At 65.2% G+C, this 55,640-nt stretch carries 51 protein-coding genes and 5 pseudogenes (1 of these 56 running past the window's edge); 26 read left to right on the forward strand and 30 right to left on the reverse strand.

Annotated elements, in window-relative coordinates; translation table 11 throughout:
- Both A3M7_RS51180 and A3M7_RS43630 read left to right on the forward strand, forming a co-directional pair.
- Positions 1–92: pseudogene (locus tag A3M7_RS51180) on the forward strand (integrase core domain-containing protein); the annotation flags it as partial.
- A pseudogene (locus tag A3M7_RS43630) lies at positions 74–262 on the forward strand (IS3 family transposase); the annotation flags it as partial. The pseudogenes A3M7_RS51180 and A3M7_RS43630, both read left to right, overlap by 19 nt.
- Positions 263–508: 246 nt before the next feature.
- Here A3M7_RS43630 and A3M7_RS0100010 read toward each other — a convergent pair.
- On the reverse strand, positions 509–1,702 hold the full coding sequence (locus A3M7_RS0100010; protein WP_027542057.1) for a serine hydrolase: 1,194 nt from the start codon (positions 1,700–1,702) through the stop codon (positions 509–511).
- 348 nt (positions 1,703–2,050) lie between these two features.
- On the opposite strand from A3M7_RS0100010, the gene A3M7_RS0100015 reads away from it, so the two are divergent.
- Entirely contained in the window at positions 2,051–2,371 is a 321-nt protein-coding gene (locus A3M7_RS0100015; RefSeq protein ID WP_027542058.1) for a hypothetical protein, read from the forward strand.
- 185 nt (positions 2,372–2,556) lie between these two features.
- Positions 2,557–4,050 (forward strand): NAD-dependent succinate-semialdehyde dehydrogenase, encoded by a 1,494-nt coding sequence (locus A3M7_RS0100020; RefSeq protein ID WP_027542059.1) that lies wholly within the window; start codon positions 2,557–2,559, stop codon positions 4,048–4,050.
- Between the two features lie 51 nt (positions 4,051–4,101).
- Here the strand turns inward: A3M7_RS0100020 and A3M7_RS0100025 are convergent, their stop codons facing one another.
- From A3M7_RS0100025 to A3M7_RS43640, 3 genes are all read right to left on the reverse strand, one after another.
- Positions 4,102–4,377: a hypothetical protein gene (locus A3M7_RS0100025; protein ID WP_027542060.1), complete on the reverse strand. Its 276-nt coding sequence runs from the start codon at positions 4,375–4,377 to the stop codon at positions 4,102–4,104.
- A 191-nt stretch (positions 4,378–4,568) separates the two neighbouring features.
- Positions 4,569–4,991 (reverse strand): hypothetical protein, encoded by a 423-nt coding sequence (locus tag A3M7_RS50350; protein WP_245284179.1) that lies wholly within the window; start codon positions 4,989–4,991, stop codon positions 4,569–4,571.
- 271 nt (positions 4,992–5,262) lie between these two features.
- The gene (locus A3M7_RS43640) at positions 5,263–6,210 is read right to left on the reverse strand and encodes an AraC family transcriptional regulator (protein WP_084301432.1); all 948 of its coding nucleotides are present in this window, start codon (positions 6,208–6,210) and stop codon (positions 5,263–5,265) included.
- On the opposite strand from A3M7_RS43640, the gene A3M7_RS0100045 reads away from it, so the two are divergent.
- Both A3M7_RS0100045 and A3M7_RS0100050 read left to right on the forward strand, forming a co-directional pair.
- Complete coding sequence (locus A3M7_RS0100045) at positions 6,202–7,083, forward strand: NAD(P)H-binding protein (protein WP_027542061.1); 882 nt, start codon at positions 6,202–6,204, stop codon at positions 7,081–7,083. The genes A3M7_RS43640 and A3M7_RS0100045 overlap by 9 nt on opposite strands.
- Positions 7,084–7,117: 34 nt before the next feature.
- Entirely contained in the window at positions 7,118–7,483 is a 366-nt protein-coding gene (locus tag A3M7_RS0100050) for a nuclear transport factor 2 family protein (protein ID WP_027542062.1), read from the forward strand.
- 94 nt (positions 7,484–7,577) lie between these two features.
- On the opposite strand, the gene A3M7_RS0100055 is transcribed toward A3M7_RS0100050, so the two are convergent.
- The 3 genes from A3M7_RS0100055 to A3M7_RS0100065 all read right to left on the reverse strand — a co-directional run bounded on the left by A3M7_RS0100055 (position 7,578) and on the right by A3M7_RS0100065 (position 12,096).
- The gene (locus A3M7_RS0100055; protein WP_027542063.1) at positions 7,578–9,794 is read right to left on the reverse strand and encodes a SulP family inorganic anion transporter; all 2,217 of its coding nucleotides are present in this window, start codon (positions 9,792–9,794) and stop codon (positions 7,578–7,580) included.
- 391 nt (positions 9,795–10,185) lie between these two features.
- Positions 10,186–11,100, reverse strand: a complete 915-nt coding sequence (locus A3M7_RS0100060) for a phosphoribosylaminoimidazolesuccinocarboxamide synthase (protein WP_027542064.1) — start codon at positions 11,098–11,100, stop codon at positions 10,186–10,188.
- Between the two features lie 78 nt (positions 11,101–11,178).
- Entirely contained in the window at positions 11,179–12,096 is a 918-nt protein-coding gene (locus A3M7_RS0100065) for a pirin family protein (protein ID WP_027542065.1), read from the reverse strand.
- 312 nt (positions 12,097–12,408) lie between these two features.
- Here A3M7_RS0100065 and A3M7_RS0100075 point away from each other — a divergent pair, with 312 nt between their 5' ends.
- Both A3M7_RS0100075 and A3M7_RS0100080 read left to right on the forward strand, forming a co-directional pair.
- On the forward strand, positions 12,409–13,470 hold the full coding sequence (locus A3M7_RS0100075; RefSeq protein ID WP_027542067.1) for a helix-turn-helix domain-containing protein: 1,062 nt from the start codon (positions 12,409–12,411) through the stop codon (positions 13,468–13,470).
- Between the two features lie 145 nt (positions 13,471–13,615).
- A complete protein-coding gene (locus tag A3M7_RS0100080) occupies positions 13,616–15,043 on the forward strand; it encodes a serine hydrolase (protein WP_027542068.1) in 1,428 nt (475 codons plus the stop codon).
- 180 nt (positions 15,044–15,223) lie between these two features.
- Here A3M7_RS0100080 and A3M7_RS0100085 read toward each other — a convergent pair whose 3' ends face one another.
- Positions 15,224–16,591 (reverse strand): MmgE/PrpD family protein, encoded by a 1,368-nt coding sequence (locus A3M7_RS0100085; protein WP_027542069.1) that lies wholly within the window; start codon positions 16,589–16,591, stop codon positions 15,224–15,226.
- Between the two features lie 124 nt (positions 16,592–16,715).
- On the opposite strand from A3M7_RS0100085, the gene A3M7_RS0100090 reads away from it, so the two are divergent.
- Positions 16,716–17,831, forward strand: coding sequence for an aromatic acid exporter family protein (locus A3M7_RS0100090; RefSeq protein WP_027542070.1), 1,116 nt, complete (start codon positions 16,716–16,718; stop codon positions 17,829–17,831).
- Positions 17,832–17,918: 87 nt separating this feature from the next.
- Entirely contained in the window at positions 17,919–18,236 is a 318-nt protein-coding gene (locus A3M7_RS0100095; RefSeq protein ID WP_245284180.1) for a VOC family protein, read from the forward strand.
- 131 nt (positions 18,237–18,367) lie between these two features.
- On the opposite strand, the gene A3M7_RS0100100 is transcribed toward A3M7_RS0100095, so the two are convergent.
- From A3M7_RS0100100 to rpsT, 15 genes and pseudogenes are all read right to left on the reverse strand, one after another.
- Positions 18,368–19,684 carry an SMI1/KNR4 family protein gene (locus A3M7_RS0100100; protein WP_027542071.1) on the reverse strand — a complete coding sequence of 439 codons (1,317 nt, stop codon included), beginning with the start codon at positions 19,682–19,684 and terminating at the stop codon, positions 18,368–18,370.
- 80 nt (positions 19,685–19,764) lie between these two features.
- Positions 19,765–20,415, reverse strand: a complete 651-nt coding sequence (locus tag A3M7_RS0100105; protein ID WP_027542072.1) for a 2-hydroxychromene-2-carboxylate isomerase — start codon at positions 20,413–20,415, stop codon at positions 19,765–19,767.
- Positions 20,412–20,894 carry a DUF2867 domain-containing protein gene (locus tag A3M7_RS0100110; RefSeq protein WP_027542073.1) on the reverse strand — a complete coding sequence of 161 codons (483 nt, stop codon included), beginning with the start codon at positions 20,892–20,894 and terminating at the stop codon, positions 20,412–20,414. Before A3M7_RS0100110 ends, A3M7_RS0100105 begins: the two co-directional genes overlap by 4 nt.
- Positions 20,894–22,288, reverse strand: a complete 1,395-nt coding sequence (locus A3M7_RS0100115; protein WP_027542074.1) for an MATE family efflux transporter — start codon at positions 22,286–22,288, stop codon at positions 20,894–20,896. The genes A3M7_RS0100110 and A3M7_RS0100115 overlap by 1 nt, the downstream gene beginning before the upstream one ends.
- A 273-nt stretch (positions 22,289–22,561) precedes the next feature.
- Complete coding sequence (gene murA / locus A3M7_RS0100120; protein ID WP_027542075.1) at positions 22,562–23,857, reverse strand: UDP-N-acetylglucosamine 1-carboxyvinyltransferase; 1,296 nt, start codon at positions 23,855–23,857, stop codon at positions 22,562–22,564.
- A 240-nt stretch (positions 23,858–24,097) separates the two neighbouring features.
- Positions 24,098–24,565 carry a hypothetical protein gene (locus A3M7_RS0100125; RefSeq protein WP_027542076.1) on the reverse strand — a complete coding sequence of 156 codons (468 nt, stop codon included), beginning with the start codon at positions 24,563–24,565 and terminating at the stop codon, positions 24,098–24,100.
- Between the two features lie 273 nt (positions 24,566–24,838).
- The gene (gyrB, locus tag A3M7_RS0100130; protein WP_027542077.1) at positions 24,839–27,274 is read right to left on the reverse strand and encodes a DNA topoisomerase (ATP-hydrolyzing) subunit B; all 2,436 of its coding nucleotides are present in this window, start codon (positions 27,272–27,274) and stop codon (positions 24,839–24,841) included.
- Positions 27,275–27,557: 283 nt separating this feature from the next.
- Positions 27,558–28,130 (reverse strand): hypothetical protein, encoded by a 573-nt coding sequence (locus A3M7_RS0100135; protein WP_371089806.1) that lies wholly within the window; start codon positions 28,128–28,130, stop codon positions 27,558–27,560.
- A gap of 198 nt (positions 28,131–28,328) precedes the next feature.
- Positions 28,329–30,507: pseudogene (locus A3M7_RS0100140) on the reverse strand (hypothetical protein).
- Positions 30,508–30,625: 118 nt separating this feature from the next.
- A complete protein-coding gene (locus A3M7_RS0100145) occupies positions 30,626–31,369 on the reverse strand; it encodes a hypothetical protein (protein WP_027542079.1) in 744 nt (247 codons plus the stop codon).
- A 112-nt stretch (positions 31,370–31,481) separates the two neighbouring features.
- Positions 31,482–32,618, reverse strand: coding sequence for a DNA replication/repair protein RecF (gene recF / locus A3M7_RS0100150; protein ID WP_027542080.1), 1,137 nt, complete (start codon positions 32,616–32,618; stop codon positions 31,482–31,484).
- An 87-nt stretch (positions 32,619–32,705) separates the two neighbouring features.
- A complete protein-coding gene (locus tag A3M7_RS0100155) occupies positions 32,706–33,071 on the reverse strand; it encodes an endonuclease domain-containing protein (protein ID WP_027542081.1) in 366 nt (121 codons plus the stop codon).
- A 251-nt stretch (positions 33,072–33,322) separates the two neighbouring features.
- The gene (gene dnaN, locus A3M7_RS0100160) at positions 33,323–34,441 is read right to left on the reverse strand and encodes a DNA polymerase III subunit beta (protein WP_011083651.1); all 1,119 of its coding nucleotides are present in this window, start codon (positions 34,439–34,441) and stop codon (positions 33,323–33,325) included.
- 385 nt (positions 34,442–34,826) lie between these two features.
- Positions 34,827–36,239: a chromosomal replication initiator protein DnaA gene (dnaA, locus tag A3M7_RS0100165; protein ID WP_027542082.1), complete on the reverse strand. Its 1,413-nt coding sequence runs from the start codon at positions 36,237–36,239 to the stop codon at positions 34,827–34,829.
- A gap of 1,282 nt (positions 36,240–37,521) precedes the next feature.
- On the reverse strand, positions 37,522–37,788 hold the full coding sequence (gene rpsT / locus A3M7_RS0100170; protein ID WP_011083654.1) for a 30S ribosomal protein S20: 267 nt from the start codon (positions 37,786–37,788) through the stop codon (positions 37,522–37,524).
- A gap of 362 nt (positions 37,789–38,150) precedes the next feature.
- Between rpsT and A3M7_RS0100175 the strand changes: the two genes are divergently transcribed.
- The 3 genes from A3M7_RS0100175 (at position 38,151) to A3M7_RS0100185 (ending at position 40,159) form a co-directional block, all read left to right on the forward strand.
- On the forward strand, positions 38,151–38,468 hold the full coding sequence (locus A3M7_RS0100175) for a hypothetical protein (RefSeq protein WP_027542083.1): 318 nt from the start codon (positions 38,151–38,153) through the stop codon (positions 38,466–38,468).
- A gap of 145 nt (positions 38,469–38,613) precedes the next feature.
- Positions 38,614–39,270, forward strand: a complete 657-nt coding sequence (gene msrA, locus A3M7_RS0100180; protein ID WP_027542084.1) for a peptide-methionine (S)-S-oxide reductase MsrA — start codon at positions 38,614–38,616, stop codon at positions 39,268–39,270.
- A gap of 154 nt (positions 39,271–39,424) precedes the next feature.
- Complete coding sequence (locus A3M7_RS0100185) at positions 39,425–40,159, forward strand: polysaccharide biosynthesis/export family protein (RefSeq protein ID WP_027542085.1); 735 nt, start codon at positions 39,425–39,427, stop codon at positions 40,157–40,159.
- A gap of 145 nt (positions 40,160–40,304) precedes the next feature.
- Here the strand turns inward: A3M7_RS0100185 and A3M7_RS0100190 are convergent, their stop codons facing one another.
- From A3M7_RS0100190 to A3M7_RS0100205, 4 genes are all read right to left on the reverse strand, one after another.
- Complete coding sequence (locus A3M7_RS0100190; RefSeq protein WP_027542086.1) at positions 40,305–40,787, reverse strand: hypothetical protein; 483 nt, start codon at positions 40,785–40,787, stop codon at positions 40,305–40,307.
- Between the two features lie 208 nt (positions 40,788–40,995).
- Positions 40,996–41,667: a dienelactone hydrolase family protein gene (locus tag A3M7_RS0100195; RefSeq protein ID WP_027542087.1), complete on the reverse strand. Its 672-nt coding sequence runs from the start codon at positions 41,665–41,667 to the stop codon at positions 40,996–40,998.
- A 202-nt stretch (positions 41,668–41,869) separates the two neighbouring features.
- Complete coding sequence (locus tag A3M7_RS0100200; protein ID WP_027542088.1) at positions 41,870–42,211, reverse strand: hypothetical protein; 342 nt, start codon at positions 42,209–42,211, stop codon at positions 41,870–41,872.
- Positions 42,212–42,236: 25 nt separating this feature from the next.
- On the reverse strand, positions 42,237–43,001 hold the full coding sequence (locus tag A3M7_RS0100205; protein WP_027542089.1) for an alpha/beta fold hydrolase: 765 nt from the start codon (positions 42,999–43,001) through the stop codon (positions 42,237–42,239).
- A 91-nt stretch (positions 43,002–43,092) separates the two neighbouring features.
- On the opposite strand from A3M7_RS0100205, the gene A3M7_RS49415 reads away from it, so the two are divergent.
- The 4 genes from A3M7_RS49415 to A3M7_RS0100225 all read left to right on the forward strand — a co-directional run bounded on the left by A3M7_RS49415 (position 43,093) and on the right by A3M7_RS0100225 (position 47,660).
- Positions 43,093–43,269 (forward strand): hypothetical protein, encoded by a 177-nt coding sequence (locus A3M7_RS49415; RefSeq protein WP_198033675.1) that lies wholly within the window; start codon positions 43,093–43,095, stop codon positions 43,267–43,269.
- 32 nt (positions 43,270–43,301) lie between these two features.
- Complete coding sequence (locus A3M7_RS0100215) at positions 43,302–43,793, forward strand: (2Fe-2S)-binding protein (RefSeq protein ID WP_027542091.1); 492 nt, start codon at positions 43,302–43,304, stop codon at positions 43,791–43,793.
- Complete coding sequence (locus A3M7_RS0100220; RefSeq protein ID WP_027542092.1) at positions 43,790–46,075, forward strand: molybdopterin cofactor-binding domain-containing protein; 2,286 nt, start codon at positions 43,790–43,792, stop codon at positions 46,073–46,075. Before A3M7_RS0100215 ends, A3M7_RS0100220 begins: the two co-directional genes overlap by 4 nt.
- Before the next feature lie 490 nt (positions 46,076–46,565).
- The gene (locus A3M7_RS0100225; protein ID WP_027542093.1) at positions 46,566–47,660 is read left to right on the forward strand and encodes an HD-GYP domain-containing protein; all 1,095 of its coding nucleotides are present in this window, start codon (positions 46,566–46,568) and stop codon (positions 47,658–47,660) included.
- Positions 47,661–47,849: 189 nt separating this feature from the next.
- On the opposite strand, the pseudogene A3M7_RS50355 reads toward A3M7_RS0100225, so the two are convergent.
- Together A3M7_RS50355 and A3M7_RS0100235 are read right to left on the reverse strand one after the other, a co-directional pair.
- Positions 47,850–48,025 (reverse strand): annotated as a pseudogene (locus A3M7_RS50355) (ATP-dependent acyl-CoA ligase); the annotation flags it as partial.
- 26 nt (positions 48,026–48,051) lie between these two features.
- Positions 48,052–48,462, reverse strand: coding sequence for a VOC family protein (locus A3M7_RS0100235; RefSeq protein WP_027542094.1), 411 nt, complete (start codon positions 48,460–48,462; stop codon positions 48,052–48,054).
- A 126-nt stretch (positions 48,463–48,588) separates the two neighbouring features.
- Here A3M7_RS0100235 and A3M7_RS0100240 point away from each other — a divergent pair, with 126 nt between their 5' ends.
- The 4 genes and pseudogenes from A3M7_RS0100240 to A3M7_RS0100255 all read left to right on the forward strand — a co-directional run bounded on the left by A3M7_RS0100240 (position 48,589) and on the right by A3M7_RS0100255 (position 51,388).
- Positions 48,589–49,563 (forward strand): tripartite tricarboxylate transporter substrate binding protein, encoded by a 975-nt coding sequence (locus A3M7_RS0100240; protein WP_027542095.1) that lies wholly within the window; start codon positions 48,589–48,591, stop codon positions 49,561–49,563.
- Positions 49,564–49,712: 149 nt separating this feature from the next.
- Positions 49,713–50,285 (forward strand): helix-turn-helix transcriptional regulator, encoded by a 573-nt coding sequence (locus A3M7_RS0100245; protein ID WP_245284181.1) that lies wholly within the window; start codon positions 49,713–49,715, stop codon positions 50,283–50,285.
- Positions 50,286–50,296: 11 nt separating this feature from the next.
- Positions 50,297–50,629: pseudogene (locus A3M7_RS0100250) on the forward strand (SRPBCC domain-containing protein); the annotation flags it as partial.
- 21 nt (positions 50,630–50,650) lie between these two features.
- Positions 50,651–51,388 carry a DUF899 domain-containing protein gene (locus A3M7_RS0100255; RefSeq protein ID WP_027542098.1) on the forward strand — a complete coding sequence of 246 codons (738 nt, stop codon included), beginning with the start codon at positions 50,651–50,653 and terminating at the stop codon, positions 51,386–51,388.
- Between the two features lie 221 nt (positions 51,389–51,609).
- Here A3M7_RS0100255 and A3M7_RS0100260 read toward each other — a convergent pair whose 3' ends face one another.
- A complete protein-coding gene (locus tag A3M7_RS0100260; RefSeq protein WP_049823154.1) occupies positions 51,610–52,854 on the reverse strand; it encodes a S1C family serine protease in 1,245 nt (414 codons plus the stop codon).
- A gap of 193 nt (positions 52,855–53,047) precedes the next feature.
- Between A3M7_RS0100260 and A3M7_RS0100265 the strand changes: the two genes are divergently transcribed.
- The 5 genes from A3M7_RS0100265 to A3M7_RS0100285 all read left to right on the forward strand — a co-directional run.
- Positions 53,048–53,665: a hypothetical protein gene (locus A3M7_RS0100265; RefSeq protein WP_027542100.1), complete on the forward strand. Its 618-nt coding sequence runs from the start codon at positions 53,048–53,050 to the stop codon at positions 53,663–53,665.
- Positions 53,652–54,026: a transcriptional regulator gene (locus A3M7_RS0100270; protein ID WP_027542101.1), complete on the forward strand. Its 375-nt coding sequence runs from the start codon at positions 53,652–53,654 to the stop codon at positions 54,024–54,026. Before A3M7_RS0100265 ends, A3M7_RS0100270 begins: the two co-directional genes overlap by 14 nt.
- A gap of 28 nt (positions 54,027–54,054) precedes the next feature.
- Positions 54,055–54,795: a di-trans,poly-cis-decaprenylcistransferase gene (locus A3M7_RS0100275; protein WP_027542102.1), complete on the forward strand. Its 741-nt coding sequence runs from the start codon at positions 54,055–54,057 to the stop codon at positions 54,793–54,795.
- 121 nt (positions 54,796–54,916) lie between these two features.
- Positions 54,917–55,453: a GNAT family N-acetyltransferase gene (locus tag A3M7_RS0100280; protein WP_027542103.1), complete on the forward strand. Its 537-nt coding sequence runs from the start codon at positions 54,917–54,919 to the stop codon at positions 55,451–55,453.
- 82 nt (positions 55,454–55,535) lie between these two features.
- Positions 55,536–55,640 carry the start of a Crp/Fnr family transcriptional regulator gene (locus tag A3M7_RS0100285; protein WP_027542104.1) on the forward strand. 384 nt of this gene lie beyond the right edge of the window, so the window shows 105 of its 489 coding nt (coding positions 1–105); its start codon is at positions 55,536–55,538; its stop codon lies beyond the right edge, outside the window.

Below are 55,640 nucleotides of genomic sequence, written 5' to 3' on the forward strand. Positions count from 1 at the left end.
GCTGCTCGAGCTCGGCATCAAACACCGCTACACCAGGCCATATCGGCCGCAGACCAATGGCAAAGTCGAACGCTTCTGGCGCACCCTCGATGAGGACGTCATCGAAGGCGCGACCTTCGACCATCTCGACCACTTCGCCAAAGAACTGTTCGAGTACCTCGTCTACTACAACAACCACAGACCCCATCAGGCCTTGGCAGGACAAACTCCCAAGGCCTTCGCCGCTACCAAGGCCACCCCGATCCAATCAGCGAATTATTGAACATCGACAATTGCGAGCGCAGCGAAGCAATCCAGTCTGCCTCCGCGGAGGGACTCTGGATTGCTTCGCTACGCACGCAATGACGATGGGGAGGCACGCTCGTGCCTCATCCTCCGCTGTCATCGCCCGGCTTGACCGGGCGATCCAGTACTCCGAGACGTCAGTGGTTTATCGAAAGGCCGCGGCGTACTGGATTCCCCGCTTTCGCGGGGAATGACAGTTGTCGTGTGGTGAGAGCAGCGTCCCTCACGCCGCCTTCTGCCCGCTGCCCGCATCGAGCCCGGCATAAACTCCGCGCTCGAATCCCGTGAAGGCCTCGATGCATTTGGCGTCGACGAACGGCAACACCTGCATCAGGATCACGCCGGAAACATCGCGCGCCGGATCGATCCAGAAATAGGTGTTGGCGAGACCAGCCCAGGCGAGGCTGCCGGCACTGCGGCCCTCCGGCGTTTTGGCGGTATTGATCAGGAAGGACAGCCCCCACTTCTTCACGATGTCAGGGAAGAGATCGACATCGTTGGTGTACATGGGCGCAACCGTCGTCATCTTGCCAATGGTGAGATCGCCGATGTGGTTCTGGCCCATCGTCGCGACCGTCTCGGGCTTCAGCACCTGGCTGCCGTTGCCGCGGCCCTTGTTGAGGATCATCTGGGTGAACTTGATGTAGTCGCCGGCAGTGCCGTAAAGGCCGCCACCACCCATGCAAAATTCCGGATTCTGCTCGATCTCGAACGGGATCGGCGCGAGCGATCCATCCTCGCCGCGAGCATGGGTGGCGACCAGCCGCTGGCGCATGTTGTCGGTGATCTTGAAGCCGGTGTCGCTCATGCCGAGCGGGGTGAAGAGATTGTCGCGCAAATACGCGTCCAACCGCTTGCCGCTGACGGCTTCCACTGCCTTGCCGACGAAGTCGATGTTGATGCCATACTCCCAGCGCGTACCGGGATCAGACATGATCGGCGTCTTCAGCGCGATGTCCTGGCAGGAGAAGATGTTCGGAGTTCCGGTCTTCTCCAAGTAGACCGCGAGATCACCGTTCCACACATTGTAGGCAAAGCCGGCGGTATGGGTCATGAGCTGGCGCAGCGTGATCGCGCCCTTGGCCGGCCGCAATTTCGGCTCGCCCTTGGCGTCAAAGCCTTCGAGCACCTGCGGCTTGGCGAGGTCGGGCAGCACGTCACCGATCGGCGCGTCCAGCGACAGCTTGCCTTGCTCGACCAGTTGCATCGCGCCCGCCGATGTCACCGCCTTCGTCATCGAGGCGATCCAGAACACGCTGTCCGTTGTCATCGCGTCGGGCTTGGACAGATCGCGCTTGCCGAACGCGCCTTGATACAGCACGTCGTTACCGCTGGCGGCGATGGCGACGACACCGGGAATTTCCTTGGCGTCGCTTGTCTTACGCAGAATCTCGTCGATCTGAGCTTGGCTTCGCATACGCATTTCCTCCGGTTTGATTATTGTTGGAAGTGATCGATTGTCCTCCTGCGTGCCCCGCGCGGCAAGCGCGTCCCGATGCCTCCGCCGGTCGCGATGTCGTGACTTGACGGCCCGCGCCCCGCGCAGGACGACAAGGCGGCTCAACTGCAACACTCCGTCACAATCTGCGGTGGATGGCCGCAACGAACCGTGACCGTGGATGGGCTCTGGCGATATGTTTCGCGTGTTTGAAGCACCCGAAACATTTTGTGCGTTGCGGCGTTTGGCAACGGGCCCAATCAGCCGTGGACGTTAGGACTTGATACAAATTTTGGCGGCCGGCACCGGCCGCGAGGGGGACCTCTGATGATTTCAACCTGGAGCGAATGGAAGCGCTATCCCCGTCCCGGACGGGGCGACAATCTCGAGGCGCCGATCTCGCCCGGCATTTACGAGGTCCGCATCGCCGGCAGCGGCGCGCTCTACTCCTTCGGTGCGGTCGACAATCTGGCGCAGGCGCTGGCGCTGCTGCCGGTCGGCTCGAAGTCGTGGTTTGGCCGCCGCGACACCTCGGGCGTTCCCGATCTCGAATACCGGACCTGCGCGACCTCCTCGAAGTCCGACGCCAAGGCCGCCGCCGAGCGCATGATCGGCCGGCGCGAGACCTATATGAGCGGCGCGGCCTAAACGACGACGAGACTGGGTTGACCTGCTGCAGCGGTCGCGATGGCCCACCTCTCCTCGCCGGGGAGAGGTAAGGGGTCGCCGCTGCGAGTTTAGCTCCCATCTGATGTGCGTTGCGGGGCGGTGCATTGTGCGCCGTCTGTCCCTATATTCCGGGCCGATCAGAACGCGCCCTGAGGAGTAACGCCATGACCCCGACCGCCGCCGCACGCGCCCAGCACGCCACCGCCTCTCTGCGCGACCGGTTGAAGGACCCTTCGCTGCTGAAGGAAGCTTGCTACATCGACGGCGCCTGGGTCGGCACACCGGTCTTTGCCGTCCACAATCCTGCGACCGGCGTCGAGCTCGCCAAAGTCCCGCAGCTTGGCGCGGACGAGACCACCAAGGCGGTTGAAGCCGCCGAGCGTGCCTTCCCGGCCTGGGCCAAGCACACCGCCAAGCAGCGCTCCAACATTTTGCGCAAATGGTTCGATCTGATCGTCGCCAACCGCGAGGACCTCGCGCTGATCCTCACCTCCGAGGAGGGCAAGCCGCTCTCCGAGGCATTGGGCGAGGTCGACATCGGCGCGGCCTATATCGAGTTCTTCGCCGAGGAAGCCCGCCGCGTCTATGGCGAAACCATTCCGACCCAGCGTCCTGATGCGCGCCTGCTCGCGATCAAGCAGCCGATCGGCGTCTGCGGCGCGATCACGCCGTGGAATTTCCCGAACTCGATGATCACGCGCAAGGTCTCGCCGGCGCTGGCGGCCGGCTGCACCGTGGTGCTGAAGCCCGCCAACGAGACGCCGCTGTCGGCGCTGGCGCTGGCCGTGCTTGCCGAGAAGGCTGGCATTCCCAAGGGCGTGCTCAACATCATCACCGGCGATGCGCCGCCGATCGGCAAGGTGCTGTGCGAGCATCCTGCGGTCCGCTTCGTCGGCTTCACCGGCTCGACCGCCGTCGGCAAGATTCTCTACCAGCAGGCCTCCGTCGGCGTGAAGCGGCTCGGCCTCGAGCTCGGCGGCAACGCGCCCTTCGTGGTGTTCGACGACGCCGATATCGATGCAGCGGTCGAAGGCGCCATCGTCTCGAAATACCGCAACATGGGCCAGACCTGCGTCTGCGCCAACCGCCTCTACGCCCAGGACAAGATCTACGACGAGTTCGTGCAGAAGCTGTCGAAGAAGGTCGCGGCGATGAAGATCGGCGACGGCACCGAGAGCGGCGTGACGCAGGGCCCGCTGATCAACCTGAAGGCGGTCGACAAGGTCGAGCGCCACATTGCCGACGCCGTGAAGCGCGGCGCCAAGGTCGTCACCGGCGGCAAGCGTAGCGAGCTCGGACGCTCCTTCTTCGAGCCCACGGTGCTCGCCGACGTCAAGCCGGACTCGCTGGTGGCGCAGGAGGAAACCTTCGGCCCGCTCGCGCCGGTGATCCGCTTCAAGGACGAAGCCGACGTCATCGCGATGTGCAACGCCTCGCCGTTTGGTCTGGCCTCCTACTTCTACTCTCGCGATCTCGGCCGCGTCTGGCGAGTCGCCGAAGCGCTGGAGTCCGGCATGGTCGGAGTCAACACCGGTCTCATCACCACGGAAGTCGCGCCCTTCGGCGGCGTCAAGGAAAGCGGCCTTGGGCGCGAAGGTTCGCGTCACGGCATGGAAGAATATGTCGAGATCAAATACGTGATGATGGCGGGGGTCTAACCGGCAACCGATGCTGCGCGCCGGCGATTTGAACTCGCCGGCGCGAATGCATCAGCGGCACACGTAGGCGCCGTTCACATAGACGCGGACGCATGCCGTGCTGGCCGCTGCCGCACCCACGGCCGCTCCCCCTACGACGGCGCGCCGCGTGGTGCGACGCGCGACGCCGGCGACGCTCGCCGGGGTCGCCGGTCGTCCGACCCTGGCTTCAGCGGCTTGAACGACGACCGTGATGCCGTCGTCGTGTGACCAATTGATCGAGCCGAAGATTCCACAGCCGAGAACGGCTGCAACAAGTAGCATTCGCTTGGTGTCGACCAGCTTCATGGCAACCTCCCTCGGGATAAAGCCGAGTGATCAGCATTCTTCTGTAGGTTGCTCCCGGCTTGATCTGGATCAAGGCAGCAGAGGAATTGCAGCAGCGGCTTGACCGCTGTTGCGAGGCGCGCGTCTTCTGGCAAAGGTGCAAGATGCAGGAGCCGGCTCGAAAGCCGCCTCCCGCTCATGCGTTTGTGCCATTACTGACAGCGATACATGCGGCCGTCGTCCATCTTGGTCAGCGTACCGGGTGCGCAGACCATGCCGTTTCGCTTCCGCCAGTCCTCCGTGGAGTAGCCGTAAGCCGCGTAAGGACCGCCACCCGCATAATAGCCCGTACCGGCCCCCCATCCAGGTGAGGTTGCGGCAATCGCGGCGGCTGTGCCAACCGCTGCGGCACCCGCCCCGACACCGTAGGCGCCGGCACCGTATACGGCGCGCCGCGTCTGTCGACGTGCCACGCCCGCAACGCTCACGGGAGTCAGCGGGCGACCGACCCGCGCCTGCGCACTGTCGACCGACATCGAGGCACCGTGCTCCTCAGTCCAGGTGAAGGAGAACAACGCCGCGCAGGCGAAGGTCGAGACTGCTAGTGCAATTCTTCTCGCACACGTACGTGTCATGTTTCTTCTCCATTGCTGTCTTCCAAATGCGCTTTCGCAGTCCAGGGGCCGTTGCGCGGTCCCTGGAGGTCTTCCTCGCGCTGGTCTGGAGCGGCGTGCAGTCGAAGTCGCGATTGAAAGGAGAAGCTTCATCGGGGGCACGCCGTGTCGTGCTCGGAGAGCCAATGGCAGGCAGGATCATACTGGAAATCGGCGCCGGCCGCTATTGAGCCAACGCACGGCAATGGGTCACGCCAACTGCCTTATCACAAGCGGCGCTGGCAGCGGCGGATCAGCTCGTCGGCATCGTGCCGCGGCGCACCTGACTGGGACTGCGTCCGAGCTCGCGACGCATCCATTTGGCGAGGTGAGATTGATGGGAAAAGCCCGCTGCAAGGGCAATTTCGCTGAGCTTGCGATTGCCCTGAAGCATTAGCTGCTGCGCGTGCTCCACCCGCCGCCTCAGAACGTAGCGATGGACCGTGACGCCCATCGCCGCCTTGAACCAGGCCCGTAGATGCGAGCTGCTGACACCGGCCTCGCGGCTGAGAATGTCGATGGTGAGCGGCTGGTCGAGATTTGCATCGATGTAGGCCAGGACTCTCTGGAGCTGCGCGTTGGACAGGCGGATGGCCTGGGCCGGCGGATCATTCGCCAGGTTCAGCAATTCGACCGCCAGGGCCATTCCCACGTTCTCGGCAAACAACGGGCCGCTCGGCGAGCCCGCTTTCACGTCGCTTTCGAGAGCCTGTCCGAGCAGGACGATGCGGTCATTCCGCAGCATATGATGGTGCGTCAGTCGGGCGGATGCCAATTGTCGAGCCCTGGACGCTGCATGGTCCAGCATGCTCGGCGCGAGTCGGATCTGAAGCGACTGGTAGGGCGTCTCCGCCACAAAGCCGCCCAAGGCGCCGCACGGAATCACGTCGATATCGCCGGCCTGACGCAGAAACTGATCCCCGGTCTCAAGACAGAATGAGCGCGTCGCAGGGCTGAGGTGGATGACGATCCGGTGATCGCGGATCGGCTCGAGCGCAACGGAGTCAGGCTCGGTTCGCATGGCCGCGGCGGCGGTGCCGGCCGATGTTGGCGCCGAACGCGGTCTCGCATGCATGGGCCAGGCTCCAGATCTTGGCGGAACGTGCTCGATATTTGGCGCATCGTGCGCGATTTTCAACGGCTCCGGCGCCAAAGAACTCATCTGTCGTTTCGTGACAAATGAGGATGCAAAGTGAGTCATTACGTGATTGTCGGAGCCGGTCCCGTTGGACGCGAGACGGCTCGCCTCCTGGCAGAGCAGGGACACAGCGTCATCCTGACGAGCAGGAATGCCGGGTCGCTCGATGCCGGCGATGTGCGTACGGTTTCGTCGGATGCTGCCGACGCTGCGCAGCTCGCCGGATTGGCCAAGGGCGCCGATGCGATCTTCATGTGCGCCATGGCCGCCTATCACAGATGGCCGACCGACTTCTTTCCGATCATGGACGGAACGGTCAAGGCGGCCGAGCAGGTTGGTGCCAGGCTACTCGTGGTCGGGAATGTCTATGGCTATGGCGCGGCGGCCGTGAGCCCTCTCACTGCGGACCTGGAGCCGGACCCGACCACCCGGAAGGGCACGACCCGGCACATCATGTGGCAGCGTGCGCTGCGATCGAACGTTCCCGCGCTCGAGGTCCGCGCAAGCGACTATCTCGGCAAAGGCGCGGTCGCCTATTTCTCGCTGTTGGCACTGCCGTCGCTGCTCAAAAAAGAGCCGGTCGCGTTCCTCGGCGATCCCGATGTGGCGCATGCCTGGTCTTTCACCAAGGACACGGCGAGGACGCTGGTCGCCGCGTCGCGCTTTACCGGAAAATGGGGCCGCGCCTTTCACGTGCCGTCGCAGTCCGCGTCCGTGCGCGAACTGGTGCGCAGATTTGCGGTCGCGCTGAAGATCGACGTTCCGGACCTGCTTCGCCTCACCTCGGCGGATCTGGAAGGCATCGGCTTCAGCGAAGGGATCGAGATGTCTTATCTGTTCGAGAAGCCGCTTCTGCTCGATGCCGGCGATACCGAGGCACTGTTGGGCGTCGCCGCGAGCAGCCTGGACACGATGGTTAGCGATACCCTGTCGTAAACGGCAGGCATGGTCATGAGGAGGAGAAAATCCAATGAGCGAACGAGTGACAAATCTCGTCCAGAACTACATTGCCGTCTGGAACGAGCGAGATGCCGGCAAACGCCGACGGCTGATCGACGATGTCTTCAGCGACGAATGCGTCTATATCGACCCGAATGACTCGGTCGCCGGACGGGATGCAATCGAGCGCCTGGTGGAGGCCTTGCAGGCAAGGCTTCCGGACCTGCGCTTCACGCTCGCAGGCGACGTGAACGCGCATCACGATCAGGCTCTATTCGGCTGGACCCTGGCTGCGCCGGGAGCTGCAACGCCGGCTGCAACAGGCATCGACATGGCGGTCCTGGATGGAGACCGCATTCGGCAGCTTCACGGATTTGTAAATCCGCGGCAGCCATAGCTGAAGCTTCGTAGCCCGGATGAGCGCAGCGACATCCGGGGCCGCGGGTCCCGCATATCGCTTCGCTCATGCGGGCTACGCAGCTACGGGCCAATTACCGCCGCAGCACCGCGATCGTCCTGTTCGCAAATGTCAGCCGCTCGGCCATCACCGACACGAAATAGGTCAGCAGCTTGTGGCTGAGCGCGGGGTCTTCCGCCTTGAGGGCGTCGAACTGGTGTGCGGTGAGCACGTAGAGCACGCTGTCGACCTCGGCCTGGATCGTCGCGTTGCGCGGGGTCTGCGCGACCAGGCCCATCTCGCCGATCGTGGTGTAGCGGCCGAGGCTGCGCACCCGCGTGGTGCGATCGTCGTCGGCGGGGATCATGATTCCGACGCGGCCGTCGAGAATGAAATGCATGGAATCGGCCGCTTCGCCTGCCCGCACGATGACCTCGCCGGCCCCGACCTCGAGGCGCTGGCAGCGGCGGATCAGCTCGTCGGCATCGTCCTCGCTGTCGAGAATCCCCGTGAACCAGTCGCGCAAGCTCGCCTCTTCCTGCGCCAGTTCCTGATGCTGCGCGATGAGCTCGTTCTCGCACCACTCCAGCGCATGATCGAGCTCGGGAATGACGGTGACGCCGTCGCCGATGAAGTCGCTGGAGCGTAGTACCTTCTCGGCCGCGGCCGACACATGCACCAGGATCAGCTCGACGCCGAGGTCGCCGGCGCTGCGCTTGATCTGCGCGAAACTGTAGGCGGCCGAGGAGTCGACGCCGGTGACGAGCTTGAAGTCGAACAGCAGATAGCGGCACTCCGGGCGTTCGTGCAGCAATAGCTTGACGTGCTGATAGAGCCGGTTGGCGGACCCGAAGAAAAGATAGCTCTGGAGATTCAGGCCCTGGATCTTGCCGCCATGAGCCAGCAGCACCTCCTGGTCGTCGCGCGAGCGGTCGAGCGAGGAGCGATATTCGGCGCCGTCAAAGCTGTACTTGATCGATTCGACCCGCGCCGCGCTGAACGCGAAGGTCGCGCAGCCGATGACCACGCCGATCAGGATGCCCGGCACGAAACCCCAGATGACGATGATCGCGATGATGGCGACCAGCGACAAATATTCGAGCTTGGAGAGCCGCTTGCGCGACTCGATGAGCCATTTGTGGAGCTGGTCGGCGCCGAGATAAAGCAGCAGGCCGCCGAGCACGAATTTCGGCATGAAGCCGAGCAGCTCCGGTGCGATCGCGAGCATCAGCAGTGATATGGCCGCAACCGTGAGGCCGGACAGGCGTCCGCGGCCGCCGCTGCTGAAATTCAGGATCGAGCGGCTGACCGAGATACAGCCGGCATAGCCGGCGAGCGCGCCGCTCAGGATGTTGGCGGCGCCGGTGATGTTCAGCTCGCGCTCGAGATTGGCCTCGCGGTGCACGGCGACCTCGATGCCGGTGGTGTTGAATAGGGTGCTGGAGGCGGTAACGAAGATCACCGCGACGAGGTTGCCGAGCAGGTCCGGCACGGCGGACCACGGATAGTGCGCGAGGTCGGCGGTGTGCCAGGGCAACATGAAGGTCGCCGGCGGCGGCGGCTGGAAGGTCCAGCCCAACGTGCGCGCCTCCTCCGGTGAAATCCCGGCGATCCACAACGCCAGATGCGCGGTGAGCATGCCGCCGACCAGGATGATCGGCAATCCGAACGCGTTGCGCGAGCGGTGCCACGTCAGATAGAGCACCAGCGCCATCGCACAGGCGGCGCCCAACTCCGAAAGCGTGACGCCGTTGGTGAAGTGCAGCAGGGTGGAGAACTGCACGGGATGATCGGTGATCACCCGGATCGCGCCCATGACGATCAGGAGTCCGGTGGCGCCGAGGAAGCCACCGATCACCGGATAAGGCACGTAGCGGATGGCGCGGCCCATCCGCGTCAGTCCCAGTCCGCACAGCACGACTCCGGTCAGCAGGGTCGACAGGCCAAGCGTGATCAGGACGGGCGAGAGCACCGGTGCCGACAGGTTGGCCGCTTCGATGCGTTCGACCAGCGAGGCGGCCAAAATGCCCGTCACCGCGGCGGTCGAGCTGTCGGGACCGGCGACCGCGAAGGGCAGGGAGCTTCCCAGCCCGATGACAGCCGCAAACACGGCGGAGCTGATGAAGGTCGCGGCGATGCCGTAGGACAGATAGGGCGACAGCGGCCCGGTGAAGATCAGCAGCGCGTAGGAAAGCCCGAAGGTGACGGTCAGGACGCTGGCGGCGCTCCCGCCCAGTATATCATTCAGCGCACGCTTGAGGGACGGACTGACCCCGGTGACCGGACCGAGGCTAATTGCTGGATCTGTCACGCCGTGGCACCCGCCCTGAGAAAAGTCTCGTCCGAGACGTAGACGACTACGGACTTAGCGCAACAGGATTCTTGTAACTATGAAATATCCGACAGTTTTGGCGATGCTGTTTGCTTCGGTCGTCAGCGGGATACGCGTCCGAGCGGACGCGTGATCTATGGCGTGTGAACGGCCAATCATACGCGGCGGGCGGATGCGGAGAAGCCGAAGCACGCGCCACACATCCGATGTCGTCCCGGCCTAGTGCGCAATTGCGCACGGGGGCCGGGACCCATAACCCCAGGGAGGAGTTTGGCGAGGATTGGTCGTTCGGGATTAGAACCGCCCGCGACCGATGGACCTCGCGGTATGGGTCCCGGCCTTCGCCGGGACGACGAAAAACAGCCGCTGCCTAAATCGTCAGCTCTTTTCCCGTCACGCGCCGATACGCTTCCAGATACCTTTTGCTGGTCGCCTCCACCACGCTCGCCGGCAGCGGTGGCGGCGGGGCGTCGCCGTTCCAGCGGCCGGCGCGGCGCTCGACGTCGAGATAGTCGCGCAGCGGCTGCTTGTCGAAGCTGGCCTGCGGCTGGCCGGGCTTGTAGGCGCTGGCCGCCCAGAAGCGCGAGGAGTCCGGCGTCATCACCTCGTCGATCAGGATGATGCGGCCGTCCTTGTCGCGGCCGAACTCGAACTTGGTGTCCGCGATGATGATGCCCTGCTCGCGCGCCAGCTCCTCGCCGAGCGTGTAGATCGCGCGCGTCATGCTCTCGAGCGTGTAGGCTGTCTCGTCGCCGACCACCTCGCGCATCCGCGCAATCGTGATGTTCTCGTCATGGCCGGTCTCGGCCTTGGTCGCCGGGCTGAAAATCGCCGGCTCCAGCTTTTCGCTCTCGACCAGGCCGGCCTTCAGCTTCTCGCCCGCGAGCGTGCCGCTGGCCGCATATTCCTTCCAGGCCGAGCCGGAGAGATAGCCGCGGATCACGCATTCGATCGGAAACACCGTGGTGCGGCGGGAGAGCATGGCGCGGCCGAGAATTTCGGCGCGGTGCGGCTTCAAGGCGGGCACGGAAGCGATGATCTCGTCGGTGTCGGCGCTGATCATGTGATGCGGCACCACGCCCTCGAGTTCGTTGAACCAGAACGCGCTGATCTGGGTCAGCACCGCGCCCTTCATCGGGATGGTCTCGCCCATCACGACGTCGAAGGCGCTGATGCGGTCGGTGGTGAGGAGCAGCAGGCGGTCGTCGTCGACGGCGTAGATATCGCGCACCTTGCCGCGCCCGATCTTGGGGAGGGGCAGGTCGCTGGAGAGCATGGTGGTCATCGGCAAAGCTTTCGCAGACAGGGCCTTCGGGCAGAGAGTCCGGCCGCACCGGACAGCGCGGCCGGAAACCGGATTAGCCTATTCCGGCAGCGGAATGAACTCATGTTCCTGCGGAACCGCCGCGAAGCGGCCGGTTTTCCAGTCTTGCTTGGCCTGCTCGATCCGCTCCTTGCTGGAGGAGACGAAATTCCACCAGATGTGGCGCGGGCCCTCCAATGCATCGCCGCCGAGAAACATCATGCGCGTTGCCTTGAGCGCCTTCACGGTGATGCGGTCGCCGGGCCGGAAGATCAGCAGCCGCGGCCCCTCATAGCGCTCGTTCGCGATCTCGACCTCGCCGTCCACCACGTAGATCGCACGCTCCTCGTGATCGGGGTCGAGCGGCACGCTCGCGCCCGCGATCGCCGTCACCTCGGTGTAGAACCAGGGCGAGACCATCGCAACAGGCGAGGTGATGCCGAAAGCGGAGCCCGCGATCACCCGCGCGGTGAAATCGCGCTCGGAGATCATCGGCAAATCGCCCGCGCCGTAGTGCTGGAACGACGGCGCGATCTCTTCCGATCCGGCCGGCAATGCGATCCAGCTTTGCAGGCCCAGCATCTTCTGGCCCGAGGCGCGCTGAGCGTCCGGCGTGCGCTCGGAATGCGCGATGCCGCGTCCGGCGGTCATCAAATTCATCGCGCCGGGCTGGATCTCCTGGATGTTGCCCTCGCTGTCGCGATGCATGATCGAGCCGTCAAAGAGATAGGTGACGGTGGCAAGCCCGATATGCGGATGCGGCCGCACGTCCATGCCCTTGCCGGAGACGAACTGCACCGGGCCGAAATGGTCGAAGAAGATGAACGGCCCGACCATCTGCCGCCTGCCATGCGGCAGCGCCCGGCGCACTTCAAATCCGTCGCCGAGGTCGCGCGTGCGCGGCACGATGACGAGATCGAGCGCATCGCAGGACATGGGATCGCCGAGCACGGGATCGTTGGAGGGTTGCCAGCTCATGGTGGACTCCTTTTGACTTTCTTGGATGCGATAGTAGCAGGATTTCACATTGCCGTCGCGACAAAGCCGGGCCCAGACGTCGCGGGCAATAGCGCCACACATTCCGCTGTCATCGCCCGCCTTGTGCGCGCTTGCGCACTGGGGCGGGCGATCCAGTACGCCGCGGCCTCTCGGCTCAGCCACGACCATCTCGGAGTACTGGATCNCCCNGTCAAGCCGGGCGATGACAGCTGAGGTGCGGATGGTCCTTGAAAAAGCCGACGCAAGGAACGATGTTCGGCTGATTTCATCCGAGACTGTTCGCATCGCCCGATGACACTTGCCGCCCTCGAGCTCGCCTTTCGCGCCGCCAGCGTCGCGCTGCTGCTGATGCTGGCGGCGTCGTTGTTGCAGGACTTTCGCAAAGTGCTCGCAGCTCGGCTCGGCGCGGCCTTTGCGCTGGGCTCGGCCGCGCATGCGGCGAGCTATTCGGTGGATGTCACGTCGCGGATCCCGCTCTGGCATGCACCGCTGATCGCGTTGTCGACCGGCACCATCGTGGTGTTCTGGCTGTTCACACGCTCCCTGTTCGACGACGAGTTTCGCCTCCGCTGGTGGCACGGATGGGTCTGGGCGCTGGTGACGGCCTTCAGCTTCGCAGGCTGCGTCTGGATTGCACCCAGCGGCCATGTGCGGTTCTCGGTGACGGTGGTCAATCTGATCGTGCTCGGTTTCATCGCGCTTGCGGTCGGGCAGATGATCGCCTCCTGGCCGGCCGACCTGGTCGAGCGCCGCCGCCGCGTTCGTGTCTTCATCGTCTGCATCACCGCGCTCTATGGCGGGCTGAACGCGGTGCTCCAGATCGCCGCCGCCGGCCACCACGTCGGCGATGTCGCCGAAACCATCAGTGCCGGCGTGCTCGCCGGCACTGTCGCAGCGATCGTCTATGCCATGATGCGCGTTGACGGGGCGGATCTGTTTCCCGCCGCGGCGGAGCCTGCACCGCCAATTGTTTTCAGTCAGCCTGCGGCCGATGATGCCGCCGACCAAAGGCTCATCGACGCCCTGATGCGGCTGATGGCGGACGAACGGATCTATCGTCAGGAGAACATCACCATCGGAGTGCTGGCGGGCCGGCTGAAAATTCCCGAATACCGGTTGCGCCGGTTGATCAACCAGCGGCTCGGCTATCGCAACTTCAATGTGTTCCTGAACAACCACCGCATCGAGGAAGCCAAGGCCGCGCTCGCCGATCCCGCCCAGGCCGAGGTCCCCGTCATCACCATTGCGATGGACGCCGGCTTCCAGTCCCTCGGCCCCTTCAACCGCGCCTTCAAGGCGGTCACCGGCGTGACGCCGACGGAGTACCGGCGGCTCAAGGTCGATGCGGCCTAGATTTTCAGGCTATTGAAATCGCTATATAATTCCAGAATCGGCTAGCCCCGGTCAGTTTCGACGAGGCCGATTTCCAAATCCGGCGAGCGCGCATTCCCCGCATCCGACTTCCTCTCGGCACACGCCCCGAAGCCGGAGAAAGCCCGTGACCCGTCGCCGCAAGATCGTCCTCCTGACCACCGCCATCGCCTGTGCCGGCCTCGCGCTCGGCGCGGCGCGGGCGCGTAACGTGCCCAAGGTTGCTACCGGCTTCATCGCCGACACGCTCTGCTCGGAGACGTTCGTCTCCGGCCTGGATCCCCAGCGCAACCTCGCCGAGATCACCGACGCGATGCCGGGCACCAGCCTCCTGACCTGGGCGATGAGTTTGCAGATCGATCGCGCCCGTAAGGATGTCACGGTGTCCCTGTTCGGCATCGGCCGCAGCCATGCCGTCTATCGCGAGGGGCTCGGCTGCACCCTCGAGCACGGCCGGGGGATCACTGACGTCGCATTGCCGCCTGATGCCAAGCAGCCCGCGCTGCTCCCCGACATCGCCGGCCCGGGGGTCGCTCCGCCGCAAAGCGGGGACCTGGCAGCCGCGCTCGACCGCGCCTTCGCCGAGCCCGCGCAGCCGCCTCATCGCCGCACCCGCGCAATCGTCGTCATGAGGGCCGGCCGCATCATTGCCGAGCGCTATGCCGATGGCATCGGGCCCGAGACGCAGCTGCTCGGCTTCTCCATGACGAAGTCGGTGATCTCGGCGTTGACAGGCATTCTCGTGCGCCAGGGCAAGTTGAAGCTGGATGGGCCGGCGCCAATCGCCGCCTGGCAAAATCCCGATGATCCGCACCATGCCATCACGGTCGACCAGTTGCTGCGTCACACCGCGGGCATTGCGCTCGGAAGTTCATTGGAGGCGTCCCTCGGCTCCGCCCTCGAGCCGGTCAACGTCATGAAGTACGCCGAGGACGATATGACCAGCTTTGCCGAGCGCGCGCCGCTCGCGACCGCGCCGGGCACGACGTGGAATTATCACGACGGCAATTTTCTCATTCTCGCGCATCTGATCCGCAACGCCGCGGGCGGCAAGCCCGTAGATGCGCTGGCCTTCGCGCGCCGCGAATTGTTCGCGCCGCTCGGCATGAACAGCGTCACGCTTCAGCTCGACAGTGCCGGCACGATCGAGGGCTCCAGCAACATGCTGGCCTCCGCGCGCGACTGGGCGCGCTTCGGTCAGCTCTATCTCAACGACGGCGTTGTCGGCGGCAGGCGCATCCTGCCGGAGGGCTGGGTGGATTATTCAGCGTCCGCCACGCCGAACGGCTGGGTCGGCATCGGCGCCGGCTTCTGGACCAACCAGGGCGACAGCTTTGGCGCAAGGTTTCGAATCGAGCACGGCTGGCCGCGCGATGCCTTCTTCGCCAAGGGCACGATCGGGCAGTACACGATCGTGATTCCGTCGGAGCGACTGGTGATCGTGCGGCTCGGCCGCTCGCCGAACTGGCCGCCGCAGGCGGACGGCGTGTTCGATCTCGTGCGCGATGTGGTGGCCGCAACGCGCGAGAAGGGGAAGCTGGCGGGGGCGAACTGAGGTAGCGAGGAGCGCCACCTCTTCTCCCTCGCCCCGCTTGCGGGGAGAGGGTTGGGGTGAGGGGGAGTCTCCGCAAGGGAGGTGAAAGACGGATTCGCGGAGAGTCCCCCTCACCCGGATCCGCGCTTCGCGCGCATTCCGGCCTCTCCCCGCAAGCGGGGAGAGGCAAACAGACGTCTCCTACCGTCCCAGCTCCGTTGCCTTCGCCACGCGATCGAACCGCTCCAGCGTCAGGATCGCATTCGCGAATTTCTCCGCCCGCGCATTCAGCACCGGGCGTGCCAGCGTCAAAAATTTCTGCTGCATCGCCTGCGCATCGGGAAACGAGTTCGGCTCGCCGGAGGGATCGGCATAGAGCCGCTCGTGCACGCCATCGTCCGTCGTGATGCTGACGCGCGCACCGAACGGATGGGTGCGGCCGATCTCGAGCCGGTCGTCCTGCACCACGTCGAACTTGTCGGCGAGCGCGTCGATGGCGGCATCGCCAAGGCGGTTGTAATCGTCCCAGCCGAACGAGCCCTGGTCGAGCGCGAGTGCGCCGGTGAAGAACATCGAGAACTGGCCGCCGACGATCGAGGTCGGATGCCGCTTGGTCGCGGCATCGCCGGTCAGGGTGATGCCGTTGCGATGCAGGCCGATCTCGACGCGCTTGACCTGGTCGGGCGTCAGATTGTGCTCGCGCCGCATCGCGATCAGCGCGTCGATCGCGGCATGGGTGTAGCGGCAGCTCGGATACGGCTTCACGCCGATCTTCATCGTCTCATAGGTCCTGCCGAGCTCGGCCACGGCCTTGCCCGGATGCGCGTCGTCGGTGTAGCCGGCGAGCAGGCCGTGCTTGCCTTCGACCGATTCGGTCGCGCCGACGAAATCGTTGCGCGCCAGCGTCGCGGCGATCACGCCGTTCATCGCGGCGGCGCCGACCTGGTAGCGCTTGTTCCAGGCGCCGTTGACCAAAAATTGCAGCGAGCCCGCGGCCTGGCTGCCGGAGACGCCGAAGGCGGCGATGATCTGCGTTTCGCTGAGGCCGAACAGTTTTCCGGCCGCGGCCGCCGCGCCGTAGGTGCCCGCGGTCGCGGTCGGGTGGAAGCCGCGCGCATAATGCGAGGTCGGGTCGAGGGCGTTGCCGAGCCGGCAGCAGACTTCATAGCCCGCCACGATCGCGGTCAGCACCTCGCGCCCGGAAGCGCCGACCATCTCGCCGACGGCAAACGCGGCCGGAACCACCGGCGCGCTCGGATGCAGCGAGGAATCCGCATGGGTGTCGTCGAAATCGAGGGAATGGCCGAGCGCGCCATTGAGCAGCGCCGCGACCGCGGGCGTCCAGGTCTTGCTGTCGCCGAACACGGTGGACTCGCCCTTGGTGTCGAGCGCGAGCGCCTCCAGCATCTTCAGGATCGACGGGGTCGATTCCGCTTCGCTTCTGGCCCGGATCGCGCTGCCGAGGAAATCCAGCGTCAGCACCTTGGCGCGGTCCAGCACTTCCGCCGGAATATCCTGGTATTTCAGATTGAAGACATAGGCGGCGAGCGTTGCGGTTTCGTGGGCCATCGTGTTTCCTCGTTTTGGCGCGCAAGTTAGGCGGGCCGATTTGGCCTTTCAAGCGGCCTGGGGGCCGCGGGCATCAGCTATGCTTTTGGCAGGCTCCAAGAGGATCGGACCGGGACATTCGACGATGGCACTCGCAAGACAGATGTTCGACCGGATCCGATCACGGCGGACGCAGCTGGGGCTGGCGATCCGGGTCACGGTGGCTGCGGTGGCGGCCTATGCGATCGCCACCGCGCTGCATCTGCTATTGCCGCTCTGGGCCGTGCTGACCTCGCTGATCGTGACCCAGATGAGCGTCGGCCGCTCGCTGAAGGCGACGCGCGACTACGTGCTCGGCACGATCGGCGGCGCCATCTATGGCGGCGCCATCGCGATCCTGATCCCCTATTCGACCGAAGCCGGTTTGTTGGGGCTGCTGGTGCTGGCGGTCGCGCCACTCGCCTTTGTGGCCGCGATCAATCCGAGCCTCAACGCCGCGACGGTGACCGCGATCATCGTGCTGCTGGTTCCGACCATGCATCATTCCGATCCTCTGGCGTCGGCGATCGACCGCGTCAGCGAGGTCGGGGTCGGCGCCATCACCGGGCTGCTGGTCTCATTCCTGGTGCTGCCGTCGCGCGCGGTGCGGCAGATCCGCGCCAGCGCGGCCACGCTGCTCGAACTGATCGCGGATGCCTTCACCGAGCTGCTTGCGGGCCTGACGCGCGGCCGCGACAACGACGCGCTGCACCGGATCCAGGACGGCATCGGCACGGCGATGGTTGGTCTCAATGCGATCGGCGCCGAGGCGGAACGCGAGCGCGCCGCGCGCCTGTCGAGCGGGCCCGACACCGGTCCCTTGCTGCGAACGGTCCTGCGGCTGCGCCATGACGTCGTGATGATCGGCCGCGCCACCGTGGTGCCGCTGCCGGCCGAGGTGCAGATGCGGCTTGCAGCTCCCTTGACGGAGGTCTCGACCGTGATCGCGCGGTTCCTGCGTTCGGCCGCCGCGGCCTTGCGCGAGGGCGTCGGCGCGCCGCCGATCCATCCCGTGCATGTCGCGCTTCAGCATTACGCCGAGGCGGTTGCCGCGGTGCGCCACGACGGTCTGATCCGCGACCATTCCGGCGACACCGCCGAGCGCTTCTTCGCCATCGGCTTTTCGCTGGAGCAGATGCACCAGAACCTCTGCGATCTCGACCGCGTCGTCGGTGAATGGTCGGAAGTCTCCACCGACAAGTCCGCGCGCGTGGCGGAGTGAGCTTGGGCGTGTACTCAAAAGCGTCGGCTGCCGAATGCAAAGCGCCGTAGAACAGTAAACGAGCTTGAGACGAAGAAAGGAGACAACATGCTAGGGAACGCGAAGGTGGCAACCCGGCTTCCGGCAAAAGACCTGAACCGCGCTCGGGCATTCTACTCGGAGAAACTCGGGCTCGAGCCGATAGAAGAGCGTGCGGGTGGACTCCGCTATGTCTGCGCGGGGGGCGAGTTTGCGATATTCATCTCGGCCGGAATGCAAGCCCACACGCACACACAGATGGGGTGGGAGGTCGAGGATATCGAGGTCACCGTACGCGAGCTTCGCGCGCGGGGAGTCGCGTTCGAGGAGTACGATCTGCCCGGCTTGAAGACCGTCGAGGGGATTGCCGAGATCGCGGGAAATTAACCAAGCAAAGGTGTTGGAGAGCGGGGCGCATGGTTTCGCGACAGCGAAGGTAACTTGCTCGGGGTGGGGCAGCCGGTGCGAAGTTGACGGGCGACCGCGTCGCCTTCGAGGGAACACGCCCTACCGTCGCGTCAGGAGAGATCGAAAAACGCCAGCTGCGCCGCGTCGCGCCGCTCGATGCCGTCGGTCAGCGCCTTCAACGCAACGTCAAAACCCGGCTGCGGCTGCTCCAGCTCCCACGCGCCGTCATGATCCCACTGAAAGCACCGGCCATAGCGCTCGCCGGGCTCGACATGGAGCAGCAGGCAGCGGCTGAGCTGCGACGGCTCGGCGACCGGTACCAGATGTTTCAGTGAGACGCCGTATTCCTTGCGGAAATAGGCGCAGGCCTCTTCGAGCTCGTCCTCGGAATGGGCAATGAAGTCCAGGACATTGCGAAGCTGCGTGGCGAGTTCACCAGGCGCATAGAAGCGAAGCTCGGACGATGATTTGGGCAGCCGCACCAGCAATTCGGTCTCGCCGCGCGTCAGCAGGAACTTGCGATAGTCATCGGGCAGCCGGACGCCGAATGCCTGCTCCGCTGCGCGCACGTCCGCTTCACTCGCCGGTGTGCCGGGTTTCCAGCGCCAGCCTTTGGCGGACGTTCCCGCCTTGCGCTGGGCCTCGTAGTCTTCATAGCCGGGAAATGCCATGATGTCCTCGTAGCCGCCGAAACGCGACCATTGATAGGCGTCGTCAAAAGCCTCTTCCCGCCGCTCGGGAAAATAGCCGCAGAGCAGCTCGGCGCGCTTGAGGATGCGCGCGTGGTTCGGGGCGGTCTTGCACAAATGCTCGATCGTCTTCAGCGCGGCATCGGGATTGTCGGCCTCCAGATAAACATCGCTGAGCAATTCCAGGATTCGCCCTTCCAGATCGCCCTCGTGGATCGACCACGCATAATGCGGCTCCTTGGCCGCGCGCCGTGCTAGGAGCGTGTCGCGCGCCTGCTCGGCAAGGCGCACCGTCTGGGCGGCGTCGTCTCCGGCAGAATAGCCGCGACGCGCGGCGTGCCAGAGATACAGCGGCTCATGTTCGGCCGGCGTGCCCTTGAGCGCGTCGAGCTGCGCGGCCTGCTCGGCCATCGGCGCGCTGAGCGCCAGGATCATCAGCTCATCGAGCCCCTTCTGCCAGTCAGGCTTGGCCCGCGGATTGGGCCCGAGGTCGCGCAGCGTGTAGGTGGTTTGATCCGTTTCGACATAGCCGGCCGCGACCAGCTTGGCGACATGGCGGCGGAAAGCCGCTGCGGCGTCGGCAATGCCGGAGAATTCCTTGCGCAGAAATTCGTCCGCGTCGGGATCGCCCTTCCAGTTCATATGAACGCCGATCACCATGGGATCGCTGCCCGGGACCAGCATCAATTCGCGATCGTCGTCTCCGGGTGCGCGGTGGAAGAACTTTGCCAGATACATGCGACCCTCCGAACGCGCCGCCGGGATCGGGGCGCCACGTCTCAGTCGCAGTTTCAGGGAAACCGGTTCACGGCCACGGCCTAGCGTTTCGTCAGGCCCTTAGCCACCATGCGCCAGACCAGCAGGTCGATGCGGTCCTGGCCGAAGAACGGCTCGTTCTCGAACACGAAGGTCGGCACGCCCCAGTGGCCGGAGGCGGCATGGTCCTTCTCGTTCTCCGCGATCATCTGCTCGTAACGATCCGGATCTGCGCTGATCGCAGCATCCATCGCGGCGAGATCGAAGCCCGCCTTCCCGGCGGCGCGGGCGAGATGATCGCCTTCGTTCCAGCCCGCCACCGAGCCGTCCCACAGCACGCGCGCGATCGCGTCGGTGAATGCGAGCGAACGGCCCTCGAACTGCGCCATCGCGCCCAGCCGGGTCAGCCGGTGGATGTAGGGTTGCTCGGCCGCGACATCGAACGTCGTCTTGTCCTGCACGATCGGATCCGGCCTCGGAAAGCGGAATGGAATGCCCTCGTGCTGCGCTACGCGCGTGCTGTCGAGCACCACATAGCGAATGAAGTTCGGGCTGGCCTTCTTGAAGAAGCCGGGGACGCGGACCGCCAGCGGATAGACCGGTCGCAGGTTCACCGCGAGGTCATACTCCGCGACGAGCTTCAGCGTCTTCGGCAGCGCCAGATAGCTGAAGGGACTGCGGTAGGAGTAGAAGAGGTCGACGGACAGCGTCATCGCGCCGGCTCGACGATCGCTCCCATCATGCTGCGCACCACCAGCTTGTGGAAGGGCATGATCAGCGCGAGATAGGTCCGGCCCAGCAGATTATTCGTCCGCACCAGCGTGGTCGACGTCACCTGCTGGTCCGCCGCGTCACCGGTCACGTCGACCACGAGGCGGAAATCGAGGTGGTAGTCGTTGAAGCCGGCCACCAGCCGGTCCGGCGTCTCGCTGACCACCGGAAACAGGCCGATCATGCCGCCGGGCGCCGGCATGCCTTCGCCCGATGTCTTCAGCCCGAACGGCGCGACGATGATGTTGCGCAAGCCCACGAGCACCTTGATCCAGCGCGGCCAGTGCAGCACCATCCGGGTGCAGGCCTGCCGCGCATCGAGGCCGGCCGCGCCGATTGCGACACGATACGCGTCGACGAATTGCGCGCCGGCCAGCAGCGCGCCAGCATCGACCTCGGGGGTGACTTCGCGGACGGGCATCATGCGCCCAATCTGCGCGTCAATCGCTGGAAGCGCAAGACCAGAAGCCCGGCATAGACGAACGTGCCGATCGAGAATCCGATCCAGACGCCGACCGCGCCCAGCCCGGCGTGGAAAGCCAGGACCCAGGCGATGGGAAAGGCGACACACCAATAGCCGATCGCCGCGAACACCAGTGTCATCCTGGTGTCATTGATGCCGCGCAGTGCGCCGCCCATGATGGTCTGGAGGCCGTCGGCGATGAAGAAGGTCGCGCCGACCAGCAGCAATGTCGCCGTCAGCTCGACCGTTGCCGCGCTGGACTCGCTGCTGCCGAAGAACAGCCGTCCGAGCGCGTAGCGGCCGAGGATGATGGCAACGGTCAGGGCCGAGACCAGCGCTACGCCAAGCACCGCCGCGACGAGGCCCGCACGCCTCACCGCGGCCGGGTCGTCGCGGCCGTAGGCATGGCCGACGCGGACCGTCGCCGCCATGCCGATGCCGAGCGGGACCATGAACAGCACGGCCGTGACCTGAAGCGCGATCTGGTGGGCGGCAAGCGCCGTGGTCGAGATCAATCCCATCAGCAGCGCGGCGGACGAGAACAGGCCATATTCCAGCAGCAGGGAAAACGAGATCGGCGCGCCGAGCGCGATGAGCTGGCGCATCAGCGGCCTGTCGATCCGCCAGAGATGGGCGAGCGGGCGATAGTCCGCGAATGGCTTTCGCCATGCGGCGATGGCGAGCACGGCGAGGAAGGTGCCGAGGTTGACGAGCGTGGTCGCAAGCCCCGCGCCGAACAGGCCGAGCTCCGGCAGGCCGAACAGGCCATGGATCAGGACATAGACCAGCGCGGCATTGACGGGGATCGCCACGACCGTGACCCACAGCGGCGGCTGCGGCCGGTTCACCGCGCTCATCATGCTGCGCAGCGCGATGAAGCCGAGCGCCGGCGCGATGCCCCAGGCGAGGCCATTCAGATAGCGCTGGGCGAGCGCCGCCGACTGCGGCACCTGTCCGAGAGCGATCAGGATGTGCTCGCCATAGAGCGGCGAGGCCATCATCGGCAGCGAGATCAGCAGCGCGACCCACAGGCCGACACGCAGCGAGCGGCGGATGCGCCTGACGTCGCCGGCGCCGAACGCCTGCGCCGCCAGCGGCGACACCGCAGCCATCAATCCGAGCCCGAATGTGAAGCTGACGAAATAGACCGTGTGCGCCAGCGCGGCCGCCGCGACCGCCTCCTCGCCGAGCCGCCCGATCAGCGCGAGATCGGTCGTGATCATCGCGATCTGCCCGAGCTGCGTCAGCATCATCGGCACGGCCAGCCGCAGCGTCTCGACGAACTCTTCGGCGAGATGGTTTTGCGGCACGCCGGCTTGCGGCTGCGGACGAGGCTGGACGGTGTCGAGCATGGCCGGTCAATAACACAGCCGCACGTCGAAAACATGACTCGTGCGTGCGAGATGCCTCTTCACCCTCTCCCCTTGTGGGAGAGGGTGGCTCGCCGCAGAGCGGCGAGACGGGTGAGGGGTTCTCTCCGCGAGTCCAACTCGCAATTGAATTCGCGGAGAGAGCCCCTCATCCGGCGCCGTAGCCGAAGCTTCGCTTCGGCGTTCTTGAGAACGGCGGCCGTAGGCCGCCTATGCCACCTTCTCCCGCAAGGGGAGAAGGGAAGAAAGACGCCCTCAGCCCTTGCGCTCGGGCACGCGCTTGATCTTCGCGCCCAGCGCGTTCAGCCGCTCCTCGATGCGCTCGTAGCCGCGCTCGATCTGGTCGGCGTTGTTGATGGTCGAGGTGCCCTCGGCGCAGACGGCGGCCAGCAGCATCGCCATGCCGGCGCGGATGTCGGGCGAGGTCATCGGCGCGCCGCGCAGGCGGCTGGGGCCGGCGATGATGGCGCGATGAGGATCGCAGAGCACGATACGCGCGCCCATCGCGATCAGCTTGTCGACGAAGAACATCCGCGATTCGAACATCTTCTCGAACATCAGGATCACGCCCTCGCATTGCGTGGCGGTGACGATCGCGATCGACATCAGATCGGCGGGGAAGGCCGGCCAGGGCTGGTCCTCCAGCTTCGGCACGTGGCCGCCGAAATCGTCCTGGATCTTCAGCGTCTGGTTCGAGGGCACGATGAGGTCGTCGCCCTCGACGCGGCAGACGATGCCGAGCCGCTCGAAACCCATGCGGATCGAGCGCAGGTGCTCGACACCGGCGCGCACGATGCGAAGCGGCGAGCGCGTCACGGCGGCAAGCCCGATCAGCGAGCCGACCTCGATATGGTCGGGCTGGATCCGGTAGGTGGTGGAGCCCAGTGTCGCTGGACCATGGATGATCATGGTGTTGGTGCCGATGCCCTCGATTTTGGCCCCGAGCGCGACCAGGAAATTGGCGAGGTCCTGCACATGCGGCTCGGAGGCCGCGTTGCGCAAATAGGTGACGCCGTCGGCGGCGACCGCCGCCACCAGCGCGTTCTCGGTCGCGGTGACGCTCGGCTCGTCCAGGAACACGTCCGCGCCGGCGAGCTTTGGCGCGCGGAATTCGAGCCGGTCGGTCGCGGTGACTTTGGCCCCCAACTGTTCCAGCGCCAGCACATGGGTGTCGAGCCGGCGGCGGCCGATGACGTCGCCGCCGGGCGGCGGCAGCATCACCTCGCCGCAGCGGGCGAGCAGGGGGCCTGCGAGCAGGATCGAGGCGCGGATGCGCACGCAGAGCTCGGGGTCGAGATCGGCGGCGCGGATGCTCTTGGCATGGATATGAAGCGTGTTGCGGGCGGTCCATTCCGCCGCCGCGCCGACCGAGCGGATCAGCTCGACCAGCGTCTCGGTGTCGCGGATCCGCGGCACGTTCTCCAGCGTCACCGGATGCTCGGTGAGCAGGGCGGCGGCGATGATCGGCAGCGCTGAATTCTTGTTGCCGGACGGCTCGATCGAGCCCGAGAGCCGGTGACCGCCCTCGACGATGTACTGGATGGGCGCCACTGGGTTCTCGCTGTCCTGTTGGGTGGGCTGTTTCGGGCGGAAACTACAGAGAATTGAGCGCGGGAGCAATTGCGCTGGCCGGGGTCCGCCCGCGCCAGTGGCGACCAGACCCTCATGGTGAGGAGCGCGGAACGCGCGTCTCGAACCATGGAAGGCCCCGCTCTCGCCTGCGGCCATCCTTCGAGACGCCCGCTTCGCGGGCTCCTCAGGATGAGGCTGGATGCTCGTAGCCGCGGGCGCTCAGAATAGCCCGATGATATTCGCCACCACATAAAGGATCACGATCAGCATCAGCACGCCCATGGCCAGGAAGGATATCTCGATGGCGATGGCGCCGGTCCCGAGCGCGGCCGCCACGCCCGCCAGCAGCCTCTCCTCGCGAAACACCAGCGCGAGGACGGCGAGCAGGATCGCGAGCAGGCTAAGCGAGATCGCACCGATCGAGGATGCCTCCCTGAGCTGGCTGCCCGTCGATTTCTCGCGGGGCGGGGCGTGATACTCGGTGCCCTTGACACGCGCGATCAGGCGGTCCTTGAGGCGGTGCCCGGTGTCGACGATGACCTGGTCCGCCGGCGGCGGCGGATAGATCACGGGCACGACCCAGTGCGGCAGCACGGCCGCGATCAGCGCCAGCACGCCGACGATGCTGCCGATCACGCCGAGACGGCGGGAGGGCAGGGCCGAACTGGCGGTCGCAGAACTGGTCATGGCACGGCGCTTCCCGGCCGGAATGGCCTTGCGGGTTCATGCCGTTTCGTCGCGATGGCGGGTGGTGAGGTTCAGCCGACGTGTTTCCATAGCGTCATGGCCGGGCATAGCCGTCCGAAGGACGGCGTCGCTTCCGCTCGCCTATGTCCCGGCCATCCACGATCTTCGTGCGGCGACGAGAACGTGGATGCCCGGGCCTTCGCCTCGCCGAAGCGGCTTCGGCCGCGCAGGCGGGACAAGCCCGGGCATGACGACCGTCCAAGGCCATCGGCCTCAGATATCGATCGTCGCGCTCAGCGAATGTTCCTGGATGAAGTCGCGGCGCGGCTCGACCACGTCGCCCATCAGCTTGGTGAAGATGTCGTCGGCCTCGTCGACCTCCTTGACCTTCACCTGGAGCAGCGAGCGCGCCTCGGTGTCGAGCGTCGTCTCCCAGAGCTGCTCCGGGTTCATCTCGCCGAGACCTTTGTAGCGCTGGAGCGAGATGCCCTTGCGGCCGGCCTCGGTCACCGCCTCGAACAGGTCGGACGGGCCGTGGACCATCTGCTCGCTGTCCTTCCGCCGCAGCTTGCCGGAGCGGGCATAGACGTCCTGGAGTTTCGGCGTGTACTCGTCGAGCTTGCGGGCCTCGGCCGAGCCGAGGAAGGCATCGTCGATAACGGCGGCTTCCTTGACGCCGCGCACCGTGCGCTCGAACAGGAAGCCCTGGCCTTCGACGTATTGCCCGACCCAGCCGCGCTCGACCTCCTCGGCCTGGCTGTCCAGCCGGCTCGCGATGTACTGGGCGGCTGCGGCGGCCTTCTCGGGATCGCCGTAGATCGCCTTGTTCAGCACGCCCGTGATGGCCGCCTGCTCGACGACCCTGCGATTATAGCGGCTGTGCAGGTTGCGCAGGATGCTGCGGACGGCGCGGGCGTCGTCGACCAGCGAGCGGAGATCGCGGCCGGTGCGGTCGCCGCCGGTGCCGGGAATGTACACGCAGTCGTCGAGGCCGGCGTCGATCAGATAGTCTTCCAGCGCCCGCTCGTCCTTTAGATACTGCTCGGACTTGCCTTTGGAGACCTTATAGAGCGGCGGCTGGGCGATGTAGAGATAGCCGCCGTCGATGATGTCGCGCATCTGCCGGTAGAAGAAGGTCAGCAGCAGCGTGCGGATGTGGGCGCCGTCGACGTCGGCGTCCGTCATCACGATGATCTTGTGATAGCGCAGCTTGTCGATCGAGAACTCGTCGCTGATGCCGGTGCCGAGCGCGGTGATCAGCGTGCCGATCTGCTCGCTTCCCAGCATCTTGTCGGGACGCACGCGTTCCACGTTGAGGATCTTGCCGCGCAGCGGCAGCACCGCCTGGAATTCGCGGTTGCGGCCCTGCTTGGCGCTGCCGCCTGCCGAGTCGCCCTCGACGATGAAGAGTTCAGACTTGGCCGGATCCTTTTCCTGGCAGTCGGCGAGCTTGCCGGGCAGCGAGGAGACCGAGAGCGGGCTCTTGCGCGTCAGCTCGCGCGCCTTTCGCGCGGCTTCGCGGGCGGCCGCGGCCTGGATCACCTTGCCGACGATCATCTTGGCTTCGCTAGGGTGCTCCTCGAACCAGGCCTGGAGCGCCTCGTTGAGCACGTTCTCGACCACGGGACGCACTTCCGAGGACACCAGCTTGTCCTTGGTCTGCGACGAGAACTTCGGATCGGGCACCTTCACCGACAAAACGGCGGTGAGGCCTTCGCGGCAATCGTCGCCGGTCAGCGCGATCTTTTCCTTCTTCGCATTGGCCTCGGCATAGCCGTTGACCTGGCGCGTCAGCGCGCCGCGGAAACCGGCGAGATGGGTGCCGCCGTCGCGCTGCGGGATGTTGTTGGTGAAGCACAGCACGTTCTCGTGGTAGCTGTCGTTCCACCAAAGTGCTGCCTCGACGCCGATGCCGTTGGCTTCCGCGCGCACCATGATCGGCGCCGGCACGATCGCCTTCTTGTTGCGGTCGAGATATTTGACGAATTCCTCGACGCCGCCGGAATAGTGCATCTCCTCGCGCTTCTCGACCGCGTGGCGCATGTCGGAGAGGGCGATGTTGACGCCGGAGTTGAGGAAAGCGAGCTCGCGCAGGCGATGCTCGAGCGTGGCGAAATCATATTCGATGTTCTTGAAGGTCTCGCCCGAGGCCAGGAACGTCACCTCGGTGCCGCGCTTGCCCGGCGCGTCGCCGACCACCACCAGCGGTGCGACCGCATCGCCATGGGCGAACTCGATGTAGTGCTCCTTGTTGTCGCGCCAGATGCGCAGGCCGAGCTTGCTCGACAGCGCATTCACGACCGAGACGCCGACGCCGTGCAGGCCGCCGGAGACCTTGTAGGAGTTCTGGTCGAACTTTCCGCCGGCATGGAGCTGGGTCATGATGACCTCGGCCGCCGAGATGCCTTCACCCTTGTGGATGTCGACGGGAATGCCGCGGCCATCGTCGCGCACGGTGACGGAATTGTCGGCATTGAGCACGACATCGACGCGCGTGGCGTGGCCGGCAAGCGCTTCGTCGATCGCGTTGTCGACGACCTCGTACACCATGTGGTGCAGGCCCGAGCCGTCGTCGGTGTCGCCGATATACATGCCCGGGCGCTTGCGCACGGCATCGAGACCCTTGAGCACGCGGATCGATTCCGCCCCGTAATCGCTCGGATTTGAGGGTTCGTTTTCGGCAGGCGTCTGCCGAGCAGGTTCTGTCATGAGAGGCCTTCGAGATGTCGCCCGAATCAGCCGCACAAAAAGGCGCTGATGTGAGGCTATTTGTGCCATGAAAGACGGATTGCGCCTAGCGCAAAGTATCCTCCGGCAACCCTTTGACTAAATAGGGATTTTCGGCCGGTTTTCAAGGCTCCCGAAGGCCGATTCTGGGCGCTGCAAAAAGCCCGATTCGGAGCCTCTTTTTCACCCCTCGAAGGCGTGGATTTTGCGGGGCGGAGAAGCGGGTTCCCGTGCGCCGTGGCGCCCGGGAACAGGCCACCTGCGTTCAGTAGATCTGATCCGGCTTCTTGTCGCCGTCCAACGTGAGGGACCAAGCCTCGCCTGCCGCCACGGTGATGGTATCGGTGCGCACCCGATAGCCCGACACGAGCAGCGCGTAGGAATAGGTGCCGGGCGGCAGATCCAGCGTTTGTGGATGATTTTCGCCGCCCGCGATCTTGATGGTTTGATCGTTGATCACAAGCGAAGCCACATCGGGCGCAAGATAGCCGAATATCAGCCGCGCTTGTCCTGCTATCGGCAGGAAATTGGCCTTGGCCGCGGCCTCCGTATTCCGCTGCACCAGGCTGACAATGGTCTCGTCCTTCGCGCGGCCAAGCTTCAGGGTGGCCGGCCCCTTGGGGGAGGCGAAGGCGAGCTGCACATGATCGGCGGCTACCACAGCGCCATCCGGCCTTTCCTCCCAGCCGCGCTTTGCAAGCTCCGTGCGGTAGAAGGCGAGCACATCGCTGAGCTGGGCCTGCACATGGGCTTCGAGTCCGACCCGCAGCGGGACTTCGATGCCGGTCACATGGGTGGTATTGGAGCTGGAGATGTTGTGTTGCTTCGGCACCGGCATGTCGGCGTCGGGATCCGCCGGTGTGAGTGCGGCCGAAGTTTGCGGTGATGGATGCGGCATCCATCTGCCGGCGCTTGCGGCGACCAGCCCCCCCGCGAGAAGAGCGAGGCCGCACAGCGGCAGCAGCCACCGTGCCGGACCTCTCATCGCACGCCTTGCCGTCGTCATGCTCGCTCTCCGCATCAGGGGCCCGGTGGATCAGTACATCTGCAACGGCAGCACTTCGCCGGTCGGCCCCACCATCAGGCCCCAGGCATCGCCGGCGGCGATGTCGATGGTGTCGTTGCGGGCGGGGCGGCCCGCCATTTTCAGCGAGTACTGGTACTTGCCCGCCGGCAGATCGAGTGTGGGCCCCTTCGGCGACTGCGGACCGCCCGCGCCGGCTGCAACCTTGATGGTCTGCTTGTTGATGGTGAGCACGGCTTCCTGGTTGCCCATATTGCCAAGCAGCAGCTTTGCCTGGCCGGGCTTTGGCATGATGTCCGCCTTGGTCGCGGCATCCGGGTTCTTCTGCACCAGGTTGATCGACGTCTCGCTCCTGGCGCGGGCAAGCTTCAACACGGCCGGTCCCTGCGGAGACGTGAAGGCGAGCTGCACACGATCGGCGGCGACGAGTGCGCCATCCGGCTTCTCCTGCCAGCCGAGTTTTGCCAGCTCGCTGCGATAGAACGCCAGCACGTCGCTGAGCTCGGCCGGCACGCTGGCTTCGAGCTCGCGGCGGAAAGGCACCTCGATGCCGGGCAGTTTTGCCGTGCCAAGTGAGGTCGAACTGCGCTGCTTCGGCACGGGCAGCGCAGATTCCGGATCCGCTTCCAGCGGGCCGGACGCTTTGGCCTGCGCGCCAGCCGGATCGCTGCTCACCGGGCCGCCCTTGGAGGCAGGATTGGCGGCGGCCATCCTGAGGCCCGATCCGTTGGCGCTGACATTCACTTTCGGGCCCATCTGCATCACGGTCATCGAGATCGACTTGCCACCCTTCGAGAACTCCATCATCGCCATGTTGGGCTGGTTGATGACGGAGGGCTGCTCCTTCCAGCCTGCGGGCTTCAGCGCGGCCCGATAGAACGCGGTCAGCGCCTTCACACTCGAGGTGGAGGAGAATTCGAGCCGGCCGTCGTCGCCCGCGAATTTCAGGCCTTCGGCGTTTTCGGGCACCGGCACCGGCGTCTTGCTGTCGGCGAGCGCATTCAGCGGCGTGTCGGACAGCGCGGCCGCCTGCACCTTGCGCCTCGCTTCGTCGGCGGCGATGACCTGCCTGGCCGCGGTCTCCGCGTCCTTGAAGAATTTCTCGTCGGCTTCCTTCTTGGCCCTGGCGCGCGCGGCGAGCGCCGCTTCCGTCAACTGCGCGGTCAGGCTGACCATGGTGAAATCATATTTGCGGCCGAACCGCAGCACGCCGGTTTCCTCTGCCGAGGAGACCTTGATCGCCACCTCGTCGCCGGCGGCGAGCGGTGCATTGCCATTCTCCTGCCAGCCGCGCGCGGCGAGCTCGCGATGGTAGAAGGCGAGCACCGCGGGCAGGTCGGCCATCACGGCGGCCGACATTTCGTGCTTGGCAGACGTCGCGCTGCCCAATCCCCTGGCGGTCTTGGTCGGCTTGGGTCGCGGCAGGCCGGCAATGTCATCGTCGGCCTGGAGCTCCTGGGGCAGCACGAACGGCGCCACCCTGATCTCGACATTGGTCCTGCCGTCGTCGCGGCGGGTCAGCGTCAGCATCACCGGCTTCTGCTTGTAGAACTGCGTCGTGTCGCCATCGGGATGCTCGTAGAAGACGCGCACGCCGTTCGGGACGGCGTCGCCGAGATCGGCGTTCGCCCAGCGCGCGGCCGTCTCCGGTGTGAGCTTCCGCCAGCCGATCGCCGCCATTTCCTTCGTGAAGAAATCCGAGGTCGCATCGAGCGCGCCGGGCGCGATGCAGCCGAGATAGGGCCTCGTGCCGTCGAACACGAGGTCGCTCGCGCCTTCGGGAAACGGCACGTTCGAATAGACCCGGTCGGTCGTGTAGTAGACCACGGACTGGTCGGGCCGGCCGAGGGCCTGCGTGAAATGAACGGAAAGGCCCTGCCGTCCCTTCTTGAATTTCAGCGTCGTGCTCTTCTCCTCCAGCGGCAGCACGTAGGGCACCCATCCGTCGGCGCTCAGGAGCTTTCGCACCGCCGGTGAAGTCACCGCCTGCGGCGTCGGCATGCGATATTCCACGCGGTAGGGATCGGGGCGAGGTGTCTTCCACCGCACCTTCGAGTTGCGGCAGTGCGTGAACGTCGACAATGCCATCGTCGGCGCGTGCGGGCAGAGACGCGCTCGCCATGAGCAGAAGGCCGCATGCAAGCAGCCGCCAGCGTGCCGGGACCTGCGTCCCGCGCTTGATGATCGACATCGCCAAAACTCCTGGATTTCGCGCGGGTCTTCATCCCCGGCGCAATGGCAGGCTGCGGCACCGTCGGCGCGGCCTCAGACGACTAGTCGCGGCAGGAACTCGCGAGGTTCAACAGGGCTCAATACAGAAGGAGCGGCGACCATGCCTCTCCGTCACGCCCGACCGTGAGCTCCCAGGTATCGCCGGCGGCGAAGTTGAGGATATTCGTGGTGGCTGGATGGCCCGGCACGCTCACCTCGTAGGAATATCTGCCGGGCTGCAGATCCAGCGACACCGCATAGGCGCCGGCGGCGCGCTTGATGGTCCGGTCGTTGATCGTGAGCGTGGCGTCCGTCTCGCTGATGTTGGCGAACACCAGTTTCGCCTGGCCGGGCTCGGGCATGACGTTCGCGTTGGTCGCGACGGATGCGTTCTTCTGCACGAGGTTGACCGTGGTGCTGCTGTCCTTGCGGTCGAGCGCCAGCATGCCGGGTCCGAGCGGGGAGACGAAGGCGAGCTGGACGTGATCGGCGGAGACCACCGCGCCATCGTGCTGTTCCTGCCAGCCGAGCTTTCCGAGCTCGGTGCGGTAGAAGGCGAGGACGTTGCCGAGCTCGGCGGGCACGGTGGCCTCTAACTTGGTGCGAAGCGGCGTCTCAACGCCCTGCACGACGGTGGTGTGGATGCCCCGGTAGCTGTAACGGGTCGGCGCGGGCAGCTTGGAGGCGGGATCCGGCGTGAGCTCGGCCGAAAACAGCGCCGTCAGGTGCGGCAGCCCCGCGCCGGCGCCTGCCGCGAGCATGCAGCTTGCGAGCAGCACGAGGCCGCACGCAACCGCCCGCCAGTGTGCCGGGACCTGCGCCCCGGGCCTTACCGTCCGCATCTCACTCTCCAAGAGATTGCGATTCATGTCATCGCTCAGTCACGGCCGCGATACCGTCGGCGCGGCCTCTGACAGCTAGTCGCGGCCGGAAATCGTCGGGTTCAATGGCGTGCTAGCGCCGGGCGGAGACGCGTCCGCTCTCGACGTCAAAGACCTCGCCGCCGGCGCCGATCTCGGCGAAAGCGGCCGGGTCCGCGCCGGTCAGCCAGACCTGCGCGCCGAGCTTCTTCAGCTCGTCGAACAGTGCAGCGCGGCGGTTCGGATCGAGATGGGCGACGACCTCGTCGAGCAGCAGCAGCGGCACGATGCCGGTCATCTCGGCGACCAGCGTCGCGTGCGCCAGCACGAGGCCGATCAGCAGCGCCTTCTGCTCGCCGGTCGAGGCATCGCGCGCCGGCATGCGTTTCGGCGCGTAGATGACCTGGAGATCGGTCAAATGCGGGCCGTCGGTGGTGCGGCCGGCGATGGCGTCGCGCGGACGGTTGTCGCGCAGGATCTGGCGGTAGCGGTCCTCGACCGAGGTCGCGGTCTCCTGAAGCAGCGCGTTCTCCATCCAGCCGTCGAGCGCGATCTGCGCCGACGGGAAGGCGGAGGCCTGCGCACGCGCATTGAGCATGCCGGTCAGCCTAGCTGCGGTCTGGCCGCGCGTTGCGGCGACCGCGACCGCAAGCTCGGCGGTCTCGCGCTCGATCGCGTCGCACCAATGGTCGTCGTAATTGCGCGTCTCGAGCAGGCGGTTGCGCGAGCGCAGGGAGCGTTCGAGCGCGGAGATGCGGCTGGAATGCTCGCTGTCGATCGCCAGCACCAGGCGGTCGAAGAAGCGCCGTCGCTCGGAGGCCGCGCCCATGAACAGCCCGTCCATCGCCGGCGTCAGCCACACCATGCGGATGTGGTCGCCGAAGGCGTTCGCCGAATTGACCGGCTCGCGGTCGATGCGGCAGCGCCGGCTCACCGGGCTATCTGCCCGCGGTGCGTCGATGCCGGTGCCGAGCGTGGCGAGGCCCAATGCGCCCTCGACCTGCGCCGACACCGCCCAGGAGCCGTCGCCCTGGTTGTCGGCAACGTCCTCCAGCGTCGCACGCCGCAGGCCGCGCCCCGGCGACAGGAACGAGATCGCCTCGATGCAATTGGTCTTGCCCGCCCCGTTCGGCCCGACCAGCGCCACCATGTCAGCCGCCGTCTCGAGCCCCGCCGCCCGATAATTGCGAAAATGCGTCAGCGTCAGGCGATGAATGCGGGAAGGGGTCATAGTTATTCGTTATGGACGCGATTCTTCCCTCTCCCCTTGTGGGAGAGGGTGGCGCCTCACGCAGTGAGGCGACGGGTGAGGGGTATCTTACCGCCCGGCAAGCTTTGCAAGGATATCCTCCAATACAGAAGCGGGCTGCTGTAGCACGTCATTGTTCCAGTAACGCGCTATCGAGAATCCTTCCGTGGAAAGTGCGGCGTCACGAACTGCGTCGCGCTGCGATTCCGCGTGCTGACTGCCGTCGATCTCGATCACAAGGCGCTTCTCGAAACAGACGAAGTCGAGGATGTAATTCTCGGTCGGAACTTGTCGGCGAAATTTGTAGGCCGATAGCCGGCGATCCCTCAGCAGGCGCCACATAGCCGCTTCCGCATCTGTCGGTTGATGCCGCATGTTCTTCGCGAACTGGCGAAGAGGCTTGGCTGTCGGCCGATGGTGCGGATCTTGCGGCATCGGTGTTCATTCTGAATGTCGTTGTAGCGCGGTGCCGCCACCCTCTCCCCTTGCGGGAGAGGGTGCCGTCGCGCAGCGACGGCGGGTGAGGGGTTGTCTCCACATAGAAGGTGCCGCGAGAGGACCCCTCACCCGAGTGAGGTCTTGGCAAATAGCGGTGCTGCCCTCTCCCGCAAGGGGAGAGGGCGCGATAATGCGCATTGCGCCTGGATCATGAGGGGGGGCCTGGTATTGGTGAGGGAGCACGTCCCTCACACCCGCATCGGCATCAGCACGTACAGCGCGCTCTTGTCGTCGCGGTCCTGGACCAGGGTGGGCGAGCCGGGGTCGGCGAGCCTGAGGGTCGCGACCTCGCCTTCGATCTGGGCGGCGATGTCGAGCAGGTAGCGGGAGTTGAAGCCGATATCGAGGGCGTCGGAGGCGTATTCGACCTCGAGCTCTTCGGTCGCGCTGCCGGAATCCGGGTTGGTCACCGACAGCACCAGCTTGCCCGGCGACAGCGACAGCTTCACCGCGCGGCCGCGCTCGCTCGAGATCGTGGAGACGCGGTCGACCGCGTTCTCGAAGTCCTTCTTGTCGACGACGAGCTCCTTGTCGTTGCCTTGCGGGATGACGCGGCCGTAGTCGGGGAAGGTGCCGTCGATCAGTTTCGAGGTCAGCACGACGTTACCGATCGTAAAGCGGATCTTGGCCTGCGACAGCTCGATCGTCATCTCGGCTTCGGTGTCCTCGATCAGGCGCTGCACCTCGCCGACCGTCTTGCGCGGCACGATCACGCCGGGCATGCCGTCCGCGCCCTTGGGCTGGACCAGGTCGAGCTGGGCGAGGCGGTGGCCGTCGGTGGCGACGCCGCGCAGGGTCGCGGCCTTGGCGGTGCCGGCGGCGTGCAGATAGATGCCGTTGAGGTAATAGCGCGTCTCCTCGGTCGAGATCGCGAACTGGGTGCGGTCGATCAGCCGCTTGACGTCCTTGGCGGCGAGCGAGAACGAATGCGACATGTCGCCGGCGGCCAGATCCGGGAAATCATTCTCCGGCAGCGTCTGCAGCGTGAAGCGCGAGCGGCCGGCGCGGATCGCCAGCACGGCGCGGTCGCCGTCGGCCTCGAGCACGATCTGGGAGCCGTCCGGCAGCTTGCGCACGATGTCGTAGAACATGTGCGCCGGCACGGTGGTGGAGCCGGCGGTCGCGGTTTCCGCGGGCAGCGTTTCCGTCACCTCGAGGTCGAGGTCGGTCGCCTTCAGCGACAATTTCGCGTTCTCGGCCCGGACCAGCACGTTGCCGAGGATCGGAATCGTGTTGCGGCGCTCGACGACGCGGTGGACATGGCCCAGCGATTTCAGGAGTTGCGCGCGTTCGACCGTAACCTTCATTGCACTACTCGCCCGATCCCCAAGGAAACCCACGTTGAAAAGCCGGGCGGCCGGAAAGCGCGCCGCGGCACCGAAGACCCCGACAGGCCGGGGTCTCCAGCCGATATGACCAAAGCCGTCAGGGTCGCGCAAGGTGGCGCGGATGGCCCCCGGATTCAAGGGATCGGTGGGCAGTTCCCCACGATTTACAGCCCAAAACGAAGCCGCCGCCCTGGCGCAGGTGCGCTCCCTCGCCCCGCTTGCGGGGAGAGGGTTGGGGTGAGGGGGAGTTTCCGCAAGGGAGGTGAGAGTTGGACGCGCCGAGAGTCCCCCTCACCCGGAATCCGCGCTGCGCGCGTATTCCGACCTCTCCCCGCAAGCGGGGAGAGGTGAAGGAAATAGGCGTTTATTCCTGAAGCTGGCGCTTCAGCGACTCGACTTCCTCCGACAGCGCGGTGTCCTTGGAGACCAGCGCCTCGATCTTGCGCACGGCGTGCAGCACCGTGGTGTGGTCGCGTCCACCGAAGCGGCGGCCGATTTCGGGCAGCGAGCGCAGGGTCAGCGTCTTGGCAAGGTACATCGCCACCTGGCGCGGGCGGACCACGTTGGCGGTGCGGCGCGAGGACAAGAGGTCGGAGCGGCTGACATTATACTGCCGCGCCACCACGCGCTGGATGTCCTCGATCTTGATCCGCTTCGGCTCTTGCGGCCGGACCAGGTCGCGCACCTCGCGCTCGGCCATCTCCAGCGTCACCGGCTGGTTGTTGAGCTTGGAGTGCGCCAGCAGCCGGTTGATCGCGCCTTCGAGGTCGCGGCCGTTATGGGTGATGGTGCGGGCGAGATAATGCAGCACCTCCTCCGGCACGTCGAACGTCGCATGATGGGCGCGGGCGGCGGCCACGCGCGACTTGAGGATGCCGTGGCGCAGCTCCTCGCCGAGCGAGCCCATCTCGACCACGAGGCCGCCGGCCAGCCGCGAGCGCACGCGGTCGTCCAGGCTCTCGAGATCGGACGGCGGACGGTCGGCCGCGATCACGACCTGGCGGCCGGCGTCGATCAGCGCGTTCAGCGTGTGACAGAACTCCGCCTGCGTCGACTTGCCCTGCAGGAACTGGAGATCGTCGATCACCAGCACGTCGATGCCGCGCAGCGCTTCCTTGAAGGCGAGCGCCGTCTGCGTCTTCAACGCGGCCACGAAGCCGTACATGAATTTTTCGGCCGTGAGATACAGCACCTTGCGCTCGTTGCCGGAATTGCCGGCCCAGGTCACCGCCTGGAGCAGATGCGTCTTGCCGAGACCGACGCCGGCATGGATGTAGAGCGGGTTGAACATGACAGGATCGCCGCGGCGCCCCTCGGCGACCTGGCGCGCGGCCGCATGGGCCAGCGTGTTGGAGCGGCCGACGACGAAGCTCGCAAAGGTCAGGCGCGGATCGAGCGGCGAGCCGCCGAGCGCGTCATGATTGGCCGAGACCGGCGCGGTCGCGGTCGAGCGCAGCTCCGGCGCCGGCGCACGGCGTGTTTCGACCGGCACCGGAGCTTCCTTCGGCTGCACGACCGGGCGCACTGCGGAGCGAACGGTGAGATCGATGCGATGCACTTCCGGCATCTCGGCCTGCCAGCACGACAGCACGCGCTCGGCATAATGGGCCTGGATCCAGCTCTTCAGGAAGCGCGTGGGAACCGAGAGCCGCACGCTCTCATCCTGCACGTCTTCGAGATCCATGCGCGCAAACCAGCTCGTATAGACGTCTTCGCCCACGTTCGAGCGCAGCCGACTCTTCACGCGTGACCAGCGATCCTGTTCCGATGTGTTCATCGTCAAAACTTCTCTTGAGAGATATAGTTGCGTTGTGAGCGCCATGCAGGGTTCCTGCCATAGGGGTCCTGGCATGGCGCGACCTCAAAGCGAGTCCATCGTCAGGCATGGCTCGACCGTTCGGCGAGAACGCCGCGTCCGATCAGCGATGTCAGAGATGGAGGGGTCGCGAGGTCAGCGCGTACTCGGCGCTCCGTCACACGCGGGAGGCTGGGTGTCCGACGGATTTAGAACGGCATGGTTGGAATGGGAAATTTGTTTCAATACCGCGTTCTGTCCGTAAGACATGATACCTCCCCGTCCTGCCGTGATTGCTCACGGCAAGGTCCTGCGTGTCCTGAAGACACCCGCGGCCAAAGTCGCCGATGTCCTGCCCGTCTGCACTTTTCGTTCGCCCGGCTTCGCCAATCACGCCTGTCGTTGGTAGCTCAAGATGTCTCTCGTTTGCGCTTGGATCTCGCTTGGAGACATTCAGACAAAGAACTACCATTCCCATGTTGCTATGGGTTTTGAACCGACAATCGCTTGTTGAAGCGTCGCCAACGTGCACACCGCCGCCGATTTGCACGCTCGCCCCGTTTCCAAAACCGCGCTGGTCTCAAGATCGTGGGCGCCGCGAACGACTTAAGGAATACACTAAGCGGAAAGACTCGCAACGAAATTGATTCACACTTGAGGCATCAAAAAACTTGACCAGCGTTAACGCCGCGCGCGACTTGTGCACAGGCTCGTGAGCAAGTTTTTGGATTCGTGCACAGAATCGAAAATGCACCGCGTCATGTGACAAATCCCCGTCACCGCCAAAAATTTTTTACAAAAGCGTCACGCGCACGACGTGCAAACGAATTTTCCAAATGCTTGTGATCGCTATGTCGATAAGTGATTAGCGAGCCATCGTTTTTTGAGTCTCGTTTCACAGGGTAACTCCACCGCGAGATGCGTTCCGGTGAAACTACGGTGTGCAGAACCTGGCGCGCGTGCAGATGCGAGTTAGCCCTGCCTCGCAAAGGTTTTTCGCACTGCACTGAAAGTTTCCGCTGTTGCAACATCACCCGCCAACAAGACTGCAGGTAAAATTACGGAAGGCATCATAGTGCGGAGATGCAGATCCTCCAATCGAAGATTGGCGCGGCGCGCGACTGCTTGCGTGAATATGACAGGCAGCAAAAAGCCCGGCGCGAGGCCGGGCTGATTGACGAACGCGATGTCGAGCGGATCAACCGATCGAATGATTGCAACCAGATCGCTTGGCGAACCTGGTTCGCGAAGTTACTTCGCGAACTTACTTGGCGAGCTTGGCGATCTGCGCGGTGAGCCGCGAGACTTTGCGGCTGGCATTGTTCTTGTGAATGATGTTGCGCTGGGCGGCGCGCATCAAGGCGGGCTCGGCATTGGCCAGCGCCTTCACGGCGGCGGCGCGGTCGCCGGTCTTGATGGCTTCCTCGACGTTGCGCACGGCGCCGCGCATCTGGGTGCGGCGCGACTTGTTGACGGCGGTGCGGCGGGCGATCTTGCGCGTCGCTTTCTTGGCGGAGGTGGTATTGGCCATGGTCTCAATGTCCTTTGCGGGTACCGGTCGCGTCTTGGTCGGGTAGCGCCGGCTTGCTTGACCGCGTAATCGACGCTCGGATTTAGGGTGTTCGGTTCAAGGCTGTTCCCGGAACACGAGGCCTCAAAGAGCCTGCAACTGCTCAAAGAACAGCGGCGGCAGGATTGCGCCCGCCGCCAGTTGGCGCCCTTATAGAGAGGGTCTTTGGCACCGTCAACGCTTTCAAGGCTTGGAAAACCGGCCCCGGGCGGCCTGGATGGGTGCCGTAACGCCCTGAAGAGGTTGAATTTCTGCCGCCTTGCGGCTATTGGCTGGCGGCGTTTCTTTAGGTCCGCCGATTGGACGACCATATAAGGTGAGGCATGATCCGCGGCTTTTTCCGACTGATTGGGCTGTTGCTGCTCGCCGGCGGGTTCATTTTCATGGTCTATGACGGCGCCCGCTGGGTGGCCGACCAGACCCTCAAATTCACCCGGTTCGGCCAGTTCTGGAACGACATCAATCAGGCCAGCCAGTCGGCGTTCCGGACCTGGGTCGAGGCCAAGGCGCCCTGGCTCTGGACCTCGGTGATCCGCCTCGTGCTGGACCAGCCGGTGTTCGCCGTCCTCGGCATTGTCGGCATCCTGCTGATGATCCTGTTCCGCCCGCGCAAGCCGCTGATCGGCTATTCGCGGGACTGAACGCCGCACATCAGGGCGCCGTAACAGGGCTGCCCCTTCGCGCGTAAATGCCTATATTCCCACCTGATCGCGAGCACGCCGCCTGAGCGCCTGGCTTATCGAGTTGGCTCACGCGACGGACAGCTCGTTCCTCGGAGATCCGTCCATGCTGTTCATGCGCAAGACCACCGCATTGCCGAGCGCAACTGAGGCGCTGCCGGGCCGTGCGCAGGCCATCCCGACCGCGACCACTCATTTCGTCAACGGCAGCAAGTTGCAGCCGCCTTATCCCGCCGGCCTCGAGCAGGCGGTGTTCGGGCTCGGCTGCTTCTGGGGCGCCGAGCGCAAGTTCTGGGAGCTTGGCGATGGCGTTTACACCACCGCCGTCGGCTACGCCGGCGGCCACACGCCGAATCCGACCTACGAGGAGACCTGTTCGGGACGCACCGGCCACACTGAAGTGGTGCTGGTCGTGTTCGATCCGAAGAAGATCTCCTACGAGAAGCTCTTGAAGACGTTCTGGGAGAACCACAACCCGACGCAGGGCATGCGCCAGGGCAATGACGTCGGCACGCAGTACCGCAGCGCAATCTACACTTGCTCGGATGCGCAGAGGAAAGCGGCCGACGAGTCGAAGGCGCTCTATCAGAAGGCGCTCGCAGCCAAGGGCCTCGGTGCCATCACCACCGAGATCGCGCCCGCCGGCGCATTCTATTTCGCCGAGGACTACCATCAGCAATATCTGGCCAAGAATCCCGCCGGCTATTGCGGCCTCGGCGGCACCGGCGTGTCCTGCCCGATCGGCGTCGGCGTGAGCGCGTAGGCTAACTACAGACTCCTCATGGCCGCGCTTGTCCCGGCCATGATGGAGTGTCCGGTGCCATCGCATCCGCATTGCCGCGCTGACACCCGTTCAACGCTTTATTAACCATAACCGGTGCAAGACAGGAGCTGTCTCGTTTCGAGGGATAGGTCCGGTGCCGGTTGCACGCGCGTTTCGATGGTCGATCTTGGCAGCGTCCCTGGCAGCGTCCGCCGCGCTTGCCCTTGGCGGCTGCATGCAGACCGCCGGTCCCGTCGCGGTGATGCAGCCGCGTGCCGATCTCGATTCCATGGCCTATGGCCAGCCCTACAACGCACCGCAGCCGGTTGTCGTCGCCGACAGCGGTGGCGCCGTCGGGGCGCTGCGCAATTCCTTTGCCTCCGCGCCTGCGCCGATGCCGGTCGGCTACGCCGCGCCGGCCCGCTATGACGCCTCCTACCATCTCGATGCCGGCGACAAGCTGCGCGTCGTGGTCTACGGCCAGGAAGGTCTCACCAACAGCTACGCGATCGATGCCGGCGGTTCCATCACCATGCCGCTGATCGGCGCGGTGCCGGCGCGTGGCCGCACCACGGCGGGTCTCGCCGGTGAAATCGCCGCGCGCCTGCGCAACGGCTACATCCGCGAGCCTTCGGTCGCCGTCGAGATCGAAGCCTATCGCCCGTTCTTCATTCTCGGCGAAGTCACGGCGCCCGGCCAATATCCTTACGTACCGAACATGACGGTCGAGAGCGCCGTCGCGATCGCCGGCGGCTTCTCGCCCCGCGCCAAGCGCGACGTCGTCACCGTGACGCACACCGAAGCCGGCGGCGCCATGCGCGCCGTGGTTCCGCTCGGCACGCCGTTGGCACCGGGCGACACCGTGTTCGTCGGCGAGCGCTGGTTCTAGCTCTCTCTCGTCATTCCGGGGCGCGCGTAGCGCGAACCCGGAATCCATTCCGCCACCATTCCCGACGCCCGATGGATTCCGGGCCTGCACCGCTTCGCGGCGCATCCCGGAATGACGGCGGAGGTGATGTCGGCGACCTCGCGACCTATCTCCTGAAATCCAGCCGCCCGTTCGGAAAACATCCGTCGATGCGTGCCGCATCGACCACGCGCCCGATCCACGGTCGCGTGATCGCAGGATTGGTCAGGTTGATGTACTTGCCGACGAGGCGGCCGGCGTCCTCGCGCGCAGCGTCGATCAGCCCGTGTCGGCGGCCATTGTCCCAGTCGAAGCGCAGATAGATCCGGTTCCCCGCGACGCGAATTTCCGCGCGGCCCTGCTTCCATGTCTCCGGCGTATCGCCAGCAATGGTCGGATCGGCACCGCCGTTCCAGCGACTGGCCCAGATGCCCTCGAGCGGGTCGATCGATGTTGGAATCGACGCCCAACGCCCCGCATTGACGTCGGCGCCATCGCCGGCAAGCGTTGCGGTCGCGGCATAGTCCATGACTTCTGAATCGTCCGGGCCCGCGACGTCCATCGTGCCGAAGGGATTGCGGATGACGAGGTTCGTGTTGGCGTGCTGCATGACGTTTCTCCCGGCGTGTGTCGGCTTGATTGGCCAACCCTACGGCCGAGTGTCAGGTCGCGCCCACCCGATTCCCGCTCTCCCCTCTCGTCATTCCGGGGCGCGCGTAGCGCGAGCCCGGAATCCATAACCCCAGTTCGTGGTTATGGATTCCGGGCCTGCACCGCTTCGCGGCGCATCCCGGAATGACGGAAGAGAGATGTGCGCCTTACGTCAAATGCTTCGCGAAAAACGCCATGCTGCGCGGCCAGGCGATGTCGGCGCTCGCCTTGTCGTAGCTCGCGCGCTCGTCGCAATGGAAGCCGTGCTGGGCGTCCGGATAGATGAAGACCTCCACGTCCGGCCGTTTCGCCTTGACGGTTTCGACGTCGGTCCGGGGGATGCCGGCATCCTTCTCGCCGAAATGCAGTTGCGTCGGCGCCTTCGGCGTCTCCTCTGCAAAGCGCACGACCGCGCCGCCGTAATAGCCGATCGCGGCCTTGAGGCCGCTCAGCCGCGTCGCCGCGACGAAGGCGACGCTGCCGCCGAGGCAAAAGCCGACGATGCCGACAGGGCCGACGCTTCTGACCGCATCGATCGCAGCTTGCGTGTCGCGCAGCATCGCTTCCCAGTCGGGATTGGCTACGAACTTGCGCGCTTCGGCGATCTCGTCGGGTGTGTAGCCCGACTGGAAATTCGGCGAGGTGCGGTCGAAGATCGACGGCGCGATCGCGACATAGCCTTCCCCGGCGAGCCGATCGCAGACCGAGCGGATGTGATGATTGACCCCGAAGATCTCCTGGATCACCACCACCGCGCCCTTCGGACTGCCTGCGGGATCAGCGCGATAGGCGCCGAGTTGGAAATTGTCGGAGGCCGTCAGTTTGATGTCTTGTCCCACGCGGGTTGTCCTTCTTGGTTGGTCGTTGATTGAGAATCTGCTCGCTCCAAAGCTCGTCATGCCCGGGCTTGTCCCGGGCATCCACGTTCTTGGTGCGGCACAGAAGTCGTGGATGGCNGGGACAAGCCCGGCCATGACGATGTGGCAACTTCAACGCACGACCGCGTGGATGCCATTTCTCTGGGTCATGAAGGGTCGGCCATCACTCCCACATCCAGTTCTCGCCGTAGTCCTCCTTCCATCCCGCCAGCCGTCCGTGGCGAAATTGCAGGAACAGGCGGTGGCGGTAGGGGATCAGCCCGCTGCCGCCGAGATTGCGAAGCGCGAGGTAGATCTCGTTGCCGGGACGACCCCGCACATATTGCAGCGGCTGCCCCAAAGCGCGTGCGGTCTGCTCGGCGTCCATGCCGAAGGCGAGCGGCGTGTTGTTCGACAAGGTCGCGACGAAGGGCTGGCGCAGCGGCATGGTGCCGAACGGCTCGGCCTGCACCGACGCCGGGAAAAGTGTCGCCATGACGCCCGCAACCAACATCGCTCGCTTCATCGCCTTAAGTCCTCGTCCGGCCGGCCTATTGCGGCAAGTTCTTCAGGAAAGGCAGCACCGCGTCAACAAATGCCTTGGGCTGATCGATGTTGACGGCGTGTCCGGCGGCGGGGATCACGACCTTTTGTGCGCCGGGGATCTTGGCCGCCATGTAGTCGGATGCGGCCAGGAACGGCGTGTCGTCGGCGCCGACCACGATCAGCGACGGCACTTTGATGTCGGGCAAGAGCTCGATCACCCGCGCATCGCGCTGGGTCAGCATGCCGCGTGCGGCAAGCGCCAGCCCCTTGGCGTTGCGATGGCTTGCGGTGGCGCGCTCGCGCGTCGCCGCCTTCAGCACGTCGAGACCTTCGCGATCGAGCCTGTCGGCGGTGGCAAGCGCCCGTGCGTTCCAGGCCTCGCGCGCATCGTCCTTCTTGAAGCCCGGACCGGTGTCGATGATCAGCAGCGCGCGGACGCGTTGCGGACAGGCACGTGTGAAGGCGAGCGACATGTAGCCGCCGAGCGACAGCCCGCCGATGATCGCGCGCTTGGCACCGATGGCATCGAGGATCGCCGCCATGTCGCCGACCGTGAGTGCTTCGCTGTAGGCCTCGGGGTCATCAGGATAGTCGGACTGGCCGTGGCCGCGCATGTCCCACAAGACAAGCTTGTGGTCCTTCGCGAGCGCGTCGACCTGTTCATGCCACATCGCCGAGGTCGAGGAATAGCCGTGGGTGAGTAGCAGCGGCGGCCCGTCGCCGTGAACTTCGTAGTAGATCCCGACCCCGTCCCGATCGATCCTTGGCATGTCTCCCGCCTCTTTATGTTGGTTGTTGTTTTCGCGTCGATCCTAGCCCGATGGGTTACCTGGAAGAAACTGCCTGAACGCGATGGCACGCATGTGCAACGCCTTCTCTGTTGCGTCCAGTCGCTGCGGCGGCTCCGTTGTCGCAACGCACAACATGGTGGTTTCGATCAATTCCAAATTGCATTTGCCTCCGCGCCTGAACCCGATCATTCTTGCGGCCAAGGCTGACGCCAGCCCGGTGGGCGTCCGCTACAAGTTGCCGCCGTAAGCGGCTTCATGCACCGGCAGGGGAAGACGCCTATGCCAACTCTCACCATCAACGGGCGGAGTCTGTCCGTGGATGCGGCGAACGACACGCCGCTCCTCTGGGCAATCCGCGAGCAATTGCAGATGACCGGCACCAAGTTCGGCTGCGGTGCCGGCCTGTGCGGTGCCTGCACCGTGCACGTCAACGGCGAAGCCGTGCGCTCGTGCCAGACCATGGTCGGCGACGTCGCCGGCAAGAAGATCACCACCATCGAAGGCCTCTCCGCCAAGGGCGATCATCCGCTCCAGAAGGCATGGATCGCCGAGCAGGTTCCGCAATGCGGCTACTGCCAGTCCGGGCAGATCATGCAGGCAGCCTCGCTGCTCGCGAAGAATCCCAATCCGACCAAGGAGGAGCTCGTCGCGCATATGGACGGCAATCTCTGCCGTTGCATGACCTATTCGCGGATCCAGAAGGCGATCATGCGTGCAGCTACGGAGATGCGCACCGCATCCGCCTCGGGCAACGAGCGGAGGCCCACATGAATAAGCACGTGAACGACGTCGCCCCTGAGACGACCGATCTCAGCCGCCGCTCATTCCTCGTCGGCACCGCCGCGACCGGCCTCGTGCTCGGCTATGCCGGCGTGCCCGGCATCGATCCGGCATCGGCCGCTGCGCCCGCCACTTTCGAGCCTAGCGTCTGGTATGCGATCTCGCCTGACGGTCTCGTCACCGTGACCTGCGGCAAGGCCGACATGGGCCAGCACATCGCCTCCACCATGGCGCAGATCGTCTGCGAGGAATTGGGGGCGAAATGGAGCGATATGCGCGTGCAGCTCGCCTCCAACGATCCGAAGTTCAACGATCCCGTGCTGGGCGCGCAGATCACCGGCGGCAGCTGGTCGACCATGATGAACTTTGACGCCATGAGCCGCGCAGGCGCCGCGGGCCGCATGGCGTTGACGGAAGGCGCGGCCGCCGCGATGGGCGTGCCGGCGTCGGAACTCGTGGTGCGCGATTCCATGATCGTGCATCCGAAGTCGAAAAAGCAGATGTCGTTCGCCGAATTGGTCAAGAGCGGCAAGGCGACCAAGACCTTCACGCCGGACGAGCTGAAGGCGATCAAGCTGAAGACGCCGGATCAATACGCCATGATCGGCGTGTCGGTGCCGCAGCTCGATATCCCCTCCAAGACCAACGGCACGGCCAAATACGGCATCGACGTGATGCTGCCGGGCATGGCCTATGGCGCGGTGGAGACGCCGCCGGTGCGCTTCGGCGCCACGGTGAAGTCGGTCGACGACGCGGCTGCGAAGAAGGTGCCGGGCTTTATCAAGGCCGTCACCCTCGACGACAAGACCGGAACGACGTCGGGCTGGGTCGTCGCGGTCGCCAGCACCTACGCCAACGCCAAGAAGGCAGCGCAGGCGCTGAAGATCGCCTATGACGGCGGTCCGAACGCGAAGGTCTCGAGCCAGTCGCTGCTCGACGAAGCCAAGCGGCTTCAGAAGCTAGAGGATTCCGGCCAGTTCTTCGTCAAGGATGGCGATCCCTCGGCCGCGTTCGGGTCGGCGGCAAAGGTGCTGGAGGCGGAGTACACCACCAGCATCAACATTCACGCGCCGATGGAGCCGATGAACGCCACCGCGGAGTTCAAGGGCGACATCCTGCACATCTATTCCGGCAACCAGTTCGCGACGCGCTCCGGCGCGATTGCGGCAGGCGCCGCCGGGATCGATCCGAAGTTCGTGGTGATGCACCAGATGTGGCTCGGCGGCGGCTTCGGCCGCAGGCTCGATGCCGACATGATGGTGCCGGCGGTGCAGGCGGCGAAGGCCATCGGCAAGCCGGTGAAGGTGATCTACACGCGCGAGAACGACATGACGATGGATTTCTCGCGTCCGCTCACCTACCAGAAGGTCAAGGCCGGCGTGGACGGCGACGGCAAGCTCGTCGCGCTCAGCCACGACGTGGTCTCGGCCTGGCCGACCGCGCGCTGGGGAATCCCCGATTTCCTGACGCCATCGGTCGACAAGAAGGGCCCGCTCGATTCCTTCACGGTGAACGGGGCCGACTTCTTCTACACCGTGCCGAACCATTATGTGCGCGCGATCAAGAACGAGCTCGCGCACAACGCAACGCCGTCCGGGCAGCTCCGCTCGGTGGCGCCCGGCTGGACCTTCTGGGCGGTCGAAAGCATGATCGACGAGATCGCGGCTGCGACCGGCAAGGACCCGGCGCAGTTCCGCATCGGGCTGCTCGACGGCAAGGGCAAGAACGACGGCGGCGCGCAGCGGCTGCGCAACACGCTGCTCGCCGCGATGGGACTGTCCGGCTACGGCACCAAGCAACTGCCGAAAGGCGAGGGCATGGGCGTCGCCTGCGTCTCGTCGCAGGAGCGCGCGACCGCAAGCTGGACGGCGTGCGTCGCCCACGTCGCGGTGGCGCCGTCGGGCGAGGTGACCGTGAAGAAGCTCACGGTCGCAACCGACGTCGGCACCCAGGTGCATCCCGATAATATCCGTGCCCAGGTCGAGGGTGCGGCGCTGTGGGGCCTGTCACTGGCGATGTACGAGAAGGCGACGCTCAAGGACGGTGGCATCGAGCAGACCAATTTCGATAGCTACACGCCCTTGCGCATGAGCCAGGTGCCCGAGGTCGCGGTCGCCGTGATCGCCAACGGCGAGAAAGCCACCGGCGTCGGCGAGCCCGCCGTGACGGTGGTCGCTCCCGCCATCGGCAACGCCATCTTCAACGCCAGCGGCGCGCGCGTGCGGGCTTTGCCGATCACGGCCGAAGCCGTGAAGGGCGCGATGAAGGCGTAAGCCGGTCGAAGGCTGCCAGAGAAAATCCGCCGGAGGGCAACCTCCGGCGGATTTGTTTTGGAGCTTTGCATCCCCATGGTCGCTGTCATGCCCCGCGAAGGCGGGGCATCCAGTAAGCCGCGGCCTATCGATTCACATAGCCGTCTCGGAGTACTGGATCGCGCGGTCCCGGCTCCGCCAAGGCTTCGCCGGGCTCGCGGTGTTGGGCCGGCGTAGCTTTAGCGAAGACGGCAAGCCGGGCGATGACGGCGGGGGACGGGGACGGACAGCGCCCGAGATTCCCCTTTGTCATCAAGGCCCGTTCTACTGTGCATGGGGTTGTTTTCGCCGTTTTGATTGGAGCCCGTCATGGGAACCGAAATCGGTAAAATTGCGCGCAATCCCGGAAGGTTCCATTGAGCACGCCTCTTAAGGGCCGGAGAACCTGATCGGGCTTAGGCTGAGGCCAGATCCAGTCCCGTGCCCTCGGTCCAGCGCTCTTGGGGAAGTCATGAACGCGTCAGCCAAACCCGCCGCCAAACGCCGGCTTCTTCTCGCCTCCGACCGGAGCGACGAGAGCACCGAGCTTGCCAGCATCTTGAAGGCGGTCGGCGACGTCTCGACGGTGACGACCCAGGACATTCCCGAGACGCCCTCGCGCGATCTCTCCGGCCTCGTGGTCGACATCAATCTGCGCTCGCCCGAGAGCGTGCAGCGGGTGCGCAACAAGCTGCGCGGCGATGCCTATCGTTCGATGCCGCGGCTGTTCGTGCTCGCCGATGCCCTGCACCACGGCACCATGCAGGCCTGGGCGCTGGGCGCCACCGACACGATCTCGCGGCCGCTTCAGCCCGACGCTATTCTGCAGCGCATCCGCGCCGCGTTTCCCGACACCGCCAGCTATGATGCGACCGATCGCGGCAAGACGCTCAACCGCGGCGTCGAGGCGGCGCACGCGGTGCTCGCCAAGATGTTCGAGAAGTTGCCGCTCGGCGTGCCCCTGACCTTCGGCGACGTCATCGCCGCCGAGAGCAAGATCCTGAAGGCGATGAAGCACTCCTCGCTGCGCGAGTGGCTCACCACGGTCGGCTGCCACCATGTCGGCAGCTATCGCCACTGCCTCTTCGTCACCGGCTTTGCGGTCGCCTTCGCGCAGCATCTCGGCATGCGCGAGGACGACCAGCGCCGCCTGACCCGCGCCGCGCTACTGCACGACGTCGGCAAGGCCTTCGTTCCCTCCGCGCTGCTCGACAAGCCCGGCAAGCTCACCGACGAGGAGATGGACGAGGTCCGCCAGCATCCGCGCCGCGGCTATGACGCGCTCGCCGCGCAAGGTGGCTTCCCGCCGGAGATGCTCGACGTGGTGCTGCATCACCACGAATTCCTCGACGGCAGCGGTTATCCCAACGCCCTGTCGTCGAACCAGATCAGCGACATCGTGCGGCTGACCACGATCGTCGACATCTACGCCGCACTGGTGGAGAAGCGCGCCTACCGCATGCCCTTCACCCACTCCCGCGCCTTCACGATGATGGAAGGCATGGGCGGCAAGCTCGACCAGCAGCTGTTGCAGGCGTTCCGCCCGGTGGCGCTGGGGTCGTTCTGAACGAGGTGTCGGCGCCGTTTTAGCGGCGCTGTTGCCACACGCTCGGTGTCGTCCTGGCGAAAGCCAGGACCCATTACCCCGAATGCCAGCTTGGCGAAGACCCTCGCAATGATCGTCCTGCCCATTGCGTAGATCACGCGGTATGGGTCCTGGCTTTCGCCAGGACGACGTCGTGGAGATAGGCGAAGCTTACCCCACCATCTTCCGCAACTCCGCCTTCGCCACCTTCTCCAGCGTCGAGCGCGGCATGTCGACCAGCCTGATCTCGCGCGGCACCTTGAAGGATGCTTCTTCGCCACAACCGCGGCCTCGCGCACGCCGGGGACGAGCGCGATCACCTGCTCGATCTCGGAGGCGGCGACGTTCGACGGAGTGTGTAGCGCGAGGCGCCTCAATCCTCGTACGACGAGATCTCGATCAGGCTGCCGTCCGGATCCCGGCAATAGACCGAGCGCAGCGTGCCGCGGGCGCCTTGCTTGGGAACCGGGCCCTCCTCGATCGCGACGCCGTGTGCCTGCAAATGCGCCACCACCTCGTCGGGCGAGGCGGAGGTGAGGAAGCACAGATCCTCGCTGCCGGCGGTCTGGTGGTCGGCGGTGAACCACTCCACCTTGTCGGCATCGCGCGGCCGGACGTTGATCTTCTGGTTACCGAATTGAAGGGAAGTCCGCGGCGCTTTGCCGCCACCGGGGTCGAACACCTTGACTTCCATGCCGAGAATCTTGCGGTACCACTCCGCAGTCACCGCGACGTCGGCGACGTTGATCACGAGATGATCGAGGGCCTCGACCTTGACCGGCATGCCTTATCCTTTCGTCGCCATGTGCGTTGCGCACTTTCCGCGTGCTTCGGGCTTTGTTACAACGCCGCCGACGACGCTTTCAAGATATCCGGCTTTCAAGAACAACACGTTGGGAGAACCCTTCAGATGATCACTCGCCGTACCGCGCTGGGCCTGCTTGCCGCCACTCCTCTTGCAGCCAGCCCGCTGTCGAAGGCGCTTGCCGCCGACTATCCGGCTCGCCCGGTGAAATGGGTGGTCGGCTATCCGCCGGGCGGGGCCACCGACATCCTGGCGCGGCTGATCGGCCAGCGCCTGTCGGAAAAGCTCGGCCAGCAATTCGTGGTCGAGAACAAGCCGGGCGCCGGCAACAATATCGGCACCGAATCGGTCATCAACGCCGAGCCCGATGGCTACACGTTGCAGCTGGTCAATCCGGCCAACTACATCAACGCCTCGCTCTACACCAATCTGAAGTTCAACTTCGTGCGCGACATCGCGCCGGTCGCCTCGTTCCAGCGCGTGCCGAACGTGCTGACCGTCAACAAGGATGTGCCGGCCAAGACCGTCGCCGAGTTCATCGAATACGTGAAGGCCAATCCTGGCAAGGTCAACATGGCCTCGTCGGGCAACGGCACCTCGGTGCACCTGTCCGGCGAGATGTTCATGGCGATGACCGGCTGCAAGATGCAGCACGTGCCCTATCGCGGCGCGGCGCTCGCGATCACCGACATGATCGGCGGTCAGGTGCAGGTGATCTTCGACAACATGCCCTCGATCATCCAGCACATCCGTTCGGGCAGCCTGCGTGCGATCGGCGTCACCACCGCGCAGCGCTCGCCGCAATTGCCCGACGTGCCGGCGATCGGCGAGACCGTGAAGGACTACGAGGCGAGCGCGCTGTTCGGCATGGGTGCGCCGAAGAACACGCCGAAGGAAATCATCGCCAAGCTCAATGATGAGATCAACACGCTGTTGAAGGAGCCGGACATGACCAAGCGCCTGGTCGAGCTCGGCGGCGAGCCGCGGGTGCAGACCCCCGAGGCGTTCGGCGAGGAGATCAAGGCCGAGACCGAGAAGTGGAAGAAGGTCGTCGAGTTCGCCGGCCTGAAGGTCGAGTAGCGATCTTGCGATGACCGGAAATGGAGCCCTGCCGTTCGGCAGGGCTTTTTTCTTGCGTGCGTCGTCTCGTTGACCTGGAATGAAACGGCCCGGCGCCACGCCAGCCGCGCCGGCGCGCGCGGCTCGTTACGCCGTCCTGGTCGCGTTTCATGCTGCACATCGGTCGGCCCGATCACGCAGTCGTGCAGCTTCACGCGCGCGGGTTCCTGCTTGACGGCTGTCCGTCCGCGTTTATACTAAACCACATGGTTAAGTATCAGGACGAGACGCTGGACCGGACCTTTGCGGCGCTGTCAGACCCGACGCGGCGTGCGCTTCTCGCCCGCCTTGGCGAGCAGGACAGCCTGTCGGTGAGCGAGCTGGCCGCACCGTTTCCGGTCTCGCTGCCGGCGATCATGAAGCATCTCGACGTGCTCACGGATGCAGGCCTGATCGTGCGCGAGAAGACCGGTCGCACGGTCTCGTGCCGGCTCACCGCGCAGCCGATGGAGCAGGCGATGAACTGGCTCAATCGTTACGCGCAGTACTGGTCCGACAATCTGGATCGTCTTGCCGCCTTCGTGGAGGAAGAGACATGGCCAACCCAGCCGTCAACACCGATTCCCGCAACGCCGAGCGCGCAAGCGAACGTCCAAGCGAACGTCCAAGCCTCACGCTCACGCGCCGGCTCCGCGCGCGGCCGGAGAAAGTCTACGCCGCCTGGACGCAGGCCGCGCAGCTAGCGCAATGGTTCGGGCCGCCGAACATGAAGCCGGCGACGCTGAACGCCGAGCTCGACGTTCGCACCGGCGGCCGCTACCGCATCAGCTTCGTCAGCGACGACGGCGAATATTTCGAGGCCGGCGGCACCTATCGCGAGGTCGTGCCGAACGAGCTCTTGGTGTTCAGCTGGGCCTGGCACTCGACGCCGGAGCGCGAATCGCTGGTCACGATCTCGTTCAAGCCTGACAGCGCCGGCACGCTGATGATCTTTCATCACGCCCAGTTCTTCGACGAGGCCGCACGCGACAATCATCAGCGGGGCTGGAGCTCGTTCCTCGACAAGCTCGAAGCCTTCGTCGCCTGATTTCCGCCAGAGGAGACCGCCATGCAGCAACATCAGATCGTTTCGCGCGAGCAATGGATCGCGGCTCGCAAAGCCCTTATGGCGCATGAGAAGGAGCTCACAGCGGCGCGCGAGCGCCTCGCCGAGGAGCGCCGCGCGCTGCCCTGGGTCAAGGTCGACAAGGACTACGTGTTCGACGGACCGGGCGGCAAGGTGACGCTCGGCGATCTCTTCAAGGGGCGTCCGCAGCTCGTCGTCCAGCACGTGATGTTTGCGCCAGACTGGGAAGCGGCCTGCAAGAGCTGCTCATTCTGGGCCGACGGTCTTGATCGCATGGTGCCGCACCTGGCCGCGCGCGACACCGCGACGGTCGCGATCTCGCTGGCGCCGATCGCAAAGCTCGAGGACTTCAAGACGCGGATGGGCTGGACGTTCGACTGGATTTCGTCGGGAAGCAACGACTTCAACCGGGATTACGGCGTGACGTTCTCGCCAGAGCAGATCGCCACGGGCAAGCCGATGTACAATTTCGGCACCACGCCGTTCTACGGTCCCGAGCTGCCCGGCATCAGCGTGTTCTACCGCAACGAGGCCGGCGAGATCTTCCACACCTATTCCTGTTTCGCCCGCGGCCTCGACATGATGAACGCCGCCTATCAGTACCTCGACCTCACCCCGCTCGGCCGTCACGAGGAGGGGCTGCCCTATCCGATGGACTGGGTGCGCCTGCGCGACCAGTACGAGCCGCAGGCGGCGAAGGATGCGTGCTGCCACGGGTGAGGGGGGAACGGCTCTCTCAGTGCAATCAGTGCTGAGAGAGCACTCAGTCTCTCCCCATCGTCGTCCTGGCGAAAGCCAGGACCCATACCGCGGAATCTATCGATGGCGCTCGGTCGTAGTCCCGAACGACGAGACTTCGCCAAACTCCTCCCTGGGGTAATGGGTCCTGGCTTTCGCCAGGACGACATCGAAGGGTGGGGCGCCGCCGATGCCCAACGGCCTCACCGCTTCGCGTCAGCCTGCTCCGTCCCGTTGCACGAGATCAGCATCGTATAGGGCCGCGCGTTGCCGGCGATGTCGGTGGTCTTGAGTTCGCTCTTCGGCTCCGCCGTCTGGTAGGGCACCACGCTGTTGTCGAGGAAGTCGCGCAGCACGCCGGTCTTGATGGCGAAGTTGATGTTCTCGGGAATGTTGCCGGTCGCTACGGCGATGCGGAGCGCGTCGACCTTTCCGGTAACGACACCCACGATCTGCCCGGTGGCGTCGAACAGCGGGCCCCCGCTGTTGCCGGGCTGCACTGGCGCACTGATCTGCAGGAAGCGCGTGTCGTTGCGCAAGCCGCTGAGCGAGCTCACGATACCGGTCGTCACGGTGAGGTCCGAGGTCAGCATTCCATGGTAAGGAAAGCCGATCGCGATGACGGAATCGCCGGAGCGGATCGAGCGGTCGCGGATACGGGCAAAGTCCTTGAAAGCTGCCGTCGACGGCGCCTGCAACAAGGCGAGATCGTTGTTCGCATCGCTGGACACCACGCGCAGCGCCATCGAGGCCTCGCCGGTGAGGTTGCCCTTGATGTCGCCGACGCAGCCGTCGATCACATGGTTGTTGGTGACGATGTGGCCGTTCGCGCTGACCACGAAGCCGGTGCCGCTCTTCGTTCGAGCAGATTTGCCGCCGGTTGCCGGTGATGCCTGCTTGTCCGGCGCGGCCTGCGGCTTGGCGGCAATCTTTGTAAAATCGCCGGCCTTATCCAGGCCGTCGGCTTTGACTTTGGTTACGCAATTGGTAATCGCGGCCACCAAAGGCGCAGTTGACGTCAGGCTAAACTGAAAGGGCGTACCTCTCGCCACCGCCACCATCAGGCTCGCCTTCTGGAGAGCGCGGGCGACGTTGGTGGGCAGAACTGCCGAGACCATGACCTCGGAAAGTGCCGTTGCGAAGAGTCGCGCCTCGGCCTGGCCGTCGAAGGTTACGTCGATCGTGAGGTTCTCGCCCTTCTTGAAGCGAAATGCCGGATTGGCAAAGCCGACCAGCCACGAGCTGTTTGCATCCTGGCCAACAAGCAAGGTGACGCCGTTGGCGTAAGGTGTGCTTGCAGCGCAGTGTGAGAATGCGCCGGTCGAATCATTGGAATAGGCGCCGCCGGTCCAGTTGCCGACGCGGATCGCGCCGAAAGGCCCCGCCGCATGTGCCACCCCGGCCAGGATCGTCTGTAGCACGCACGCAACAACAGTCGACTTGAACATCTCCACGCCCCCGGAACGCCATTGACCCATCTTATCCGGCCAGTCCCCATTGACGCAACCGGCAGTTGTTCGGACGGATCGTGTTTCCTCGGGTCAGCCTTCGGGCTTGCGCTTACTTTGTAATGCGATATACTTTGCAATACAAAGTAACGCGTCCGACAAGCGTGGGTGGAGCGAGGTTCTGGCGTTGCCGATGCGCGATCTCGACAAGGCACTGGCCGACATCGTGGCGATCCGCAGTCAGATTGCGGCCGGCACGGCGTTCCGTGGCTACGGACCGGCGACCATGGCCGCGACCGGCGCCGTCGCGCTGATCACGGCGATCCTGCAATTCTGGCTGCTCGGTGACCCCACCGGCGAGCCGCTCGGCTTCTTCTTCGGCTGGTTCGTCGCCGCCGTGCTCTCCGTCCTGGTGATCGGGATCGAGATGCGCGCGCGTTCACGCCGTCATCATTCCGGCCTTGCCGACGCCATGATCCACCAGGCGGTCGAGCAGTTCCTCCCCGCAGGCGTTGCCGGCGTGCTGCTTGCGGTGGTGATGTGGAAGTTTGCGAGTGAGACGCTGTGGCTGTTGCCGGGTCTGTGGCAGATCCTGGTGTCGCTCGGCATCTTCGCCTCCGTCCGCTCGCTGCCGCGCACCGTCGCGCTCGCCGGCGCCTGGTATTTCGTTTCAGGCTTCGCGGTCGTGGTGCTCGCGAGCCAAACCCACACGCTGTCACCATGGACCATGGGCCTGCCTTTCGTGATCGGCCAGTCGGTGATGGCGGGCATTCTATATTTTGCGTCCGGAGACCACGATGTCGAAGACTGACAGCGCGCCTTTTTCCTATGAAGGGCTCGACCGCGTCATCCACGAGAAGGCGAGGCTCGGGCTTCTGACCTCGCTGATGGCGCATCCGAAGGGCCTGGCGTTCGCCGACCTCAAGCAGCTCTGCGGCCTGACCGACGGCAATCTCAGCCGGCATCTTGCCGTGCTCCAGGAGGCCGGCCTCGTCGAGGTGACCAAGGGCTATGAGGGCAATCGCCCGCACACCACTTGCCGCCTGACCAAGGCCGGCCGCCGCCGCTTCCTCGATTACCTCGCCGTGCTCGAGCGGCTGGTGCGCGACGCCGCCAAGGCCGCCGGCCGCGAGGCGCCACCGCTCGGCCGCCTCGGTATCGTCTCGACCTGATCGTCCTTTTTTGACCGGAGACTTTGCAATGCAAAGTGAACTTGCGCCCCGCAACGAGAAGCTTCATGTCGGCATCATCATGGACGGCAACGGACGATGGGCGACGCGGCGCGGTCTGTCGCGCGTGCGCGGCCACGAGGCCGGCGTCGAGACGATCCGCCGCATCGTCGAGGCCGCGCCGAAGCAGGGCATCGGCACGCTGACGCTCTACGCGTTCTCGACCGACAATTGGCGAAGGCCGAAGGCCGAGGTCGCCGCGCTGATGACCCTGCTGCGCTTCTATCTCGCCAACGAGGTGCAGAGCCTGGTGAAGAACGGCGTGCGCCTCACCGTGATCGGCCGCCGCGACCGGCTGCCCGACGGCATCGCCAATGCGATTGCGCGGGCCGAAGCGGCCACCGCCCGCGGCAGCACGCTTCACCTGCGCATCGCCGTCGATTATTCCGCGCGCGATGCCATCCTCAACGCTGCGGCGAAAGCAGCGGCACTGACCAGCCTCACCCGCGAAGCGTTCTCGCAGCTCGTCACCGGCGAGGCCGGTTTGCGCGACGTCGATCTCATCATCCGCACCTCGGGCGAGAAGCGGCTGTCGGACTTCCTGCTGTGGGAAGGCGCCTATGCCGAGCTGCACTTCACCGAGCGGATGTGGCCCGAATTCGACGCGGGCGATCTCGCCGAGGCCCTCGCCGCGTTCCACGGCCGCGAGCGACGCTTCGGCGGCCTCCAGGCCATCATGCCCGAGGAGGTGCCGTCACTCTCCCGTGTGTGACGTGCGGCACAGGGAAACGAGCTGTTCGTTTTCAGCCGCATGATTGGCAGCGATGTCCAAGCGCTGCGTGCACGGTCTCGGCTAGGTGTGCGGTCCACGCAACCTGCCGAGAGCGTCACGCATGCTACAGCACCTTCCGGGGGCCGTCGTCGCGCCGGTTGAACCGGCCGAAGCCAAGTTCATGGTCTGCATCAGGACCGCCGGTGCATCCGACGTGGCGAACCTGTCGGTCTATTTCACCGGCCTGTCCACGACCTCGCGCAACAAGCGTTTCATGGGTGCGCGCGCCGACCTCGCCGTGGTCGCGGCCGAATGCGTGGCGAAGGCCGACCGTCCCGGTCACTTCATCCTGCTCGCCGAGTTCAGGCAGGAGGGGCAGCGCACCATCATCGGCGAAACGCACTACGCCTACGATGCGGCCGCACGGCACGGCGAATTTGCCATCTCGGTCGCCGATGCGTTCCAGCGCATGGGCCTTGGCCTCTGGATGATGACGGCGATGGAGACGCGCGCGATCGATCTCGGCCACGAGATGATCGCCGGCGAGACCGCGCGAACCAACGCGGAAATGCGCGGCCTGGCGAAGAAGGCCGGGTTCAGGGATACCGGGCTCGGCGACTGGCAGTCGGTTCACCTCGCCAAGCACCTGTCGCGATAGCCATACGCAGGTTGAATTGCCGCGTGGCACGGATCGTGCTCTAGTATCGCACGTGGGTACCCCAGCGATGGGAGCTTCGGCGATGCGCGCAGTTTTGGATCATTGCACCGGCGGAACGGAGCGGCAGGTCAAGGCCGGCACGTCGGTCGTCACCGAGGGTGGCACCAGCAGCGGCCACCTCTACGTG

Source organism: Bradyrhizobium sp. WSM2254 (assembly GCF_000472645.1).
In the GTDB taxonomy this organism is placed as follows: domain Bacteria; phylum Pseudomonadota; class Alphaproteobacteria; order Rhizobiales; family Xanthobacteraceae; genus Bradyrhizobium; species Bradyrhizobium niftali.

Coding starts and splice junctions, on each gene's coding strand:
- A3M7_RS0100010 (WP_027542057.1), bottom strand. CDS start 1,702: ATGCGAAGCCAAGCTCAGATCGACGAGATTCTGCGTAAGACAAGCGAC.
- A3M7_RS0100015 (WP_027542058.1), top strand. CDS start 2,051: ATGATTTCAACCTGGAGCGAATGGAAGCGCTATCCCCGTCCCGGACGG.
- A3M7_RS0100020 (WP_027542059.1), top strand. CDS start 2,557: ATGACCCCGACCGCCGCCGCACGCGCCCAGCACGCCACCGCCTCTCTG.
- A3M7_RS0100025 (WP_027542060.1), bottom strand. CDS start 4,377: ATGAAGCTGGTCGACACCAAGCGAATGCTACTTGTTGCAGCCGTTCTC.
- A3M7_RS50350 (WP_245284179.1), bottom strand. CDS start 4,991: ATGACACGTACGTGTGCGAGAAGAATTGCACTAGCAGTCTCGACCTTC.
- A3M7_RS43640 (WP_084301432.1), bottom strand. CDS start 6,210: ATGACTCACTTTGCATCCTCATTTGTCACGAAACGACAGATGAGTTCT.
- A3M7_RS0100050 (WP_027542062.1), top strand. CDS start 7,118: ATGAGCGAACGAGTGACAAATCTCGTCCAGAACTACATTGCCGTCTGG.
- A3M7_RS0100060 (WP_027542064.1), bottom strand. CDS start 11,100: ATGACCACCATGCTCTCCAGCGACCTGCCCCTCCCCAAGATCGGGCGC.
- A3M7_RS0100065 (WP_027542065.1), bottom strand. CDS start 12,096: ATGAGCTGGCAACCCTCCAACGATCCCGTGCTCGGCGATCCCATGTCC.
- A3M7_RS0100075 (WP_027542067.1), top strand. CDS start 12,409: ATGACACTTGCCGCCCTCGAGCTCGCCTTTCGCGCCGCCAGCGTCGCG.
- A3M7_RS0100085 (WP_027542069.1), bottom strand. CDS start 16,591: ATGGCCCACGAAACCGCAACGCTCGCCGCCTATGTCTTCAATCTGAAA.
- A3M7_RS0100090 (WP_027542070.1), top strand. CDS start 16,716: ATGGCACTCGCAAGACAGATGTTCGACCGGATCCGATCACGGCGGACG.
- A3M7_RS0100095 (WP_245284180.1), top strand. CDS start 17,919: ATGCTAGGGAACGCGAAGGTGGCAACCCGGCTTCCGGCAAAAGACCTG.
- A3M7_RS0100100 (WP_027542071.1), bottom strand. CDS start 19,684: ATGTATCTGGCAAAGTTCTTCCACCGCGCACCCGGAGACGACGATCGC.
- A3M7_RS0100105 (WP_027542072.1), bottom strand. CDS start 20,415: ATGACGCTGTCCGTCGACCTCTTCTACTCCTACCGCAGTCCCTTCAGC.
- A3M7_RS0100110 (WP_027542073.1), bottom strand. CDS start 20,894: ATGCCCGTCCGCGAAGTCACCCCCGAGGTCGATGCTGGCGCGCTGCTG.
- A3M7_RS0100115 (WP_027542074.1), bottom strand. CDS start 22,288: ATGCTCGACACCGTCCAGCCTCGTCCGCAGCCGCAAGCCGGCGTGCCG.
- A3M7_RS0100125 (WP_027542076.1), bottom strand. CDS start 24,565: ATGACCAGTTCTGCGACCGCCAGTTCGGCCCTGCCCTCCCGCCGTCTC.
- gyrB (WP_027542077.1), bottom strand. CDS start 27,274: ATGACAGAACCTGCTCGGCAGACGCCTGCCGAAAACGAACCCTCAAAT.
- A3M7_RS0100135 (WP_371089806.1), bottom strand. CDS start 28,130: ATGCCGGTGCCGAAGCAACACAACATCTCCAGCTCCAATACCACCCAT.
- A3M7_RS0100145 (WP_027542079.1), bottom strand. CDS start 31,369: ATGCGGACGGTAAGGCCCGGGGCGCAGGTCCCGGCACACTGGCGGGCG.
- recF (WP_027542080.1), bottom strand. CDS start 32,618: ATGACCCCTTCCCGCATTCATCGCCTGACGCTGACGCATTTTCGCAAT.
- A3M7_RS0100155 (WP_027542081.1), bottom strand. CDS start 33,071: ATGCCGCAAGATCCGCACCATCGGCCGACAGCCAAGCCTCTTCGCCAG.
- dnaN (WP_011083651.1), bottom strand. CDS start 34,441: ATGAAGGTTACGGTCGAACGCGCGCAACTCCTGAAATCGCTGGGCCAT.
- dnaA (WP_027542082.1), bottom strand. CDS start 36,239: ATGAACACATCGGAACAGGATCGCTGGTCACGCGTGAAGAGTCGGCTG.
- rpsT (WP_011083654.1), bottom strand. CDS start 37,788: ATGGCCAATACCACCTCCGCCAAGAAAGCGACGCGCAAGATCGCCCGC.
- A3M7_RS0100175 (WP_027542083.1), top strand. CDS start 38,151: ATGATCCGCGGCTTTTTCCGACTGATTGGGCTGTTGCTGCTCGCCGGC.
- msrA (WP_027542084.1), top strand. CDS start 38,614: ATGCTGTTCATGCGCAAGACCACCGCATTGCCGAGCGCAACTGAGGCG.
- A3M7_RS0100190 (WP_027542086.1), bottom strand. CDS start 40,787: ATGCAGCACGCCAACACGAACCTCGTCATCCGCAATCCCTTCGGCACG.
- A3M7_RS0100200 (WP_027542088.1), bottom strand. CDS start 42,211: ATGAAGCGAGCGATGTTGGTTGCGGGCGTCATGGCGACACTTTTCCCG.
- A3M7_RS0100205 (WP_027542089.1), bottom strand. CDS start 43,001: ATGCCAAGGATCGATCGGGACGGGGTCGGGATCTACTACGAAGTTCAC.
- A3M7_RS49415 (WP_198033675.1), top strand. CDS start 43,093: ATGTGCAACGCCTTCTCTGTTGCGTCCAGTCGCTGCGGCGGCTCCGTT.
- A3M7_RS0100215 (WP_027542091.1), top strand. CDS start 43,302: ATGCCAACTCTCACCATCAACGGGCGGAGTCTGTCCGTGGATGCGGCG.
- A3M7_RS0100220 (WP_027542092.1), top strand. CDS start 43,790: ATGAATAAGCACGTGAACGACGTCGCCCCTGAGACGACCGATCTCAGC.
- A3M7_RS0100225 (WP_027542093.1), top strand. CDS start 46,566: ATGAACGCGTCAGCCAAACCCGCCGCCAAACGCCGGCTTCTTCTCGCC.
- A3M7_RS0100235 (WP_027542094.1), bottom strand. CDS start 48,462: ATGCCGGTCAAGGTCGAGGCCCTCGATCATCTCGTGATCAACGTCGCC.
- A3M7_RS0100240 (WP_027542095.1), top strand. CDS start 48,589: ATGATCACTCGCCGTACCGCGCTGGGCCTGCTTGCCGCCACTCCTCTT.
- A3M7_RS0100245 (WP_245284181.1), top strand. CDS start 49,713: ATGCTGCACATCGGTCGGCCCGATCACGCAGTCGTGCAGCTTCACGCG.
- A3M7_RS0100255 (WP_027542098.1), top strand. CDS start 50,651: ATGCAGCAACATCAGATCGTTTCGCGCGAGCAATGGATCGCGGCTCGC.
- A3M7_RS0100260 (WP_049823154.1), bottom strand. CDS start 52,854: ATGTTCAAGTCGACTGTTGTTGCGTGCGTGCTACAGACGATCCTGGCC.
- A3M7_RS0100265 (WP_027542100.1), top strand. CDS start 53,048: ATGCGCGATCTCGACAAGGCACTGGCCGACATCGTGGCGATCCGCAGT.
- A3M7_RS0100270 (WP_027542101.1), top strand. CDS start 53,652: ATGTCGAAGACTGACAGCGCGCCTTTTTCCTATGAAGGGCTCGACCGC.
- A3M7_RS0100275 (WP_027542102.1), top strand. CDS start 54,055: ATGCAAAGTGAACTTGCGCCCCGCAACGAGAAGCTTCATGTCGGCATC.
- A3M7_RS0100280 (WP_027542103.1), top strand. CDS start 54,917: ATGCTACAGCACCTTCCGGGGGCCGTCGTCGCGCCGGTTGAACCGGCC.